At 28.5% G+C, this 57,671-nt stretch carries 50 protein-coding genes and 1 pseudogene (1 of these 51 running past the window's edge); 35 read left to right on the top strand and 16 right to left on the bottom strand.

Translation table 11 applies throughout. The annotated features are described in order from the left end of the window. The 8 genes from QM495_RS03455 to QM495_RS03420 form a co-directional block, all read right to left on the bottom strand. Positions 1 to 495: part of an aspartate aminotransferase family protein coding region (locus QM495_RS03455; RefSeq protein WP_408670715.1), annotated on the bottom strand (this coding region is incomplete at its 3' end). 162 nt of the annotated region lie to the left of the window's left edge; the window shows 495 of its 657 annotated nt. Then, positions 492 to 2,066, bottom strand: coding sequence for an OstA-like protein (locus QM495_RS03450; protein ID WP_408670714.1), 1,575 nt, complete (start codon positions 2,064 to 2,066; stop codon positions 492 to 494). The genes QM495_RS03455 and QM495_RS03450, both read right to left, overlap by 4 nt. Positions 2,067 to 2,160: 94 nt before the next feature. Then, a complete protein-coding gene (locus QM495_RS03445) occupies positions 2,161 to 3,432 on the bottom strand; it encodes an adenylosuccinate synthase (RefSeq protein ID WP_408670713.1) in 1,272 nt (423 codons plus the stop codon). Positions 3,433 to 3,448: 16 nt separating this feature from the next. Beyond that, positions 3,449 to 3,892: a Fur family transcriptional regulator gene (locus QM495_RS03440; protein ID WP_408670712.1), complete on the bottom strand. Its 444-nt coding sequence runs from the start codon at positions 3,890 to 3,892 to the stop codon at positions 3,449 to 3,451. A 106-nt stretch (positions 3,893 to 3,998) separates the two neighbouring features. Then, positions 3,999 to 6,218, bottom strand: a complete 2,220-nt coding sequence (locus QM495_RS03435; RefSeq protein WP_408670711.1) for a RelA/SpoT family protein — start codon at positions 6,216 to 6,218, stop codon at positions 3,999 to 4,001. A gap of 44 nt (positions 6,219 to 6,262) precedes the next feature. Continuing rightward, entirely contained in the window at positions 6,263 to 7,495 is a 1,233-nt protein-coding gene (locus QM495_RS03430; protein ID WP_408670710.1) for a M48 family metallopeptidase, read from the bottom strand. A gap of 10 nt (positions 7,496 to 7,505) precedes the next feature. Further along, entirely contained in the window at positions 7,506 to 8,309 is an 804-nt protein-coding gene (locus QM495_RS03425) for a TrmH family RNA methyltransferase (protein WP_408670709.1), read from the bottom strand. Positions 8,310 to 8,333: 24 nt separating this feature from the next. Beyond that, on the bottom strand, positions 8,334 to 9,407 hold the full coding sequence (locus QM495_RS03420; protein WP_408670708.1) for a DUF3810 domain-containing protein: 1,074 nt from the start codon (positions 9,405 to 9,407) through the stop codon (positions 8,334 to 8,336). A gap of 214 nt (positions 9,408 to 9,621) precedes the next feature. Here QM495_RS03420 and dnaB point away from each other — a divergent pair, with 214 nt between their 5' ends. From dnaB to bshA, 4 genes are all read left to right on the top strand, one after another. Further along, positions 9,622 to 11,139: a replicative DNA helicase gene (gene dnaB, locus QM495_RS03415; protein ID WP_408670707.1), complete on the top strand. Its 1,518-nt coding sequence runs from the start codon at positions 9,622 to 9,624 to the stop codon at positions 11,137 to 11,139. 30 nt (positions 11,140 to 11,169) lie between these two features. Next, positions 11,170 to 12,426 (top strand): asparagine synthetase B, encoded by a 1,257-nt coding sequence (locus QM495_RS03410; RefSeq protein ID WP_408670716.1) that lies wholly within the window; start codon positions 11,170 to 11,172, stop codon positions 12,424 to 12,426. Between the two features lie 96 nt (positions 12,427 to 12,522). Next, positions 12,523 to 13,368, top strand: coding sequence for a transketolase (locus tag QM495_RS03405; protein ID WP_408670706.1), 846 nt, complete (start codon positions 12,523 to 12,525; stop codon positions 13,366 to 13,368). Between the two features lie 112 nt (positions 13,369 to 13,480). Continuing rightward, a complete protein-coding gene (gene bshA, locus QM495_RS03400) occupies positions 13,481 to 14,614 on the top strand; it encodes an N-acetyl-alpha-D-glucosaminyl L-malate synthase BshA (protein WP_408670705.1) in 1,134 nt (377 codons plus the stop codon). Here bshA and aroB read toward each other — a convergent pair. Next, positions 14,611 to 15,678 (bottom strand): 3-dehydroquinate synthase, encoded by a 1,068-nt coding sequence (aroB, locus tag QM495_RS03395; RefSeq protein WP_408670704.1) that lies wholly within the window; start codon positions 15,676 to 15,678, stop codon positions 14,611 to 14,613. The genes bshA and aroB overlap by 4 nt on opposite strands. 86 nt (positions 15,679 to 15,764) lie before the next feature. Here aroB and QM495_RS03390 point away from each other — a divergent pair, with 86 nt between their 5' ends. Further along, the gene (locus QM495_RS03390; protein ID WP_408670703.1) at positions 15,765 to 16,931 is read left to right on the top strand and encodes a proline dehydrogenase family protein; all 1,167 of its coding nucleotides are present in this window, start codon (positions 15,765 to 15,767) and stop codon (positions 16,929 to 16,931) included. 81 nt (positions 16,932 to 17,012) lie between these two features. Here the strand turns inward: QM495_RS03390 and QM495_RS03385 are convergent, their stop codons facing one another. Then, on the bottom strand, positions 17,013 to 17,147 hold the full coding sequence (locus QM495_RS03385; RefSeq protein WP_408670702.1) for a hypothetical protein: 135 nt from the start codon (positions 17,145 to 17,147) through the stop codon (positions 17,013 to 17,015). Between the two features lie 128 nt (positions 17,148 to 17,275). On the opposite strand from QM495_RS03385, the gene typA reads away from it, so the two are divergent. From typA to QM495_RS03370, 3 genes are all read left to right on the top strand, one after another. Beyond that, the gene (gene typA / locus QM495_RS03380) at positions 17,276 to 19,045 is read left to right on the top strand and encodes a translational GTPase TypA (RefSeq protein ID WP_408670701.1); all 1,770 of its coding nucleotides are present in this window, start codon (positions 17,276 to 17,278) and stop codon (positions 19,043 to 19,045) included. Positions 19,046 to 19,216: 171 nt separating this feature from the next. Continuing rightward, positions 19,217 to 19,831, top strand: a complete 615-nt coding sequence (locus tag QM495_RS03375; RefSeq protein WP_408670700.1) for a DUF2202 domain-containing protein — start codon at positions 19,217 to 19,219, stop codon at positions 19,829 to 19,831. Positions 19,832 to 19,874: 43 nt separating this feature from the next. Beyond that, positions 19,875 to 20,384 carry a c-type cytochrome gene (locus QM495_RS03370; protein WP_408670699.1) on the top strand — a complete coding sequence of 170 codons (510 nt, stop codon included), beginning with the start codon at positions 19,875 to 19,877 and terminating at the stop codon, positions 20,382 to 20,384. Between the two features lie 117 nt (positions 20,385 to 20,501). Here QM495_RS03370 and QM495_RS03365 read toward each other — a convergent pair whose 3' ends face one another. Then, complete coding sequence (locus tag QM495_RS03365) at positions 20,502 to 20,909, bottom strand: NifB/NifX family molybdenum-iron cluster-binding protein (protein ID WP_408670698.1); 408 nt, start codon at positions 20,907 to 20,909, stop codon at positions 20,502 to 20,504. 452 nt (positions 20,910 to 21,361) lie between these two features. Here QM495_RS03365 and QM495_RS03360 point away from each other — a divergent pair, with 452 nt between their 5' ends. From QM495_RS03360 to QM495_RS03345, 4 genes are all read left to right on the top strand, one after another. Then, positions 21,362 to 21,808, top strand: coding sequence for a MarR family winged helix-turn-helix transcriptional regulator (locus tag QM495_RS03360; protein ID WP_408670697.1), 447 nt, complete (start codon positions 21,362 to 21,364; stop codon positions 21,806 to 21,808). Positions 21,809 to 22,192: 384 nt separating this feature from the next. Further along, the gene (locus tag QM495_RS03355; protein ID WP_408670696.1) at positions 22,193 to 22,450 is read left to right on the top strand and encodes a hypothetical protein; all 258 of its coding nucleotides are present in this window, start codon (positions 22,193 to 22,195) and stop codon (positions 22,448 to 22,450) included. A gap of 33 nt (positions 22,451 to 22,483) precedes the next feature. Then, a complete protein-coding gene (locus QM495_RS03350) occupies positions 22,484 to 22,981 on the top strand; it encodes a CAP domain-containing protein (RefSeq protein WP_408670695.1) in 498 nt (165 codons plus the stop codon). A 542-nt stretch (positions 22,982 to 23,523) separates the two neighbouring features. Further along, positions 23,524 to 23,928 carry an acyl-CoA thioesterase gene (locus QM495_RS03345; RefSeq protein ID WP_408670694.1) on the top strand — a complete coding sequence of 135 codons (405 nt, stop codon included), beginning with the start codon at positions 23,524 to 23,526 and terminating at the stop codon, positions 23,926 to 23,928. On the opposite strand, the gene QM495_RS03340 is transcribed toward QM495_RS03345, so the two are convergent. Together QM495_RS03340 and QM495_RS03335 are read right to left on the bottom strand one after the other, a co-directional pair. Beyond that, entirely contained in the window at positions 23,929 to 25,161 is a 1,233-nt protein-coding gene (locus QM495_RS03340) for a glycosyltransferase (protein ID WP_408670693.1), read from the bottom strand. Between the two features lie 82 nt (positions 25,162 to 25,243). Beyond that, on the bottom strand, positions 25,244 to 25,675 hold the full coding sequence (locus QM495_RS03335; protein WP_408670692.1) for a hypothetical protein: 432 nt from the start codon (positions 25,673 to 25,675) through the stop codon (positions 25,244 to 25,246). Between the two features lie 404 nt (positions 25,676 to 26,079). On the opposite strand from QM495_RS03335, the gene QM495_RS03330 reads away from it, so the two are divergent. From QM495_RS03330 to QM495_RS03320, 3 genes are all read left to right on the top strand, one after another. Then, positions 26,080 to 26,520, top strand: a complete 441-nt coding sequence (locus QM495_RS03330) for a cold-shock protein (RefSeq protein WP_408670691.1) — start codon at positions 26,080 to 26,082, stop codon at positions 26,518 to 26,520. Between the two features lie 137 nt (positions 26,521 to 26,657). Next, a complete protein-coding gene (locus QM495_RS03325; protein WP_408670690.1) occupies positions 26,658 to 27,776 on the top strand; it encodes a DEAD/DEAH box helicase in 1,119 nt (372 codons plus the stop codon). Between the two features lie 345 nt (positions 27,777 to 28,121). Continuing rightward, entirely contained in the window at positions 28,122 to 30,917 is a 2,796-nt protein-coding gene (locus QM495_RS03320) for an alpha/beta hydrolase family protein (protein ID WP_408670689.1), read from the top strand. Between the two features lie 27 nt (positions 30,918 to 30,944). On the opposite strand, the gene QM495_RS03315 is transcribed toward QM495_RS03320, so the two are convergent. After that, entirely contained in the window at positions 30,945 to 31,421 is a 477-nt protein-coding gene (locus QM495_RS03315; RefSeq protein WP_408670688.1) for a hypothetical protein, read from the bottom strand. Positions 31,422 to 31,499: 78 nt separating this feature from the next. Between QM495_RS03315 and QM495_RS03310 the strand changes: the two genes are divergently transcribed. Further along, complete coding sequence (locus QM495_RS03310) at positions 31,500 to 32,696, top strand: 6-phosphofructokinase (RefSeq protein ID WP_408670687.1); 1,197 nt, start codon at positions 31,500 to 31,502, stop codon at positions 32,694 to 32,696. Positions 32,697 to 32,761: 65 nt separating this feature from the next. Here the strand turns inward: QM495_RS03310 and QM495_RS03305 are convergent, their stop codons facing one another. Beyond that, positions 32,762 to 35,461: a prolyl oligopeptidase family serine peptidase gene (locus QM495_RS03305; RefSeq protein WP_408670686.1), complete on the bottom strand. Its 2,700-nt coding sequence runs from the start codon at positions 35,459 to 35,461 to the stop codon at positions 32,762 to 32,764. A 209-nt stretch (positions 35,462 to 35,670) separates the two neighbouring features. Here QM495_RS03305 and QM495_RS03300 point away from each other — a divergent pair, with 209 nt between their 5' ends. After that, a complete protein-coding gene (locus QM495_RS03300; protein ID WP_408670685.1) occupies positions 35,671 to 36,915 on the top strand; it encodes a hypothetical protein in 1,245 nt (414 codons plus the stop codon). 9 nt (positions 36,916 to 36,924) lie between these two features. Next, entirely contained in the window at positions 36,925 to 38,055 is a 1,131-nt protein-coding gene (locus QM495_RS03295) for a BPL-N domain-containing protein (RefSeq protein WP_408670684.1), read from the top strand. Between the two features lie 135 nt (positions 38,056 to 38,190). On the opposite strand, the gene ftcD is transcribed toward QM495_RS03295, so the two are convergent. Further along, positions 38,191 to 39,882 carry a glutamate formimidoyltransferase gene (gene ftcD / locus QM495_RS03290; protein ID WP_408670683.1) on the bottom strand — a complete coding sequence of 564 codons (1,692 nt, stop codon included), beginning with the start codon at positions 39,880 to 39,882 and terminating at the stop codon, positions 38,191 to 38,193. 402 nt (positions 39,883 to 40,284) lie between these two features. Between ftcD and QM495_RS03285 the strand changes: the two genes are divergently transcribed. The 17 genes and pseudogenes from QM495_RS03285 to QM495_RS03205 all read left to right on the top strand — a co-directional run. Then, a complete protein-coding gene (locus QM495_RS03285; protein ID WP_408670682.1) occupies positions 40,285 to 40,578 on the top strand; it encodes a GIY-YIG nuclease family protein in 294 nt (97 codons plus the stop codon). 170 nt (positions 40,579 to 40,748) lie between these two features. Beyond that, the gene (locus QM495_RS03280) at positions 40,749 to 41,819 is read left to right on the top strand and encodes an NAD-dependent epimerase/dehydratase family protein (protein WP_408670681.1); all 1,071 of its coding nucleotides are present in this window, start codon (positions 40,749 to 40,751) and stop codon (positions 41,817 to 41,819) included. Positions 41,820 to 42,245: 426 nt separating this feature from the next. Beyond that, positions 42,246 to 43,115, top strand: a complete 870-nt coding sequence (locus QM495_RS03275; RefSeq protein WP_408670680.1) for an ABC transporter permease — start codon at positions 42,246 to 42,248, stop codon at positions 43,113 to 43,115. A 360-nt stretch (positions 43,116 to 43,475) separates the two neighbouring features. Then, positions 43,476 to 44,750 (top strand): ABC transporter ATP-binding protein, encoded by a 1,275-nt coding sequence (locus QM495_RS03270; RefSeq protein ID WP_408670679.1) that lies wholly within the window; start codon positions 43,476 to 43,478, stop codon positions 44,748 to 44,750. A 15-nt stretch (positions 44,751 to 44,765) separates the two neighbouring features. Beyond that, positions 44,766 to 45,842 (top strand): glycosyltransferase, encoded by a 1,077-nt coding sequence (locus QM495_RS03265; RefSeq protein WP_408670678.1) that lies wholly within the window; start codon positions 44,766 to 44,768, stop codon positions 45,840 to 45,842. A 4-nt stretch (positions 45,843 to 45,846) separates the two neighbouring features. Beyond that, complete coding sequence (locus tag QM495_RS03260) at positions 45,847 to 46,788, top strand: glycosyltransferase family 2 protein (protein WP_408670677.1); 942 nt, start codon at positions 45,847 to 45,849, stop codon at positions 46,786 to 46,788. Next, positions 46,767 to 47,636, top strand: coding sequence for a glycosyltransferase family 2 protein (locus QM495_RS03255; protein WP_408670676.1), 870 nt, complete (start codon positions 46,767 to 46,769; stop codon positions 47,634 to 47,636). The genes QM495_RS03260 and QM495_RS03255 overlap by 22 nt, the downstream gene beginning before the upstream one ends. 339 nt (positions 47,637 to 47,975) lie before the next feature. Further along, entirely contained in the window at positions 47,976 to 48,899 is a 924-nt protein-coding gene (locus tag QM495_RS03250) for an NAD-dependent epimerase/dehydratase family protein (RefSeq protein ID WP_408670675.1), read from the top strand. Beyond that, complete coding sequence (locus tag QM495_RS03245; RefSeq protein ID WP_408670674.1) at positions 48,899 to 49,621, top strand: class I SAM-dependent methyltransferase; 723 nt, start codon at positions 48,899 to 48,901, stop codon at positions 49,619 to 49,621. The genes QM495_RS03250 and QM495_RS03245 overlap by 1 nt, the downstream gene beginning before the upstream one ends. Positions 49,622 to 49,636: 15 nt before the next feature. Continuing rightward, a complete protein-coding gene (locus QM495_RS03240) occupies positions 49,637 to 50,668 on the top strand; it encodes a glycosyltransferase family A protein (protein ID WP_408670673.1) in 1,032 nt (343 codons plus the stop codon). Then, a complete protein-coding gene (locus tag QM495_RS03235; protein ID WP_408670672.1) occupies positions 50,669 to 51,790 on the top strand; it encodes a glycosyltransferase family 4 protein in 1,122 nt (373 codons plus the stop codon). Beyond that, positions 51,777 to 52,445 (top strand): cytidylyltransferase domain-containing protein, encoded by a 669-nt coding sequence (locus tag QM495_RS03230; protein WP_408670671.1) that lies wholly within the window; start codon positions 51,777 to 51,779, stop codon positions 52,443 to 52,445. Before QM495_RS03235 ends, QM495_RS03230 begins: the two co-directional genes overlap by 14 nt. A 189-nt stretch (positions 52,446 to 52,634) precedes the next feature. Further along, positions 52,635 to 53,675, top strand: coding sequence for an N-acetylneuraminate synthase family protein (locus tag QM495_RS03225; protein ID WP_408670670.1), 1,041 nt, complete (start codon positions 52,635 to 52,637; stop codon positions 53,673 to 53,675). 182 nt (positions 53,676 to 53,857) lie between these two features. After that, on the top strand, positions 53,858 to 54,985 hold the full coding sequence (gene neuC, locus QM495_RS03220; protein WP_408670669.1) for a UDP-N-acetylglucosamine 2-epimerase: 1,128 nt from the start codon (positions 53,858 to 53,860) through the stop codon (positions 54,983 to 54,985). Further along, positions 54,986 to 56,368: a hypothetical protein gene (locus QM495_RS03215; protein ID WP_408670668.1), complete on the top strand. Its 1,383-nt coding sequence runs from the start codon at positions 54,986 to 54,988 to the stop codon at positions 56,366 to 56,368. Further along, the gene (locus tag QM495_RS03210) at positions 56,359 to 57,495 is read left to right on the top strand and encodes a glycosyltransferase family 4 protein (RefSeq protein WP_408670667.1); all 1,137 of its coding nucleotides are present in this window, start codon (positions 56,359 to 56,361) and stop codon (positions 57,493 to 57,495) included. The genes QM495_RS03215 and QM495_RS03210 overlap by 10 nt, the downstream gene beginning before the upstream one ends. Continuing rightward, positions 57,492 to 57,671: pseudogene (locus QM495_RS03205) on the top strand (glycosyltransferase family 1 protein); the annotation flags it as partial. The gene QM495_RS03210 and the pseudogene QM495_RS03205, both read left to right, overlap by 4 nt.

The following is a 57,671-nucleotide window of genomic DNA, read 5'->3' as shown; positions in this document are numbered from 1 at the left end:
ATTAAATGAAATAAACTTAATCCCAGGAATTAATGGTCTAAATGCACTATTTTGTTGTTCTTCACCACAAACACTCATGGCGCCTTGAGTATTTCCGTGATAACTATTTTTTGCAGCTATAATTTCACTTCGTCCTGTGTAACGTTTAGCTAATTTTAGGGCTCCTTCTGTTGCTTCTGTACCAGAATTTGTTAGGTAAACTGTTTCTAAAGGCTTAGGTAAATTATTGGCTAATAACCTTGAGAGGCTTACTTGTGGTTGCTGAATAAATTCCCCGTAAACCATTACATGTGTATATTTATCAACCTGATTTTTGATCGCTTTAGAAATTTTTGGATGATTATGTCCTAAAGTATTTGCTGAAACTCCGGCTATAAAATCTAAATATTTTTTACCATTGTTATCATACACAAAACTTCCTTTGGCATGAGAAATTTCTATGGCAAGTGGGTGAGGAGATGTTTGTGCTTGATATTTAAAAAAATCTTCTTTCAATTTTCAATAATTTCTTCCTTAAATTCTTTTTTTATTGATGGTTTTACTTCTTTTTCTTCTTTTGGTTTAATTTCTCTCTTAAAAATATCTTCCATTGTTAGTGGTTGCTCATCTTCTCGCCAATCAAAACCTTTAAAAAGCTTCTCTTTTGGGTTGAGTTTTTCAAATTCTGAAGGTGGATATGTTTTACCATCAACCATATCGTTATAATCAATAAAGCTAAACTCATTATTTTCTAAGCCAACAAAAATATTTTTACTACACCTTTTTTTATCGATACCCATTAGTAGTTGAACTTCATTTCTTAAAAAGATAATAGACTCACTATTTCCAATGGTATTTAACGATTTAAGTTTGTTGTTTTCAAACTTACCGTACATATATTTACCTTTTAATTGTGTAAAGCCTGCTGAATCTTTTTTAATTATAAAACCATTGTTTAAAACTTTTAAAGAATCTAATTGTTCAGTTTTTTTGTTAGATATTAAGTAGATAGTATCACCGGTAATTTGATTTCCTTCTGCCCACAAAATTGGTTTAATAAATAGTTTTGTTACACCAGTTTTTTCATTACTAACTAAAGAATCACATTTTCCTTGTAAATCTGACTTAAAAATTTTAACATTATTAAATGCTTTAACCAAGCGTTCTTCAACTTTTCCGGTAATCATTAAAGTATCACCATGTATGTAAATAGAATCTTGTTCCATTTTAGAAATGGCTACAGCTTTATCAACAATAAACATAGAGTCTTTTAATTTAAAAAACTCTGCATAACCACCTTTTATAACTGAATTATTAACCGTATCAATTACTTTAATATTACCTGTTGCTGAAGCAAATTCAATATTTTTATTATAATACAAACTATCACCTTCAATAGTTCTATCACTATAAAATATTTTAGAGTTTTTTATGAAGTATGAAATATTTGTTTTAGAGTTATGCCGCCCTTTTTCTGTATAAATTTTATTGCTTTCGCTTGTTATTGTAGAGGGTCCAAATAAGTCTGCAATTCCTGTACTTGTGTAATAATCGAGGTGATTTGAAACTAACTTACTATCTTTATTTACAACATCTACATTTGTATACGCTTGAAATTTATTAGTTTCTAAGTAGTAATTACCAATTTTGCTTGTTAAAACATTTGTAGTATCTTTAATAGTACCACCACTTTTATAATATAAATGTTGATGTACTCTATCAAATTGAAGTGTATCAGTGCGTAATTCCATGAATTCATCTTTCAAAAGTACTTTTCCCCAAGAAGTTGCAATTTTTTTATTACCATCATAATCAGTGTATTTACTGTATTGAAAAATGGTATCTCCTTGATTTACAACTACGTTTCCCATTGCTTTCATTAGGTTTAATTCCTGATAAATATAAGCTTTGTCACAGCGTAGCGTTGCTCCTTCGTGTTCAATAAAAACATTTCCTTGTGAAATGGTTGCTCCTGGATACTCAGGTTTCACATATGTATTATCAGCATGTAAAATTTTAATTCTTTTAGTTTGAGAATTACCAACAATGCTTAATAGCAATAAAATTATAAAAAGTGTGTTTTTCAAATCTATGTTATTTTGATACAAAACTAACGAAAAAGTAGGTAGATATTAATAAAGTTATCCTAAAAAAAGCTTCAAAATTTGAAGCTTTTTTTGTTTATCTCATTATTGTTTGTTTTCTATCGGGTCCAACAGATACTATTTTTACTGGAACTTCAACAAAATCTTCAATAAATTTAATGTATTCATTCAACTCTTTTGGTAATGTGTCAGTAGAAGTCATTGCAGTTAAATCTTCTTTCCAACCTTTAAACTCAGTATAAATAGGTGTAACATTATGTTCTTCAATATTATAAGGAAAATGAGTTATTTCTTTACCTTTATAATTGTAGGAAGTACAAACCTTTAATGTTTCAAAGCCTGAAAGAACATCACCTTTCATCATCATTAATTGCGTAACTCCGTTTATTTCAACGGCATATTTTAAAGCAACTAAATCTAACCATCCGCAACGCCTAGGACGACCAGTTGTAGCACCAAATTCATGACCAACTTTAGCCATAGTTTTACCATTTTTATCAAATAATTCAGTAGGAAATGGTCCTGAACCAACACGTGTTATATAAGCTTTAAAGATTCCAAAAACATCACCAATTTTGTTTGGAGCAACGCCTAAACCTATACAGGCACCAGCTGCTGTTGTTGTAGATGATGTTACAAATGGATATGTCCCAAAATCAATATCTAATAGAGAACCTTGAGCACCTTCAGCTAAAATTGTTTTTTTATTTTTGAGTGCATTTCTTAAATATTCTTCGCTATCAATAAAAGTTAGTTGTTTTAATACCTTAACAGCTTTGAAAAATTCTGTTTCAAGTTCCTCTAAATCATATTGAATATCAACATCGAAAAAATTTAACATTTTTAAATGTTTTTTAGCTAAAGTTTGATATTTCTCTTTCCAATTATCAAGTTCTAAATCTCCAATACGTATTCCATTTCTACCGGTTTTATCCATGTATGTTGGACCAATACCTTTTAAAGTTGAACCAATTTTAGCCTTTCCTTTTGAAGTTTCACTAGCAGCATCAAGTAAACGATGCGTTGGTAAAATTAGGTGCGCTTTTCTTGAAATTAATAGTTTTGTTTTAAAATCTAAATTAAATTGTGATAAATTATCTAATTCTTTTTTAAAAATAACGGGATCAATAACAACACCATTTCCTACAATATTTATAGCGTTTTTATGAAAAATTCCTGATGGAATTGTGTGTAAAACATGTTTATGACCGTCAAAAATTAGTGTATGTCCTGCGTTTGGACCTCCTTGAAAACGTGCAATAATATCATAATTAGATGTAAGGACATCTACAATTTTACCTTTTCCTTCATCTCCCCATTGTAGTCCTAATAATAAGTTTACAGCCATTTTGCTAAATTATAAGTTAGTTGTTTTTTTGTTTTTTTGTTCCGTAAAAGTAAAGCGAATGATTATTGATATCTATATTGAAGGTGTCTTCAATTGTTTTTTTAATAATTTGAATTCTAGGATCACAAAATTCAATAACTTCACCTGTATCAGTTAAAATGATGTGGTCATGTTGTTTGTCGAAATAGCATTTTTCGTAATGGGCTTGATTTTGTCCAAATTGGTGTTTTCTAACTAAACCTGAATCTAATAATAATTCTATCGTATTATAAAGTGTAGCTCTACTAACTCTATAATTTTTATTTTTCATTTGTATATAGAGTGATTCAATATCAAAATGATCGTTTAAATCGTAGATTTCTTGTAAAATAGCAAATCTTTCGGGTGTTTTTCTATGGCTATTTGCTTCAAGAAAGTTTACGAAAACATTTTTTACAATCTTTTGATTTTCATTACTCATACTACTATATTTTGAGTTGTATTTCTTAATACAACAAAGTTAATCTTAATTTTTATATAATATTCTTTGTTAAAATCTTACTTATTAACTTTAATTGTGAATAAAATTAATGTTTATTAATTCTTTCAATCGAATCTATACCTTCAATTTTTTTGATACTGTCACTTAATTTTTGAAGTTGAGATTTATTTTTAACACTTACGGTAATACTTCCTTCAAATATTCCATCATTACCAGAAATGTTTAATCCATGTATATTTACATTCATGTTTTTTGAAATTACTTGTGTAATTTCATTTACTAAACCTACATGGTCAACTCCATAAATTTTTAAAATAGCTTTAAATTCTTGTTTTGTAGAGTCAATCCATTTTGCACTCATGATTCTATAAGCATAATTAGATTGCAAGCTTATTGCATTCGGACAATCTTTTTTGTGTACTTTAATACCATCATTTATTGTTACAAATCCAAAAACTTTATCACCAGGGATTGGATTACAACATGGAGATATTTTAAAATCTAATCGTTCTTCTTCTTTTCCAAAAACTAATGAATCGTAATTATCAATAACTTCATCTTTTTCCTTAAAAGTTTCATTTTTTGGAGCTCTTTTAATTCTTTTTTTGAAAAAATTCACAAAAGAATTATTACGTTGCGCCATAAATTCTTTTAATTGTGGATTTTCAATGGAACCTATTCCCATTCTATAAAATAAATCTAAACTTGTTTTAAGTTTGAAAAAATTTACAAGGTCATTTACAATACTTTCTGATAAGGTAATTTTTAGATGTCTTAATTTTCTAGTTAAAATTTCTTTACCTTCTTCTGCAATTTTCTTTTGATTTTCTTTAAGTGCGTTTTTAATTCTTGTTCGAGCCCTTGCTGTTACAACAAAATCAAGCCATCCTATAGTTGGTTTTTGGTTTGTAGATGTTATAATTTCAACTTGGTCTCCACTAAATAATTCGTTACTTATTGGTTTTAATTTTCCATTAATTTTTGCTCCTCTACAATTCATACCAACTTGTGTGTGAATTGAAAAAGCAAAATCTAAAGCAGTAGCATGTTTTGGTAATGCTATTAAATCACCCCCTGGTGTGAAAACAAATATTTCCTTAGCATATAAATTTAGTTTAAAGTCTTCAACAAAATCTATGGCATTACTATCAGGGTTTTCTAGTGAATCTTTAATTTTATTGAGCCAATCATCTAAACCACTTTCACGCTCGGTGTTATTTTTATACTTATAATGTGCTGCATACCCTTTTTCTGCAATTTCATTCATTCTATCTGAACGAATTTGAACTTCAACCCATTTTCCTTGTGGTCCCATAACAGTTATATGAAGTGATTCGTATCCTGTTGATTTGGGTTGGCTTATCCAATCTCGCAACCTGCTTGGGTTTGGTATAAAATTATCTGTTACAATAGAATATATTTTCCAAGCATCAAATTTTTCATTTTTAAGTGTTGATTTGTAAATTATTCTAATTGCAAATTTGTCGTAAATTTCTTCATACGTAACACCTTGAGAAAGCATTTTTTTACGAATAGAATAAATAGATTTTCTTCTTCCTTTTATATAATACTCAAATCCTTCTACGTCTAAAGATTCTTTTATAATATTTGAAAAAGATTCAATATAAATATTTTGCTCCTCTTTACTTTGTGAAATTTTATCTAAAATATCATTATAAACCTCAGGTTCAGTGTATTTTAATCCAAGATTTTCAAGTTCAGTTTTAATATTATATAAGCCCAATCTGTGAGCAAGTGGAGCATAAATATATAATGTTTCAGAAGAAATTTTTACTTGTTTATCCTGTGGCATTGCATCCATAGTTTGCATATTGTGCAATCTATCTGCAATTTTTATTAAAATAACCCGTACATCATCGTTAAGAGTTAGTAACATTTTTCTAAAATTTTCAGCTTGAACTGAAGCGTTCTGTTCCTTTTTTAAATGAGAAATTTTTGTTAACCCGTTAACAATTCTTGCTACATTTTCACCAAATAAGCGTTCAATATCTTCTAATGTATAATCTGTATCTTCAACAACATCGTGCAATAATGCAGCTATTATTGATGTTGTGTCTAAACCAATTTCATAAGCAACAATTTTAGCAACAGCAATAGGGTGAAAAATGTAGGGCTCACCTGTTTTTCGGCGCTGGCGACTATGTGCTTCTAAAGCAATGTCAAAGGCTTTTCTAATTTCTTTCTTATCCGCAACAGTAAATGACTGATAAGCACCTTTTAAAAGATCTTTATATCGTCTAGTAATTTCTTTATTTTCTTCTTCTATGCCTAAATTATATGCCATTGCTTAAAAATACTATTTTATGGTAGACTAACAAATAGAAAAGCTTATTTTTTCAAGTTTAAAATTCGTTGTAATAAGGTTGGATGAGAATAATGAATTCTAACGTATAAAGGATGTGGTGTTAAATTGCTTAAACTATTTTTAGATAATTTTTTTAATGAAGTAATTAAGTCTTCAGAATTAAAGTTTTCTTTAGCATAATTATCGGCTTGATATTCAAATTTTCTTGAAAGAGCATTCATAAATAAACTGGTAATTTCTGAAATTGGACTATACAAAATAGCGAAAGCTATTAAGCCAATATGAAAACTTGTGGTTTCAACACCTAAAGCTTGTGATAAAGTTAAATTACCAACTAATAATGATAAAATAAAAAAAGTTAAACCTGTTAAAGTTATAGATAATAGTAAATTATAAATAATATGTTTTCTTTTATAATGCCCAATTTCGTGAGCTAAAACAGCAACAATTTCATTAATTTCTAAATCATTTATCAATGTGTCAAATAGCGTAATACGTTTTTGTGAGCCAAAACCAGAAAAATAAGCGTTCGCTTTTGTAGAGCGCTTTGAACCATCAATTACAAATATATTATCTAGTTTAAATCCAATTTTACTTGCAAAATTTTCTATTGCATTTTTTAAATCTCCATCTTTTAAAGGTACTTGCTTATTAAATAAAGGTACTATTAATTTTGAATAAAACAGATTCATAAATAGTGTAAAAAAGCTAATTAAAGCCCAAGTATATAACCAAAAATTTGTTGTAGTTTGCTGGTAAAACCAAGTTATTGAGGCTAATAAACTTCCGCCAACAATTACCATCATTAGCCAACCTTTAATTTTATCTAAAGCAAATGTTTTTCTTGAAGTTTTATTAAATCCAAATTTTTCTTCAATAGTAAAAGTTTTATAATATGAAAAAGGTAACGATAGAATATCACTTGCAAATATAATTATACCAAAGAAAATTAATGTGATGAGTAGAATGTTATTTGAAATTGTACGAGCTAAATTATCCACATAAGCAAAACCATCTAGCATAAAAAATATTACGGTTGTTATAATTGAAAATGTACTAGAAATTAGCGAAAATTTATAATTTGCCTTTTTATATGCTTGTGATTTTAAATACTCTTCTTCATTATAAACACCAGCTAATTCATTAGGAATAATATCCTTAAAATGTTTAGAATTTAAGGCGTTAATATAGGTATCAAATAAATATTTGGCAATAATTATACCTATTAATATATAAAATAAAATTTCAGAATTCATAGTTAAAATATTAGGAATTTCGCTGTCTTACAGCTTCAAAAATTAAAATGGCAGCACTTACAGATACGTTCATAGAATCAATTGCACCTCGCATAGGAATAATAATATTTTGTGTGGTATTTTGAAGCCACTCATGAGATAATCCAGTAGCTTCAGTACCCACAATAATGGCTGATGATTTTGTATAATTGATAGTTTGGTATTCAGCTGAAGCTGTTAACGCAGCTCCATACATATTTATATGATGTTCCTTTAAGTAAGTAATAATTTCTGAAGTTGTTCCCGTTGCAATTTTTGTAGTAAAAACGCAACCTACACTAGACCTAATTATATTTGGATTGTAAATATCAGTTTTAGGATTTGCAATAAAAACAGCATCTACTCCGGCAGCATCTGCTGTTCGTAAAAGAGCACCAATATTACCAGGTTTCTCTGGTGCTTCAGCAATTAAAATAAGTGGGTTTTTAGTTGAGAATTGTATTGAATTTAATGATAAATCTTTACTGTTACAAATTGCTATAACTCCTTCAGTTGAATCACGTAAAGCTAATTTTTTATACACTTCTTTAGAAATTTCAATAATTTCAACTGTAGAATTCATTTTGGTAATTAAGCGCCCTATTTCATCATTATTAACAATTGTGGTAGCAATTAATAGTGTTTTAACTTGGTAATCGCCTTTAATTGCCAATGAAATTTCACGTACACCTTCAATTAAAAATGTATTTGTTTTTTTTCGAAGCCGCGATTTTTCTTTTAACTGAACAAGCTCTTTTATATATGAATTTTGGGTACTTGTTATTTCTTTATTCATTTGGCAAAAATAGCAGATAATTTCCTATAACGTTTCTAATTTATAGTAATTTATTAAAAGTGATACCATTTTACTATATCCTTGAATTCCATCTTTTTGTTTATTTGCTTTTAGAAATGAATCATAAAAAGTTTTAAAATATTTTTCAGACCAATTTTGGTAAGATTGCCAAAAATCTTGACTTTGTTGCATATCTTTTAATATTCCTTTGTTAAGAAGAGTTAATAAATTTTCAAATTCATGAGGATCAGTCCTATAAATTTCAGACAAACAATACCTCAGTGCTAATAAATAGCCCGAATAGTTAAAATATGCATCCTTAGAATGTATTGAAGCTAAATATCCAACAAAATTAGCTTCGCTTTCTGAAGCAATACCAACCTGATGTGCAATTTCATGACAGGTAGTAGCAGGATAATTATTTTTTGGTATCAGTGAGTTTACTTGCGCTTCATTTGTAATAGGATTTAAATAACCTGCAAAGCCCATATAAGTTAAAGGGATACTAAATAACGAATGTTTTAATGAAGGATTATCTAATTTAAATTGTGGATATTTTAAAGCTAATTGATGATATGCTAAAGGAGAAAGTTTTTTAATTTGTTTTTTATTTAATTTGTTTTCTACAACCAGTGTATCATTTTTAGTAATTGAAACTTGTACTTGATTAATTTTTAAAATAAGTATTTTAGTAAAATCAACTAATTCATTTGAAGAATAGGTGTTTTTTTTCAAATTTAAACTTTCAAATAAAGGTTGTCTAAAATAATTCAAACCCCAGTTAAGATGGAAAAAGAAAAATAGAACTGAGATAATGGCTCCAGTTTTAAAAAAAGTATTTTTAAAGTGTAACTGTTTATTTTTAAGCGCTATATAAATACCTTTTATTATAATTATACCAATAATACTGTATAATATATCACCAAAAGAAAAAGGAATCCATCCAAAAAGTAATCTTAATAATTTTGAAATGTAAAAATATGCTCCGTTCGAGTAATATTTTTCAATGATACTAGGATATTGGGCAATAATTTGAATAAATGCCCATTGCATAACCAATATAATTGTTAAAATTTTATATACTTTTTTGCGTTCCATATTTCAAAAGTAGGAAATAAATATTGAGAAATTAATGTTTATAGAGTTATTAACAATATATACACTTGTCAACAAAATATGTGTAAAAATAAAATTCAAAATTCGAGTTAAATTTGTGTTTTAAAAATTACATTTGCTTTAGATAGAAAATAGTTCAAAATTAAATGTTTCTTTACCTTAAATTTTAAATTCAATAAAACAAACTAATTAAAGCGTGAAAAATTTACAACCTGTATCATCTAATAAATTTAAAAAAAGTACCGTAATTAATCTTGAAAAGGGAAAAATACCACCTCAAGCAGTTGATTTAGAGGAAGCTGTTTTAGGTGCTATGATGATTGATAAGAAAGGTGTAGATGACGTTATTGATATTTTACATGATGATGTTTTTTATAAAGAAGCACATAAATTAATTTATGCGGCAATATTTACATTATTTAAAAACTCTGAACCAACTGATTTATTAACAGTAGCAAACCAACTAAGAAAAACAGAAAACTTAGACGCTGTTGGTGGCGATTTTTATTTAGTGGGTTTAACTCAAAAAGTTGCTTCATCTGCTCATATTGAGTTCCACGCACGTATTATTCTACAAAAATATATTCAGCGTAAATTAATTTCAATTTCTGCTGAAATTATTGAAGAAGCTTATGATGAAACCGTAGATGTTTTTGATTTATTAGACGATGCTGAATCAAAATTATTTGAAGTAACACAAGGAAACCTTAAAAAAAGTTCAGAATCTGCTGAAGGTCTTGTGAATCAGGCAATTAAAAAAATACAAGAAATTTCTAATAAACAGGGTATGAGTGGTGTAGCAACGGGTTTTACTCGTTTAGATGAGTTAACATCAGGTTGGCAACCTTCCGATTTAGTTATTTTGGCTGCACGTCCTGGTATGGGTAAAACAGCTTTTGTAATGTCAATGGCAAAAAATATGGCAATTGATTTTGATACACCTGTTGCTATTTTCTCATTAGAGATGTCATCAGTTCAATTAATTACTCGTATGATTTCTAGTGAAACTGGAATTTCTTCTGGAAAATTAAGAAAAGGTAATTTAGAACCTCACGAATGGGAACAATTAAATGTAAAAGTTAAAAACTTATCGAATGCACCAATATTTATTGATGATACACCATCATTATCTATTTTCGATTTAAGAGCAAAAGCACGTCGTTTAGTATCCCAACATGGTGTAAAAGTAATTGTGATTGATTATTTACAATTAATGACTGCTGGAACTTCTAAAGGAGGAAACAGAGAACAAGAAATATCTATGATTTCTCGAAATTTAAAAGCATTGGCAAAAGAATTGGCTATACCTGTAATTGCACTTTCTCAGTTATCTCGTGCTGTTGAAACCCGTGGAGGAAATAAACGTCCGTTATTATCAGATTTACGTGAATCTGGTGCAATTGAACAAGATGCAGATATTGTTTCATTTATTTATCGCCCTGAATATTATGGACTTACAGAATGGGATGATGAAGAAAGAAGTAATTGTGAAGGGCAAGCTGAATTTATTGTTGCAAAACATAGAAACGGTGGCTTAGAAAATATAAAATTGAAGTTTACACCTCATTTAGCACAGTTTAGTAACTTAGATGATGATTTTAGTAGCGAATTTCAATCAAAAATGAATGATGCCATTTCATCGGTTAACATGCCAAGTGCTCAAGATGCTTTTGGTACACATGATAATTTAGACGAAAACGGTCTTCCTTTTTAAAAAAAATTAAAATTGATTAAAAAAGATTTCATTAAAATAGTTATCCTACTTTTTACTTTAATTTCGTACACAACTTATGCGTCATTCATATTAATTCCAATGGATGAAGTTTCACAAACCAACCATTTAAAAGCTTATGGAATAACCTATTGGTCATTACAACAAGGCAATACTGCAAAATGGCTATTAAATTATGAAGGAGGTTCATTTTTGTTAGAAGATAATGAATCTACTCGAAATGAATGTAAAATTAGAGGTGTTACATTTTACGTAATTTCTGATACGCAAGCAGTACAAATTTTAATGAAAATTAGTAGTCCATCGGTAAATATGGATGCAATACTTTTAGAAAAAGCACCTAAAATTGCAGTATATTCACCTAATGAAAAATTACCTTGGGATGATGCGGTTACTTTAGTTTTAACCTATGCTGAAATTCCTTTTGATGTAGTTTACGATGAAGAAGTATTAGAAGAAAAATTGTTATTATACGAATGGCTACATCTACATCATGAAGATTTTACGGGTCAGTTTGGAAGATTTTATGGTGCTTATAGAACAGCTCCTTGGTATATTGAACAAAAAAAAGAAGCCGAGAATTTGGCTAAGAAATTGGGATATACAAAAGTTTCTGAGGAGAAATTGGCAGTAGCACTTAAAATTAAAGATTTTGTTATTGGCGGCGGATTTATGTTTGCAATGTGCTCAGCTACAGATAGTTTTGATATTGCTTTAGCTGCTGAAGGAGTTGATATTTGTGAAACAATGTTTGATGGTGACCCTTCAGAAATTGATTATCAAGATAAATTAGATTTTAATAAAACTTTTGCGTTTAAAGATTTTACTTTAGTTAGAAATCCGGTTGAATATGAATTTTCTTCCATAGATATGACAAGAAAGCGCTCAAATATTAAACGTACTTCCGATTATTTTTCGTTAAAAGAATATTCAGCAAAATGGGATCCAATTCCAACAATGCTTTGCCAAAATCACACACAATTAGTAAAGGGTTTTATGGGGCAAACAACTTCGTTTGATAGGGTAAGTGTAAAGTCAAATATCTTAGTTTTAGGAGAAAATAATATAAACCATGAAGCACGTTATATTCATGGTGTAAAAGGAAAAGGAATGTTTACTTTTTATGGAGGTCACGATCCAGAAGATTACCAACATAGAGTTGGAGATCCTAAAACCGAACTCGATTTGCATCCCAATTCTCCAGGTTACCGTTTGATATTAAATAATGTGTTATTTCCAGCTGCTAAAAAGAAGAAACAAAAAACATAATATGTTGATAACAACAAGATAACTTTATTTAAAAAAAATGCTGTTACAAAAATCAAAAAAGCTATTTTTGTAACTTTAAAAAAATAAAATTTAAAAATGTCTACAACACAACAATTACAAGATTTTGTACAACAAGTAAGAAGAGATATTGTTCGTATGGTTCATGCCGTAAAATCAGGACATCCAGGAGGTTCATTAGGATGTGCTGAATTTTTAACAACATTGTATCAAGATGTGATGGATTATTCTACTGATTTTACAATGGATGGTAAAAATGAAGATTTATTCTTTTTATCAAATGGTCATATTTCGCCAGTTTATTATAGTGTTTTAGCACGTAGTGGGTTTTTCCCAGTAAAAGAATTAGCAACTTTCAGAAAATTAGGAACACGTTTGCAGGGACATCCTACAACTCATGAAGGTTTACCAGGGATTAGAATTGCTTCAGGTTCTTTAGGTCAAGGTATGAGTGTTTCTTTAGGAGCTGCACAGGCAAAAAAATTAAATGGAGATACCAAATTAGTATATTCTTTACATGGTGATGGAGAGTTAGAAGAAGGACAAAATTGGGAAGCTATAATGTATGCTGCAGGTAAAAAAGTTGATAATTACATTGCCACTATAGATTATAATGGGCAACAAATTGATGGATCTACAGATGATGTAATGCCTTTGGGAGATTTAAGAGCTAAATTTGAAGCATTTGGGTGGATTGTTTTAGATGTTGAAAAAGGAAATGATGTAGAAAGTATAAAAAATGGGCTGGTAGAAGCAAAATCTTTCACAGGAAAAGGCAAACCTATTTGTATATTATTACATACAGAAATGGGTAACGGTATAGATTTTATGATGCATACTCACGCTTGGCATGGTAAATCACCAAGTGATGCTCAATTAGAAGATGCTTTAAGTCAAAATCCTGAAACTTTAGGAGATTATTAAAAATACAAATCCTGCCAAGTGCAGGATTTTTTTATGATTAATTTATACTTTTCTAAAGGAGCTTATTGTAAGATTAACTTTATATTTACGTCTGCATATAAAAATTAAAAGTTTGAAAATAGGAATTGTTTGTTATCCAACATTTGGAGGAAGTGGAGTAGTAGCAACAGAATTAGGTATGGCATTGGCTCAAAGAGGTCATCATGTACATTTTATAACCTATAAACAGCCTGTTAGGCTCGATTTTATTTCAAATGATATTCATTTTCATGAGGTTTTTGTTGAAGAATACCCTTTATTTCAGTTTCAGCCATATGAATTAGCATTATCAAGTAAAATGGTTGAAGTTGTAGAACAATATGGCTTGGAAATTTTACACGTACATTATGCAATTCCACACGCGTATGCAGCATATATGGCAAAACAAATGCTAAAAGCAAAAGGAATAGATGTGAAAGTAGTTACCACATTACACGGAACAGATATTACTTTGGTTGGAAGTCATCCAAACTATAAAACAGCTGTAGAATTTAGTATCAATAATTCTGATATAGTTACTACAGTATCTGAAAGTTTAAAGAGAGATACTTTACGTTTATTTAATATTACTAAAGAAATTAAAGTAATACATAATTTCATAGATTTTGAACAATATCCAGAAATAGGTTCAGAAGAATGTTTAAGAAGTACTATTGCAAATGAAAATGAACGAATTATTGCTCACGTAAGTAATTTACGTCCTGTAAAAAGAGCTTCAGATGTTATAGCTATTTTTTATAAAATTCAAAAAGAAATTCCTTCAAAATTACTATTGGTTGGTGAAGGTCCCGATAGAGAGCAAATTGAATGTCAAGCTAAAGATTTAGGAATTTTAGATAAAGTATTATTTATGGGGAATAGTAGAGAGGTTAATAAACTATTGTGTTATTCAGATTTGTTTTTATTACCTTCAGAAACGGAGAGTTTTGGGTTGGCTGCACTTGAGGCAATGGCAGCAAGAACACCTGTAATCTCAACAAATTCTGGTGGTTTACCTGAAGTTAACATAAACGGAGTAACAGGTTATTTAAGTGATGTTGGTGATACAGATGACATGGCTAAAAACGGAATTGCAATTTTAAAAAATACAGAAACACTACAAGAATTTAAAAATAACGCATTGGCACAAGCCAAAGAGTTTAGTTTAGAGAATGTGTTACCTTATTATAAAGAGGTGTACAGAGAAGTAATTAAAGATTGTTGTTAAGAATTATAATAATTTAACGCTTCAATAATTAGGGGCGTTTCAACTTTGCAGTCTAGTTTAAATTCTTCAAAATTTGTTAAGAGTACAAAATTTACTTGTCCAGCCACATTTTTTTTATCATGTATTAAAAGCTCAATAATAGCTTGGTAATCTAAAGCTTCAATGTTAACTTTTCCAAAAATATCTAGAATAGATTTTTTAATATTTTCTACCTCCTTAGAAGGAAAACTAAAAAGTTTTTCAGAAATATAAGCTTCCGTTACCATTCCAATAGCAATAGCTTCACCATGTGTTAAGTTTTCTTTGCTTTCAGATTTTAAAAAGTACGATTCAATAGCGTGTCCTAATGTATGCCCAAAATTTAAAACTTTTCGTATTCCTACTTCTTTAGGATCTTTAGTTACAACTTCATTTTTAATCTCGATTGAACGATAAATTAAACTAATTAAACTATTAATATTGAGGTCTTTAACATCAATAGATTTATTCCATACTTCAATATCGTAAGTTATACCATATTTTATAATTTCTGCTAGTCCAGAGCGTAATTCACGTTGAGTCACAGTTTTTAAATATTGAGAATCAATTACCACCATTTCTGGATCAGAAAACAAGCCAATTTGATTTTTTAAAACACCCAAATCTATACCTGTTTTTCCACCAACGGATGCATCAACCATACTTAATAATGTTGTTGGAATATTTATAAAAGCAATTCCACGTTTAAACGTGGAAGCTACAAAACCACCCAAATCTGTAATTACACCACCGCCTAAATTTATCAATAAACTTTTTCGGTCTGCTCCTAATTCAGTTAAAGCATTCCAAACACCAGTACAAGTATCTAAATTTTTATATTTTTCGCCAGCTTCAATTTCAATTATTTCAAAAGAAATAGAAGTTTCAAGGTTTTGTAATAGTATTGGTAAACAGTTTTCATTGGTATTTTCATCTACTAAAATGAAAATTATTGAAGGTTTGAAGTCTAAAATATATTTGTTTAACTTCTTATAAGCATCTTCATTAAAATTTATGTAGTAATTATTGGATAAAATAGGTGTCATTTTGGATAATATTTAAATGCAAATTAAGGTTAAAAAAATGAAAAAATAAACTTGCAAGAAGTATCTTTGTATAAATATATTTTATAATGGAAAAATTATTTGATAATACAGAAGTAGCCTTTGCTATAAAATCTAATTCAGAGCTGGATAGAGCTTTTTATTTGTTTGAAATGATAAAACGACAACCATTGGTTAAAATTGGTACTGCAGTAACAAAATTTGCATTAAAAACACATTTACCAGTTGAAGGTATTATTAGAGCAACTGTTTTTGATCATTTTTGTGGTGGTGTAACTGAAAAAGATTGTATGCCAATAATAGATAAAATGTACACTAAAAATGTACATTCTGTATTAGATTATTCTGCAGAAGGTAAGGAAGTTGAAGAGCATTTTGATTTAGCAATGTCGAAAACATTAAACACTATTAAATTTGGTAAAGAAAAAGAAAGTTTGCCATTTGCAGTGTTTAAACCAACAGGTTTTGGAAGGTTAGAAATTTATCAAAAAATAACTGAAGGGAAAGAACTTGATGGACATGAAGAAGCTGAATGGAAGCGTATAAAAGAACGATATAATACCGTTAGTAAAGCTGCTTTTGATGCAGATATACCATTATTAATAGATGCTGAAGAAACTTGGATGCAAGATGCAGCAGATAATTTAATTGAAGAAATGATGGTAAAATATAATAAGGAGAGGGTTATTGTATTTGGCACATTACAATTATATAGATGGGATCGCTTAGACTATTTAAAGAAACTTCATAAAAGAGCTAAAGAACAAGGGTTTAATGTAGGAATGAAATTAGTACGGGGTGCTTATATGGAAAAAGAACGTGATCGTGCTGAAAAGTATGGCTATAAAGATCCAATATGTGTTGATAAAGATGCAACAGATAAAATGTACAATGATGTACAACAATATATGATTGAAAATATTGAGGATATGGCAGTTTTTTCTGGAACACATAATGAAGAAAGCTCCTATTTATTAATGAATTTAATTGAAAAACATCATTTAGATAGAAATGACAAGAGAGTTTGGTTTGGACAATTATTTGGTATGAGCGATCATATAAGCTTCAATACAGCTAAAGAAGGCTACAATGTTGCTAAATATTTACCATTTGGGCCCGTTCGTGATGTAATGCCTTATTTAATTAGAAGAGCTGAAGAAAATACATCAGTAGCTGGGCAAACAAATCGTGAATTAGAATTACTAAAACGTGAACGTGAAAGACGAAAAATTTAGTTAATTGAAGTTATATAAAGAAAAAAAGAGCTGGAAATACAGCTCTTTTTTTCTTTTATAATAGAATTATAGATAAAGGGATTATTCCTTTTTTTTACCTGTTCTCATTAATAAAAATAAAGCTACTATTAGCCCTAAAAACACTAAAAACATAAAGGCAGCACCTATTATACCCCAATTCCAGCTAAATAATGCAATACTGTTTAATAAATTCATAATTAGATAGTTTTAATACAAACATAAGAAGTAAAATTTAATTTTTTAATGACATCTATCATTATTTAACTTTTTTCACAATAAACAAAATAAAACAACTACTTTTGCAACTTCTTAAAAAACACAATATGCAATCTATTAGAAACATAGCAATTATAGCCCACGTTGATCATGGTAAAACTACGTTGGTTGATAAAATTATTGACCAAGCGCACATTCTAGATGAACGCAAAGTACGTACCGATTTATTATTAGATAATAATGATTTAGAACGAGAACGTGGAATTACCATTTTATCTAAAAATGTTTCTATCATTTATAAAGGTGTAAAAATTAATGTAATTGATACTCCTGGTCACGCGGATTTTGGTGGAGAAGTTGAACGCGTTTTAAAAATGGCAGATGGTGTTTTGTTACTTGTTGATGCATTTGAAGGACCTATGCCACAAACTCGTTTTGTACTTGGGAAAGCTTTAGAACTTGGGTTAACACCTATAGTTGTAGTAAATAAAGTAGATAAACCTAATTGCACACCTGATATTGTACACGAAAAAGTATTTGATTTAATGTTTGCTTTAGATGCTTCGGAAGAACAGTTAGAATTTGCTACTGTTTATGGTTCAGCAAAACAAGGTTGGATGAGTTATGACTGGAAAGATGAAACAGATAATATTACACCTTTATTAGATTCTATTTTAAAATATATTCCTGAAGCTCCTTACCGTAAAGGCACACCGCAAATGCAAATTACATCACTAGATTTTACATCTTTTGTTGGGCGTATTGCAATTGGACGTGTTTTTAGAGGAGATTTAGAAGAAGGGAAAGATTATATGTTGTGCAAAGCTGATGGTAGTTTTAAAAAAGTACGAATAAAAGAACTACACACATTTGAAGGTCTTGGGAAAGATAGAGTTGCAAAGGTAAGAAGTGGCGATATATGTGCTTTAACAGGGATAGATGGTTTTGAAATAGGAGATACCATTGCAGATTTAGAAGAGCCAGAAGCTTTGGCAAGGTTAAAAGTAGATGAACCAACTATGAGTATGTTGTTTACCATTAATAATTCACCTTTTTATGGTAAAGAAGGAAAATATGTAACTTCTCGTCACTTACGTGATAGATTGTACAAAGAAACTGAAAAAAATTTAGCACTTAGAGTAGAAGATACAGATTCTGAAGATAAGTTTACGGTTTTTGGTCGTGGAATTTTGCACTTATCAGTATTAATTGAAACAATGCGTAGAGAAGGCTATGAACTGCAAGTAGGCAGACCTCAAGTAATTTTTAAAAATATTGATGGTGTTAAATCGGAACCTTACGAAACCTTAGTTATTAATGTTCCTGAACAATTAGCAAGTAAAGCAATTAACTTGGTTAGTTTACGAAAAGGAGATTTGCTAGTAATGGAACCAAAAGGAGATATGCAACATTTAGAGTTTGATATTCCTTCAAGAGGATTAATTGGTTTACGTAATAAAATATTAACAGCAACACAGGGAGAAGCCATTATAAATCACCGTTTACGAGGTTTTGATGCTTTCAAAGGTGAAATTGCAACGTCTAATAATGGTGCTATAATTTCTGCAGAAACAGGAAAGGCAACACCTTATGCTATTAATAAACTACAAGATAGAGGTAAATTTTTTATTGACCCAAATCAAGATATTTACAAAGGGCAGGTTGTTGGAGAAAACAATAAGCAAGAAGATATGGGAGTTAATTTAGCTAAAGGTAAAAAATTAACAAATGTTAGAAAGTCTGGTACAGATGAAAGCGTTAAAATAGCTCCTAAAGTTGATTTTTCTTTAGAAGAATGTATGGAATATATTAAAGACGATGAGTATTTAGAAGTAACTCCTCTAAGTTTACGAATGCGTAAAATATCTTATAGATAATGAAATAGATATTAATCTATTATTTTAAGCGCTTTCATTAATTTGAAAGCGCTTTTTTTTAGCTAATAATTGATAGATGAAATTTATCCAGTAACTTTTGTTACCAATAATATTTTAAACTAATATAAAAATTCATAGTCTAAGTGTTATATAACAAACTAAAAATAAATAATGAGAAAATTAATTTTATATACCTTAAGTGGTTTTTTTGCAATTTTAAGTAGTTGTAATGATAATGATACTATTGAAAATACAATTGAGACTATAATTTCTCAAAATGAAATAGCTGATTTAAAGTTTTTAAGAGAAGAAGAAAAGTTAGCAAGAGATGTTTATTTATATTCATATGATAAATATGGAGATCTTATTTTTAATAGTATAGCTTCAAGTGAGCAACAACATATGAATAGTGTGTTAACTTTATTAAATATGTACCAAATTCCCGATCCAGCTTTAGTAGAAAGAGGTGTTTTTACAGATCAATTCTTACAAAACTTATACAATGATTTAATAGAATTATCTGATGTTTCCAATGAAGAAGCATTAAAAGTGGGCGCTTTAATTGAAGATTTAGATATTAATGATTTAGATGAACTTCAAAATTCAACATCAAAGGAAGAAATTATTTCAGTATGTGAATTGTTAGAATGTGGCTCAAGAAATCATTTAAGGAGCTTTACGGATAAATTAGAATTGGTTGATTTTCAGTACTCTCCAGTATATATTTCAATAGAAGATTATAACGAAATAATAACAACTTCAATAGAGTTTTGTGGAACTTATTAAAATTAAATTTATAGTATATTAGCACCTTAACTAAGCATTATATATGAAATCAAAAATACTAGTTATAGTAATTATCTTTTTTACACTATTAAGTTGTAAACCTAAAAAAGATGCGCCTAAAATAGAAGAGATACAAGTTGTTGAAGCAACAAATGAACAAATTAAACCAGAAGGTTATAACTTGTTAAGAAACAATTGTTATGCTTGTCATTCTGTAACAACAAAATCTCATGACGAAATTATTGCTCCACCAATGGTAGCAATTAAAAAAAGATATAAAGTTTCATTTAAAACTAAAACTGAATTTACGGAAGCTGTGGTAAATTGGGTATTAGACCCTAAAAAAGAACATGCTTTAATGTATGGTGCTGTGCATAAATTTAAAGTAATGCCTAAACAACCATTCGATAAAATTGCTGTAATTAAAATTGCAGAATATATATTTAATAATAAGTTAGAAAAACCAGATTGGTTTGATAGTAATTTTAAAGAGGAACATCTTGGAGGATTGGGAAATGGAAAGGGTAGAGGAAAAAGAATGGGAAAAAATTAATAAAAGACACTATCCTAAAAACTTACATAGTTTATGAAATACTGCCAAATAAATTATTGTATTCTATAAAAAGAGCTTTAATAATTAAGTTAAAGCTCTTTTTAAATTTATGTACTACTAATGATGATGTCCATGACTCTCACCACAACTACAATTACAACCAGATTTTTCTTGTGATACTGGGGCAACAGCTTCTAATGTTCCATTAATTAATTTATCAATTGCAGTATCAGGATCTGTTTCTTCAATTTTATAACAAGCAACATTTTGTCTTGCTAATTTTTGAATTAAACCATTCCCAATTCCTCTAGTCAATAATATATCTACATCTAACAAACTACTTTTAAATGTATTGTCTTCATTATGAGAGGCGCTATGTAAAGTTTCTTCTTTTGTAAGTTTAAGTATATTTTTACTTTCAATGATACCTTCATTAATTGCATAAATTAAAAAATTTCTGCATTTACCTGCATGTTCAAATATTACTTTCTTATTTTGAGAAGCAACAGCAACTATTGTTTTCATATTTATTTAATTTTCAACAAAATTAAACTTAAAAGCAAGATTAATAAGCAACTTAAGTTACTACTTAAAGTTAGTATATTTAAAAAAGTATAGTATCAAATTAGATAATTTAATTAACAATATTTATACTTATTAACAATTTAAAAAAAATAAAATAAAATAATTAAAAAAATAAAATACTACAGTTTCCTATCATAATTTTACATGCTATTTACATTTTATTATTTAAATATTATTTATATAAGCACTATAAACACAGGCTTTTATATTTTTTTTGGATTTTATGTCTTTAAGGTTTTATCCTATATTTAGTTGATTGATTTAAATGATTTTATTTATATAATTTATATAAATATAAAAGTTTTTAACAAATTTATTTGGATGTTTTAATAATAGTACCTACATTTGATGTATATACAATAGTAGTATAGATAATTGTTGTCCCCCCGAAGTTGAATAAAAATGATAAAAATGATGAGTTAAATTTACCTGACTTAACAATTGCAAATATTTTGCAAACAGGTAACTGGATGAATGAGAAATTTTCTGATCATCTAAAACAATATGCATTATCTATTCAACAATTTCAAGTGTTACGTTCTTTAAGAGTATTGAAAAGTGAACCAGTAGATCTTTTAACTTTGCAAGCCAAAATGGTGAGTAAAAATAGTAATACAACTCGTTTAGTTGAGAAATTACGTTTAAAAGGACTAATTACAAGAATTCAAAGTGAAGAAAATAGGAGGAAAGTAGAGATAAGAATTACTGAAGCTGGTATAGATTTGTTAACAGAAATTGAAACAATACATTCTGAATTTGAGAATGATATTGTGAGTAATCTAACAAATAAAGAACTATTAACTCTTAACAAATTATTGGAAAAAATTAGGTTAAATTAAATCAACCCCAAGTTCAAATGACGTTTTAACAATTAAAACTATTTGATACCCCTAAATAGTATTAATTGTTAAAAGGTTGAAATTAAATTAGTAAGTTAAAATAAAACAAGTAAAAATTATGAATGAATAAATAAATCAACCCCAATTAAATTACTTAACAAAGTACTTATTACCCATAAGTATTAGTAAAGTGAAAGTAAGATTAGATTAATTAGTAAGAATTTATAAAATAAATCAATCTATAGAGGTAGACTCACTGTAGTCACATACTTAAAAAGCAGTCCGAAAAGTGCTTTTACATAGTTAGATGGTTAGTAAGAACTTTGTTTCTACCTCTTATTTTAAAAATTATAATAAATAAATTAACCCCGAAACCCCAAGATTATGAGTGCAAAATTATTAAGGCAATTAATAATTCTTCCTTTTTATGCTATTTATAATAGCATTGAGTTTCAATGTAACATTCAAAAAACTACAATTTTGAAACGCTTATATACTTTAGTTTTAGTAGGTTATAAATATTTATGTATTAAACACCATAAAATTAATAGTATAATTAAAATCAGCCGCAAAAAAATTATCATTAAAGCTACCCTTCCCACAACGGTAAATAAAAAGATAATACTTGCGGCTGTATTTTAATATAAAAATCCCAAATATTAAACCCCAACTAGCATGAAAATTTCAAATATTAAATTAGTAGTAATATTAGCTTTATCGTTTTCAGTTTTAACTTCTTGTTCTAAAGAAGATGATGGAATCTATTTTAGTGAAATAAAGGACGTTAAAGTAGAATACTCTGTAATGGAATTAGAGATTCTAGATTTAGTTAACAACCATAGACTTAGTTTAGGATTACAATCTTTAGAAAGTTTAAGCTATATCTCATCTGTGGCATATTCTCATACAGAATATATGGTAGAAACCGATCAAGTAAATCACGACGGATTTCCTCAAAGACAAGAGAATTTAGTATTAAAAGCTAACGCAAAATCAGTAGGCGAAAATGTAGCTTATGGATTTAATAGTGCTAAAGGTGTAGTAAATGCCTGGTTAAATAGTAGTGAACATAGAGCAATTATAGAAAATGAAAGCTACACTCATTTTGGAATTTCTATTGAAAAAAATAGCGAAGGTAGATTTTACTTTACTCAAATGTTTATTAAGAAATAATTAAAAATATATAGTGATGATTTTAGTTGAAAAAATGCCAGTAAAAAAAATAAAAATAGTATCGAGTAAGATTTATATTAATACATTAATTCCTAAATTTCAATTTAAAAATAAATTTGGGAAATTAATTATACCAACAAATTGTTGCATTAACTTATAGCTGTTAGAAAAACTGTCGTTCCCTTTATTGTGAAAAAAAACAGTTGCAAAAAACCTTATAATTGTCGTCCCCACAACGGTAGTATAATAAGTATTATGTTTTACAACTGTATAAATTTTTTCTCATAAAACAGCCGTAATATACTTGAAAAAAACTGTCGTCCCCACGATAATTTCTTGTAACTCAATTTATCACGACTGTAAATCTTTTATCCATATTTAAAAAATAAAGTTAAAAGATTAAATATTCTTGAACTTTTTTAGGTTTTGTAAATTTAATTTATAACATTTATAATTCCAACTATTTATCAAATAAATTTAACTTTTTAGCATTTAAAAAAATATTTCTTTTAACTAGCTGATATATATTAGTTTATAATTTAATGAAAAAAACAAATAAATTTTCTTTTGTTTTAAAAGTACGAAAAGAGGATATTGATAACTTAAACCATGTTAATAATATTCGCTATATCGAATGGGTTCAAATGGCAGCTGAAAAGCATTGGGAATTTATAACTAATTCTAACTTAGAAGCACAAATTGTTTGGGTAGTTTTAAGACATGAAATAGATTATTTTATATCCGCAAAACTAAATGATACTATTACGGTAAATACTTGGATTGGAGATTCTTATGGTGTAAAGTCTGAGCGTTTTGTTGATATATTTAAAGAAGATAAATTACTAGCTAAAGCTAAAACTATTTGGTGTTTGTTAGATAAAAAAACAATGAAACCAATAAGAATTCCATTAAATATTCTAGAAATTCTTGAGGCAAAAAACAATTGATTATTTCTTATTTTTTTCTTCGATCCACTTAGACATATATTTTGTGCTTTTTAACGTGTGATGCATTAGTAAAGCTCCAGTGATGTTATTTAATTTGTGTTTTGTATAATTTTTTTTAATTAACTCAACTTTTTTAATTAGTTTTTTTCCATACTTTTCTTTAGAATAACATTTATTAATAATTTCTGTACCATTTTGCTGAGCAGTTTCCCATAGTTTCTGATTTGAATATAATTCAATTGCTCTTGCAGCAAATTTTAAAGGGTTATTTTCAATAAATCCATTCCAAGGTAAATTCTTGTGCATTGCTTCTGCGCCAATACTTGTTGTGACACTTGGAGTTCCAAATTTCATAGCATCAATTAGTTTACCTTTTATTCCTGCTCCAAATTGAAGAGGAGCTAAGCAAATTCTAGATTTTGTATAAACTTTATGAGTACTTTCAGCCCATCCTTTAATAAGAAAACCTTCCTTTTTATTATGTAATTGTTGGACTTTTTCAGTTGCATAAGCACCATAAATTAACATTTTGGCATTTGGAAGTTGTTGTTGGATTAATGGCCATATTTTGGTTTTTAAATATTGAACTGAATTCCAATTGGGTTCGTGTTTAAAATTCCCAATAGTCATAAAATGTTTTCGTTCTTGAAATGTTGGTAGTGAATTAAATACTTCTTTGTTAATGGTTTCAAGCAAAAAAGGAACATATTGTAAAAGAGATGAATCAATTTTAAAAGTATTTTTTAATAATTTAAGTTCATACTTTGAAATAATAAGCGTTAAATCGCTACGATAAATACTAGCCAATTCTCTTTTTGTTATATCATTGATTAATAATTTTTGTGAAAGTTCTTCGTTATTTTTAAATGCATTTTGCCTTGCATTACGTAAAAAATGTAAATCTTCAGAATCTAGAATTCTAATTGCTTCAGGACAAGTTTCAGCAACTCTCCAACCAAATTGTTCTTCAGTTAAAAAGCGATCAAATAATACTAGATCTGGATTTAAATTTCTAATAAAATTATCAAAATTTGAATTGTTTAATTGAATTTCAAATGTGCTAATATTTAATGTTTCAAGATGAAATGAGTTTAATGTTTTTGACGCAGTACAAACAAAAGTAATGTTATAATTATTTTTTTGAAATAATTCGATTAGTTGAATTATTCTGCTACCAGCTGCTGTTGTTGTTGGTTCTGGCCAAACAAATCCAATAATTAAAAGGTTTTTCATCGTATTTCAAAAGTACTAAAGTTAATTGCATAAAAAAACCTGAATTCAAAACTCAGGTTTATAATATCAGATAAGTATAGAATTAAGAAATCCAACCATTTTCCTTAGATTTTTTTGAATACCAAATTAAAAATACAGCTATTCCTATCACCATAATTAACATAATTAAATTTATCAGTGAAATTTCCATATAATCTTGTATGAAAAAGTTGTAAACAAATTGTACAAGAACTGCTATTAATGATAAAATAAATAAAAACAGCGCCCATTTTTTTCTAAATAATAGAATAATACAACCTAAAGTTCCAGCAAAAACAGCAATAGCAAATGCAGCTGTTACCCATGCTGGAACATTACTATAATACATTTGATCTGCTTTTGGCAATGCTTTTAAAATTGCATCAGTCATATAAGCTTGACTTAAATATGCGGATACCCCCATAATATTCCAAATTAATGTTGTAATCCCTATAATCCAAAAAGTAGGTGTTGGTTTGTTGGTTGAATTTGTCATAGTTTAAGGTTTTAGTTAGTAAATTGTAAGTATTAAATTTATTATCACAAATTAGTTAAATATTTATATGTATGCAAATACAGTAATTTTTAGAGTTACAAATTTGTTTGTAAATAAGTTATGTTATAATGAATATTGTATGAATAGAAATCCGATTTTAATCGGCTTTGATGAATCTTAAATAGTTTAAAATAACGATTTTAATAGAATAGTTTCAGAAAATTAAATTTGAAATGTTATATTTGCAAAAAAGTTTTAGAGAATTTATATTACTATCATAAATTCATACAAAAACTTGTTGTTTTTTTGATTTGAATAATAGTCTCTCATTTCGCATAAATTAACAACCTTTACTATATAGAAAATAATAGTTTAAATTAAAAATAATTAATATTTAATATTTAATGGCAGGATCACAAGAAACCTTTGGTAAAAAAGAAAGAGAAAAGAAGCGTTTAAAGAAAAAAAAAGATAAATTACTCAAAAAAGAGGAGCGTAAAGCTGCAAGTGGACAAGTTAACGAGTTTATTTATGTTGATGAATTTGGACAACTTACTGACACTCCGCCAGACCCTACTAAGAAAATAAAGGTTGATGCTTCTACAATAGAAATTGGTGTTCCTAAAAAAGAGGATAGAGAAGAAGAAATTAAAGAAAAAACTGGTAAAGTTTCTTTCTTTGATACTTCAAAAGGCTTTGGTTTTATTATAGATAGTATTTCTCAAGAAAAACACTTTGTTCACGTTAGTGGATTAATTGACGAAATTAAAGAGAATGATAAAGTTACTTTTGAATTAGAACGCGGTTTAAAAGGTATGAATGCTGTTAAAGTAAAAAAGAAATAATATATAAATTTATCATATTAGAATAAAAAGCTACTTAAATAAAGTAGCTTTTTTATGTTATTAGAAGCTAACAATTTTACTAATAGATAGTAAACCCTTGCAAATACAAGTACATTTGCATTTTATAAATATAAAGTATGGCTACATTTTTAGATTTAGGAATTCATAAAGAATATGTACAAGCATTAAAAGAGCTTGGCATAAAGTCTCCTACAGAAATTCAAGTAAAAATAATTTCTAAACTCTTAAAATCAAAAACAGATATTATCGGTTTAGCACAAACTGGAACAGGAAAAACGGCGGCCTTTGGTCTTCCAATTTTACATTATATTGATATTAATAAGCCTCAAATTCAAGCTTTAATTTTAGCTCCAACAAGAGAGTTAGTGCAACAAATAAAAAAACAATTATTTAAATTCACTAAATATAGTAGTGAAAAAATATTTGTAGAAGGTGTGTATGGTGGAGAGAAAATAGATAAACAAATTAAATCGTTAAAAAGAACTACGCATATAGTAGTTGCAACTCCTGGAAGACTTATAGATTTAATTGAAAGAGGTGAAATAAATTTAAAAAACATTGAAACTTTGGTGCTAGATGAAGCTGATGAAATGTTAAATATGGGTTTTAAACAAGATTTAAACCGGATATTAAAATATACTAGTGGGAAAAGGCATACTTGGTTATTCTCAGCAACAATGTCTGATGAAATTAAGCGTATTGTTAAAACATATATTCAAACCAATGCACCAGTTATTCAAGTTGATAAAAAAAATATTGTAAATGCTAATATTACACATCAATATATTAAAACTACCATAAAAGAAAAACCAGAACTGATAATTAAAATATTAGAAAAAAGAAGAAATGAAAGAGGTATTATTTTTTGTAGAACAAAATTAGGTGCACAAAGCTTATCTAACTTCTTAAAAGAGGAAGGATTTTCTGTTGCAGCTTTAGAAGGTGATATGCAACAACGAGACCGTGATAAGGTAATGCGTGCTTTTAAAAATGAAAGTTTACAAGTGTTAATTTCTACTGATGTTGCTGCTCGTGGTATAGACGTTAATAATTTAGCATTTATTATACATCATCAATTACCAGAACAATTAGAATATTATACACATAGAAGTGGAAGAACAGCAAGAGCAGGTAAAAGAGGTTTTTCGTTGGCGCTTGTTATTCCTGGTGAACAACAAAAAATTTATGAAATTCAGAAAGAGCTACATATTAAATTTATAGAAGTAACTATTTAATTAAGATAATAACACCATTTAATTTTAACTGATAATTCATTTTAAATAATGAATTATCAGTTTTTTTTGTTTCATATTTAAATTTAGAATTACTCTAAACTAAGAGGTTCTAATAATTTTATCAAATTATTAACACATTTAGGTTAAACGATAGCTTACTTTTAAATTAGTATATTTATTTAACAAAAAGGAAGAGTTTAACTTAATAAGTTGGTAATATATAATTAAAACACACACAATCTTTTTATTAAGTTTTTTAATTATAACTACCTATAAAACAGAAGATAAAAAAGAAATTTCTTCAAAAAAATAAAAAGATTAAAATCAATCAAATAACCAATAATTATGAGAATAATTTTTACCTCAATTTTAATTTTAATTTCTTTAACGGTTTTTTCTCAAAAAAAAGTATTAGACCACAAAGATTTTGAACTATGGAATTCAATAAAAAATCAAACAATCACAAATGATGGTAATTTTGTAATGTATTCACTTGTAAAAGGTGAAAAAGACAGTCATCTTAAAATAAAAGATGCAAAAACCAATTTAATTTTCGAACATGAAAGAAGTGAGAAAGGGCAATTTACATTTAATTCTAAGTATGCATTATTTACAATTAAACCTTGGAAAGATAGTATAAAGGAGCTAAAACGTAAAAAAGTTAAAAAAAATAAATTACCAAAAGATACCTTAGCAATTTTTAATATTGAGGACAAATATTTGGTTAAAATTGGGAATGTAAAATCATACAAAAATCCTAAAAAATGGTCGGGATATATTGCATATCTTTTGGACGATGTGTCAGCTGTTAAAAAGGAAAAAGACACATCAATTACAGTGCCTAAGAAAAAAACAAAGAAGAATAAAACGAAGAAAGTAGGAAAAGATAATGGCTATCATTTGGTAGTGAAAGATTTGAATAGTGTAAAGCAAGATACTTTTAAGTTTGTTTTAGATTACACTTTTGCAAAAGAAGCTAAACAACTTGCTTTCACAACAACTGGAAAGGATTCTACATTTAAAGCAGGAGTTTATGTATTAGATATTGAAAGTAATCTACTTACTCAAGTTTACACTTCAAAAAAAGCAAAATATTATCAATTAAATTTTAGTGATTCTGGTAAAAACTTAGGTTTTATAGTCGATGCAGACACAACCAAAGTACAAGTTAGACCAAATGAGTTGTACGTATGGAACAAAGGAAAAGAAAAAGCTACGATGTTAGTAAATGCAGTTTCTGCGCCTAAAACCTATCGAGTTTCATCAGATGGGAAAATTAGTTTTTCTAAGGATGAAACTAAATTATTTTTTGGATTGGCCAAACCTCCAATAGTAAAAGATACAACTTTATTGGATGAAGAAATTGTAAATGTTGAAGTGTGGACATATAATGAACCTAGATTATACACAGTTCAAGAATTACAAGTTAAAAATGATAGAAAAAAATCTTATTTAACTGATATTCAAATAAATAACGATAATAAATTAGTTCAATTGGCTACAACTCAGTATCCAAATGGAATATTAGGTAATGAAGGAAATAGCACCTATGCGTTAGTAAATACAAATTTACCATATCAATTAGCAAGTCAGTGGAAAGGGAGTTCAGCGCGTGATTATGCACTTATAAATACAAATACTGGTGAAACAATTGAAGCTTTAAAAAATATAACAGGTCGTGTACAATTCAGTCCTAAGGGAAATTATGCTTATGGATATAATTCAGTTGATAGTACTTGGTTTGCGTATTCAGTGACAACTAAAAAATACACTGAACTTACCAAAGGTAAGGTTTTTTATGATGAAACAAATGATTCTCCTAGACATCCAAGTTCTTATGGAACAGCTGGTTGGACAGAAAATGATGCAGCTATAATTTTGTATGATAGATATGATATCTGGAGTTTTAATCCTGATAATGGTTCAAGTAAACGACTTACAAAAGGAAGAGAAAATAAAACGAGATACCGTTATTTAAAATTAGATGATGAAGAACTATTTTTACCATCAAATAAAAAGTGGTTATTTTCTACGTTTATTAATTCAAATAAAAATGCAGGTTATTATGAGTTCAATCCTAAAAATAATAGAGGAAAACAATTAGTAACAGGTCCTTTTAGATATTCAAATCCAAAAAAGGCAACAAAAAATAATCGTGTAATTTTTACAAAGCAATCTTTTGAAGAGTTCCCAAATATTATTATTTCTGACTTAAATTTTAAAAAGAAGTCTCAGTTAAGTGATGCAAATCCACAACAAAGTGAGTATAATTGGGGAACTGTAGAATTGGTAAATTGGACTTCTTTAGATGGAATTGAATTAACGGGAATGCTTGTAAAACCTGAAAATTTTGATCCAACAAAAAAATATCCAATGATTGTTAATTTCTATGAAAAGAGTTCAGATAGATTATTTAGTCATAAAGCACCTTCACCAGGGCGTTCAACAATTAATTATAGTTTTTATGCAAGTAGGGGGTATTTAATTTTTAATCCTGATGTTGTTTACAGAAATGGCTATCCTGGAGAAAGTGCATATAATAGTGTAATTCCAGGAATTACAGCACTTATTGATAAAGGTTTTGTAGATAAAAATAATATTGGAGTTCAAGGTCATAGTTGGGGTGCTTATCAAATTGCTTATTTGGTTACAAGAACTAATATTTTTAAAGCAGCAGAAACGGGTGCGCCAGTGGTAAATATGATTAGTGCGTATGGAGGAATTCGATGGTGGACAGGATTGAGTAGACAATTTCAATACGAACATACACAAAGTAGGATAGGTGGTACTCCTTGGGAATACCCTGCACGATATATTGAAAATTCTCCAATTTTTAGTATTGATAAAATAAACACACCTTTATTAATTATGCACAATGATGCCGATGGTCACGTGCCTTGGTATCAGGGAATTGAGTTTTTTACAGCTTTAAGAAGACTGCAAAAACCATCTTGGCTGTTAAATTATAATGGTGAACCACATTGGCCATTAAAAATGCAAAATAGAAAAGATTTCAACATAAGAATGGCTCAATTTTTCGATTATTACTTAAAAGGTGCTCAGAAACCTGTTTGGATGGAAAGTGGAGTTCCTGCTATTGAAAAAGGAATCAATCAACATTACGAGTTAATTCAAGATTAATCATGAAATTTTTTGACAAATAAGAATTTAATAATTTAATTTTTCCAACGCTGAATTATAATCGTACTGCAAATCTTCATGAAGCGTTAAAAGCTTTTTTTGAATACTTATTTTTTCACGAATATAAATATTTTTGAGCACGGTATTATTTTGAATTGAAGGTTTAAAATGAACTAATTTCTGACAAAAATAGAGGAGGAGTTCAACCTCAGTCTCTTTATTTTTAGAATATCGAATGTATTTTTTGATAGTTCTTAAAATTTTGCGAACACTTTTTTTAATAAAATAGTAGGTTTTGGTATTTACTAATTCAAATTGTTCATCAATTTCTTGTTTAACACTAACAATAAAACCTTCTTCGTATGATGATTCAAATAAAAGATATGTTAAAAGTTCCTTATTTTCTTTTTTAAATTTTGATAGTCGAAGACAAAGTTCAATCAATTCACTTTGCGAAGAATTTATAAGTTCAGTTTTTAGTTCTTTTACGGTTACAGCTTTCATAAGTACAATTTAGAAAAAAAGTTGGATCTAAATGATGATTTTTTTGTAATTTAATGGATTCAAATTTATATATAAACTATGGCAAAAAAAGTGAAAGGAACCATCGCAATATTAACAGGTGGAGGAGATGTTCCAGGATTAAATCCTGCAATTAGAGCAATTACAATTAGAGCAATTCGTGAAGGGTATAGAGTTATAGGTTTAAGGCGTGGATGGGCTGGTATTGTTGAACTGATTCAAGATCCAAAAGCTGATAACGATAATAATTTTGTTGAATTAACTCAAATCATTGTAAATAAAACAGGTAGAACAGGAGGAACATTTTTGCATAGCTCAAGAACACGTCCAAGTCATTTACCAAAAGAGAGTGTTCCAGAACATCTAAAAGATGAATATCAAGATGAATTTAATGACATGACAAAAGTGGTGTTGAGCAATTTAAATTATTTAGGTATTGATTATTTAATTCCTATTGGTGGAGACGATACATTAAGTTATGGTGTTCGTTTATATCAAGAAGGCGTTAAGGTAGTTGCAATACCAAAAACTATGGATAATGATGTGCCAGGAACTGATTATTGTATTGGGTTTAGTACTTGTATTACTAGAACTATTAATATGACCAACACATTGAGAACTTCAGCAGGTTCACACGAACGTTTTTTGGTATTAGAAGTGTTTGGAAGATATGCAGGTTTTACAGCAATGTTACCAACAATGGCTGGTGCCGCAAATAGATGTGTAATTCCTGAATATAAATTTAATATTGATATTTTAGCCGAAAGATTAAATGAAGATAGATATGATAATCCAAGTAAATATTCTGTTGTATTAGTTTCTGAAGGAGCCATGTTTGAAGGAGGAGAGATGGTTTTTAAGGATAGTGAAAAAGATCAATTTGGACATGCAAAATTAGGTGGTATTGGTGAATTAGTTTCACAGCGCTTGAAAGAATTATCACCAACATACAATAATGGTAAAAGAGTGAATGTAATTAATCAAAAATTGGGATATCTAGTACGAGGCGGAGATCCTGATGCAATTGATTCTATTGTACCAATGGCGTATGGAAATCTTGCATTGGATTTAATTTTAAAAGGAATTCACGGAAGATTAGTGGTGCTTAAAAATGGTAGATATGATAATGTTCCTATTGATGTTGTTATAGGAGAGTCTAAAGTTGTAAATATTGAAAAATTCTATAATATAGATAGATTATGCCCTAATTATAACAGTTTTGAAATGAATCCATTGTTTATAATGACCAGCGAGTAATCTAAAAAAAACAGGATAAATTTTTAAAAGTTTATCCTGTTTTTAAAATTATAAAAAGCTAATTTTTATTCTTTAATTACACGAATTCCAACGTGGTTACTTTGAATCATTTCAGCATTAGATTCATCAAAATAATCATAAGCACTATAGCCATAAATTCCTTTGGAATAATATTCAGCAACATTTCCCCCTAAGTCATAAATCTCAGCGTTTCCTACTTTGGTGCTTTTAAATTTTCCTACTCTTTTAAATAAATGAGTTTTTACTTCGTTTAATTTACGTTTAAACTGTTCAATTTCATCAATTGTAATTTTATATCCTGCCCAATAATTTAAGGTATTTTCTTTTGAAGCGACTTTAAATGCTTGTTTTTGTAAGGCTTTTGCTTCTTTAATGTTTGGCAATCTATACGATGCTTCAGTAAGTTCACTGAGCCATTTTACATAATTTTTAGCTTCAATTTCTGTAGTGATTATCGGATAATTTTCTAAACCGGTAGTATAATTAAATTCAGGTTTATAAGCTTTAAATTGTGCATTGGTAATTTCAAAACGACCAATTTCGATAGAATCTTTTTTTACTAAAACAGTTTCAGGAATTAATTTTTCATTTGAAAGTACACCAAACAAGCCATTTGTGGTAATTGCAGTTTTTTCAAGAGCTAGCAATTTTGATATTGGACTCTCTTTTTTGAAAGCTTCATTTTTAGTTGAAGGTTTGTTAAAAAGATACGTGTCAATCCACGCTAATTCTTCCTTCATTTTACGTAATTGATGTGTAATTTTACCTAAACCGTGTGGCTGTCCTGGAAACCATAAAAAACGTACAGGAGCTTTTCCAACTTGCTGTAAACCACGATAATATTCCCAACCTTGGTCACGAGGTACAGATCTATCTTCACTTCCGTGGAAAATAATGGTAGGTGTTTTTATTTTCTCAATTTCGAATAATGGTGATTTCAAGATATAATTTTCATTATAAAATTTTCCATTCATATCATCCCAAGGTGCACCACCAAAATAAGATTGATCAAAACTAACTCCAAATCTACATGTTCCATAATCAGATGTCCAGTTCACATCACCTGCACCCGGAGCTGCAAATTTGAACATATCTGGATAACGTACCGTTAGCATAGTTGTAATAATTGCACCGTTAGACCAGCCCATAGTGCCTAGCATATTTCTATCAATCATTCCTTTTTCATCTAAAAGATTAATTGCTTTGGTAATATCCTCCAATTCAGGTTCATAATAATTACCTTTTATACTTTCTACAAACGATAAACCGTGATTTGAAGAACCATGGTAGTTAGGCTTTAATACAAAAGCTCCACGCTGTGCTAAAATATTAGGATAAGTGCTCCAGCGTTCACTCCAAGTATCTGTGTCTGTTCCGGAAGGACCTCCGTGAATTGATAAAATTAAAGGATAACGTTTTCCACTTTTGTAGTTCTCAGGATAATATAATATTCCTGTAACTTCTTCATTTTTATAACCTTTCCATACTAAAACTTCACTTTTTGTAATTGTTTTTTTAGAGAGTTTATTATTTAATTTAACAACTTCTTTTTCGTTTATAAATTTCTTTTTTGAAATATCTGCAATATAAAATGTTGGTAATTTTGATGCAGTTGAGTATTGATAAATTACTTTTGAACCATTATCAGATACACTTAATAAAGTAGTATGATTGTCCTTCTCACCTAAAGAAATGTTAGTTTTAGACCAAGAACCTCCATTTTTTTTATAATAAGCTAATTTGTAATATACTTTATTTGCTAAGGTTACAACTACATCATTTCCAATAACATGGTATCCACGACCAATACCTAAATTCCATTTTAAATTTACTTTTTTATATGAATTTGTAGCTAAAGTATAATAATAGAGTTCAGTAATACCAGCACCATTCCATTTAGGGTCTGAGGAATATCCTGAAGTAAAATAAAAGCCGTTATTATCTGCGCTAAATTTAAATGAACCCGATGGGAAATCTCTATCAGTAATAATTTGTTTTACTTCTCCAGATGTCATATTTAAAAGATAATTAAAGGGGTCTTTAAGCGCATCAGACGCATAGCTACGGCTTCTATTCATTCTATAAACCATCCATTTTCCATCATTAGAAATAGTGTATCCGCTTAATGGTTTTTTATTATTAGTAATACGTTTAATTACTTTTGTTTTAATGTTATAAGCATAAACTCGGCTTGGTTTCCAATGAAGGGAATCTTCTACTACTATAACATTATCTTTTGCATCTTTTAATTCCTTTTCATGTAATGTTTGTCCTTCATTAGATTGAAATAGTAAGTTGTTTTTATTTTGCCAACTTAGGTTTGAAATTCCGTTTTTAAATTCATTTACTTTTTTAGCTTCTCCACCATAAATACTCAATTTCCATAATTTTTTACCTTTTTCTCTCGAAGATAAAAAATAGATATCTTCTCCATTTTTTGAAAAAAGAGGACTATAGTCTCTCTCATCTGAATACGTTAATTGTATGGTTTTAAATACGCCATTTTCAAATACATCTAATCGTGTTAAAAAAATATTAGAAACAAACTTATCTTTTTCTTTTGAAGCTTTATTTTTAGTCCAAACTATCATGTTTCCGTTAGGGGAAATTGAGACAGAACGCATAGATTCAGTATTTATAATATCTTCTGGAGTCCAACGTGTTTTATCTTTTTCTTGTGACTGTATTGAGAAATTAAGAAATAATGCTAAAATAATGGTAAAAATGTATGGGTTGGTTTTCATATGAAGTATTGTTTTTTATAAATAATATCTTTTGTAAAGATAAATTTATTTAGTGAATTTTCTAGACTGTTTTTTCTAGATACATATTACTATTAAATTTTAAATAAGTACTTTATTTTTTTTGTTTTCTGGGTTTATTAAAATACTTTTAGTCTCTCTAATTTTTTGACTAGAAGTTCTGTTTTTAGTTAATTTTTTAATAATTTAATATGAAACATTTAAAAACAATTTTATTTGCACTAATTATTTTTTTACTCAACTATCAAACAAATGCTTGCACAATTGCTGTAATTTCTGGAAAATACACTAGAGATGGTCGACCATTACTATGGAAAAACCGTGATACACCGGCTATTAATAATCAAATTGTATTTTTTGATGATGGAAAATATAACTATATGGGATTAGTGAATTCTCATGATATTCATGGAAAAAGCGTTTGGATTGGTCAAAATAGTATGGGTTTTGCTATTATGAATTCAGCTTCTTATAATTTAAATATAGGAGATGATACAAAACTTAGTGGTTTGGAAGGTAGAATTATTAAGGAAGCATTAGCTACTTGTTCAACTATTCAAGATTTTGAAAATTATTTAGATAGTTTACCAATTCCAACACGGTTAGAAGGAAATTTTGGTGTTATTGATGCGCAAGGTGGAGCGGCAATGTACGAGGTAAATAACAAGGGATATGTGAAATTTGATGCAAATGATGCTAAAGTAGCTCCATTTGGCTACATTATTAGAGCTAATTATTCTTTTATGGGAAGTTTTGGTGAAGAAAGCAGCGGCTATCTTCGTTATAATACAACAAACGAACTTTTTTATAATGCAATGTCAACTAATACTTTTGATGCACAATTTATAATTCAAGATGTAACACGTAGTTTAAAACACTCGTTAACTAAAGAAGATTTGTATAGAGATTACATTGAAATACCTAAAAATACACCTACCTATTCATTTTTCCAAGATTTTATTCCTCGTAAAAGTACAGCTTCAGCTTGTGTTGTTCAAGGCGTAAAAAAAGGTGAAAACCCAGAATTTACAACCTTATGGTCTGTTGTAGGGTTTCCACTAACATCAGTAGTTATACCTACTTGGGTTAAAGGGGGAAATGATTTTCCAAGCGTATTAAAAAGAAATGATAAATTTAATGATTCTCCAATTTGTTTTGCGGCATTAGAACTGAAAAAAGAATTTTTTCCAATTAGATGGGGAAAATGGGCCGCTAAATATTATGTGAATATGAATGCTTTTATAAACAAAGATAATACAGGTATTTACCAAAAAATTCAACCTTATGAAAATAAAATTTTTAAAATGACTAATGATAAATTAGACTTATGGAGATTTAATGGAATGAAAAGGTCAGCACTAAAAGAATATTATGATGAGCTTAATATATTAGTATTAAAAATGTTCAACAAAGAATTTGAAATTGATTTAAATTAAAATAGTATTATGAGAATTTCTGTTATGATAGTTATCATGCTTTCTCTTTTTGCATGTCAAAATGAAAAAAAGAGCAATAATAAATCGTATGAAAATCTAGAAAAATTAAAAATTGCTGTTTTTAGTGGAGATGGAGCAGGTGCAGTTTCGGTAATTGAAACCATTGAAGCTTTAAAAATAGATAAAGGTATTGAAGCTATGGCATTAAGTGCCTCTGAAATTCAAGAAGGTACATTAAGTAAATTTGATGCCCTAATTTTTCCTGGAGGAAGTGGAAGTAAGCAATTATTAAGCCTTGGAGAAAAAGGGCAAGAAATAGTAACAGCTTTTGTTGAAAAAGAAGGGAAAGGAGTGATTGGTATTTGTGCAGGAGCTTATTTGTTATCGTCAACAGTAGGGTATCCGAACTTAAAATTAGCAAGTTCAATTCATATTGATAGAGCACATTATAATAGAGGTCGTGGTTTGGTTGAATTTGAATTAACAGCAGCAGGATTCAAAGTTTTTCCAGAATTAGAAAATAAGCGTCTTTTTGCTCAATATTATGACGGGCCAGTTTTAGTAAAAAATGACTCCGCTGAATTTCAGTTTGAAGAATTAGGGAAATATGTAACAGACATTCATCCTGATGATTTTGCTCCTGAAGGAATAACCCCTGGAAAAACATTTATACTTCAACAAAAGAAAGGGAAAGGAAAAGTATTTTTAATTGCGGGGCATACAGAATCGACACCAGGAATGCGTTGGATGGTACCACGAATGGCACGTTGGGTATGTGGAAGTGAGTTGGTGAGTTATAATCAAAAATGGATTAGACCTCAAATTAATAACAAAGCAATAATTTTTGATAAAGCTCTTAAAAAAGAAGAGAAAAAACAGTTTTGGCTTTTATTTAGTGAAAACCCTCAAGAACAAGTACAAGCAATAAAAACACTATATTCATACCGGTCAAGACCAGCAGTACGATGGAATATTGGACTGTTACGTAGTGTAAACCCAGAAACTAGACAGTTTGCAGCAAAAATGTTGAAGCAAACAGAATATTCGTATGCAATACAAGATTTAGAAATTGCATTAAAAATAGAAAAGGATTCACTTACAAAAACAATTTTGAAAGAAACCATAGCATTTCTGAAATAGAAATAAGTATAGTTTTTAATAGAAATTATAAAGGAACTTGTTAAATTAATTATTGAAGGTAATAAGCTAATTTTTTAAGTTCCTTTATGTTTTTGATGTGATTATAATAAGTGATTTCTTTCTTTTTCAGAAATATTACATTTTCCCATCAATATAATCCATAACCTCCTTTTCAACAATCATAGTTTTATCAAAAATATCTTTTGATTTGGCTAAAATTGTGTCAGCAAAAACGCGGTCTTTAATGTCTTTTGCATTGATACGTACATTAAAATAGGCACCTACAACAGCAGTTTTAGCACATAAAATTCCAACTCCAGCATCGGACAATGAGCTTTGTAGCCCATCTTTTATCATAGCATACATTACTTCCATAGAGTTATAAGCAGTTTCCATCACTTGGTACGGAATTTCAGTTGCATATTTTGTAGCGTTTTCAACCGCTTCTTTGCGTGTAGTTATTTCTTCAGGAGTAGATTTAGGCATTCTAAACCCTTCAATAATTTTATTAAAAGCATTGGTATCTTCATCAACTAAAAACAATAATTTATTTTTGTAAACCTGTCCTTTTTCAGCCCAATCAGAATAAAATTCCCATTTAGCATCCCAACCAGCTTTATGTGCCGATAAATTAGCAACCATAGTACCTAATGATACTCCTAAAGCACCAACATAAGCAGCAATTGAGCCACCACCTGGAGCCATAGTTTCACTAGCAGTTTCTTCTGCAAAACCACTTATAGTTAAATCTACTAGTTTTTTTGTAGAATCTTCCAATAAGTATTCTATAATTTTTTCTTTTGGATTGAAAGGTTTTAAATCATCTAATCCAAGTGATTTTACGGCAATTTTTATTTTTTCTTCCTCTGAAATTCCTAAAGATCGTTCTTGTTTACGTAAAAAATAATCACCTGCATCTAACATCGCCTTCAAAGGAATTAATCCTATTAATTCTGAGCCGGTAACTCTTAAACCTCTTTCTGTGGCGCATTTAACAGTTTCGTTAAAAGCAATATGCATTGATGTAATTGTTATGTTGGTTAAATTATATGAAATTTGTGCAATACCATATTCTTCAATAAACCAACCGATTCCTTTAACCGCTTTTAATTTTCCAGGGATACGAACAGGTATACCTTTTGAATCTAATATTTTTTTCCCTGTTGAAGGATTTCCTTCACGTTTTACTCTTCCAGCTTCACGAATATCAAAAGCAATAGCATTTGCTCTTCTTGTGGAAGTAGTATTTAGATTTACATTATACGCAATTAAAAAATCACGTGCTGAAATTGCAGTACAACCTGTTTTAGCAATAGTTGAATTATATTTAGTAGGACCAAAATCTGGTTTCCATGCTGGATTTGCTAATTTTTCTTTTAAACCTTCATATTCACCTGAACGACAACTAGCTAAGTTTTTTCGTTTTTCTTCTTTAGCAGCATTTTCATAAAAATATCCAGGAATTCCTAATTCCTTTCCTACACGTTCACCCAATTGATGCGCAAAAACAGCAGTTTCTTCTAAAGTAATTCCAGAGATTGGTACTAACGGACAAACATCAGTAGCTCCAAAGCGAGGATGTTCACCAGTATGTTTACTCATATCAATCAGTTCTGAAGCTTTTTTAATTAATTGAAAAGCAGCTTCAATTACACTTTTAGGCTCGCCAACAAAAGTAATTACCGTTCTATTAGTAGCATTTCCGGGATCAATATCTAGTAATTTAACTCCTTCAATAGTTTCTACAACTTTGGCAATTGTATTTATTTTTACAATATCCCGTCCTTCACTTATGTTAGGAACACATTCTATTAATTGTTTCTTCATGAGTTTCAAAATTTTATGCATCAAATTTAAGGCGATATTTTGATATTTGTAGGTGCTATTTCAAAATAAATAAAAGATATGTTAACACATTTTATAATTTAATTCTATTTTTGTTGAAGTGTGGATGAGTTCTCAATACGCTTTGCTACTCGAACTGACGAAACTGGTATGAATGCGTCACTTCGAGTAATTTTTTGAAAAAAAATTGTATCGAGAAGGGTTTTGAAAGGTGAAAGTTCTCAATACGCTGCGTACTCGAACTGACGAAACAGGCATGAACGCGTCACTTCGAGTAATTTTTTGAAAAAAAATTGTATCGAGAAGTAATTGAAAGTAAAAGGTTCTCGAGATACGTTTGCTACTCGAACTGACGAGTTAAATATAGGTACTAAGTAAAATATAATGAATAAGAGCTATGTATATATTCTAAAATGTTCAGATAATACGTATTACACTGGAGTTACTAGCAATTTGGGAAATAGAGTAAACCAACATCAATCAGGTATTTATAAAAACAGTTACACACATCAAAGAAGACCAGTGGAATTAGTTTTTTATGCTGAATTTACAGATGTAACTATTGCAATTGAAAAAGAAAAACAACTAAAAAAGTGGTCTAAAGCAAAAAAAGAAGCTTTAATTAATAATGAATATGATAGTTTAATTAATTTAGCAAAAAAGAAGTTTAAAAAGTAAAAGGTTCTCGTTCTCGATACAATTTTAAAACAAATGCTATTTGTTTTAAAATCACTCGAACTGACGAGTAAGAGTTAATATTTAGCCTGTCCTGAGCGTAGTCGAAGGATCACTTTGAGTGATTTTTGAAAAAATTGTATCGAGAAGTGTTTGAAAACAAAATTTAAAAAATGAATAAAATAACTATAAAAAAAGTGTTAATTACCGGAATGGCAGGTTTCATTGGCCATCATTTAGCAAAATTATTAATTAATTCTAATTTTGAAGTTGTTGGTCTTGATAATATCAATGATTATTACGATCCAAATTTAAAGCTGGCACGGTTACAAGATTTAGGGTTTAATACGGATGAAATTGAATACAATAAATTATTACAACAAGATAATATTACTTTTATAAAATTAGATTTAACCGATTTAGAGAATATTAAAGCCTTGTTTAAAGAGCAACAATTTAATTATGTGGTTAATTTAGCTGCACAAGCAGGTGTTCGATATTCTTTAGAAAATCCACACTCGTATGTAGATAGTAATATCACGGGATTTTTAAATATTTTAGAAAGTTGTAGAGCATTTCCTGTAGAACATCTAGTTTTTGCATCTTCAAGTTCGGTATATGGTTTAAGTGAAGATATTCCGTTTCGAGAAGATAATTGTACCGATCACCCATTGGCAATGTATGCAGCGAGCAAAAAAGCAAATGAAATGATGGCTCATTCGTATGCTAATTTATACGATATCCCGTGTACAGGATTACGTTTTTTTACGGTGTACGGACCTTGGGGAAGACCAGATATGGCATTGCATATTTTTACTAAAGCAATGGTTGAAGATAAAGAGTTTGAAGTTTTTAATAATGGAAATATGAGTCGTGATTTTACCTATGTAGGTGATATTGTTGAAAGTGTAAAAAGATTACTTTCACTTCCTCCAAAAGAAAATAATCCAGCATTTAATGCTAAAAAACCAGTTCCTTCTAAAAGTTCCAAAGCATACCAAATTTTTAATATTGGGAATAATAGTCCGGTTGCTTTAATGGATTATGTACACGCGGTAGAAAACGCATTGAATAAGAAAGGTAAAATGGTGTTTAAGCCTATGCAACCTGGTGATGTGCAATCTACCTATGCAAATGTTGAAAGCTTGTTTAATTATATAAATTTTAAACCACAAACTACCATTAAAGAAGGAATAAAAGCTTTTGTAGATAAGTATTTGGAATTGGAAAGAGAGAAGAAGTGAAAATGTGAAAAAGTAGAGAGTTCTGTCTAACCGTCATTGCGAAAGAGGTACGATTGAAGCAATCTCATGAACGGTAACAGATTACTTCATTTCACTGTGTTTCATTCGCAATGACGAAACGAGAGTCATTTCGCAACTTGACTGGGGATCTCATGATTTGGAGTTCTTAATAAATAGATTCCGATTCAGCTGGAGATGAAGTAGTGTTTCGTCATTACGAAAGAGGTACGATTGAAGCAATCTCATACTAAGAAATAGATTGCTTCGTCGCAAACTTCTCGCAATGACGTAACAAAACAAACTCTTAAAATTAATTTTCAAATTCTATGGCAATACCCTATATTTACAACCGTTAAAATTTAATAATAAAACTATAGCTGTCACATTGAGCTTGTCGAAGTGTTTTAAGAAGTTGTAAATTAAAATATGAATAAAAAAACACCAAATAACGAAGATTGGTTGTTTGAAATAACCCCAAAAAACAAACTTTTCTCTTTAAATTTAAAGGAAGTATGGCACTATAGAGATTTGCTTATGTTGTTTGTAAAACGAGATGTTGTAACACTATACAAACAAACAATTTTGGGACCATTATGGTATTTGATTCAGCCACTGTTTACTTCGGTGATATTTACTATAATTTTTAATAAAATTGCAGGTATTGATACAGGAAATATTCCCCCTTTTTTATTCAATTTAGCTGGCGTTACTTCTTGGAACTATTTTAAAGAGTGTTTAACAGCAACTTCAGATACATTTAAAAAGAATGCCAGTTTATTTGGAAAGGTTTATTTTCCTCGAATTATAATGCCAATATCTATTGTAATTTCAAATTTATTAAAGTTTGGTATTCAATTAGGCGTATTTATTGGTTTTTATGTGTATTACGTTTTTAAAGGATTTGAAATTGTGCCGAATTCATTCGTTTTATTATATCCGTTGTTAATAGTTATAATGGGGATGCTTGGTTTGGGATTGGGTATGATAATTTCATCAATGGTAACAAAATATAGAGATTTAACTTTTTTGGTTGGTTTTGGAGTACAATTATTGATGTACGTATCAGCTGTTATGTACCCAATTTCATTAGTGAAAGAAAAATTAGCAGATTATTCTTGGATTGTAGAGTATAATCCGATGGCGCATATTATAGAAACCTCTAGAAATTTACTTTTAAATGATGGTAAATTTGATTTACATGGAATTATATATTCTGTAATAATAACCATTATCATATTTTTTGTAGGTTTATTAATATTTAATAGAACCGAGAAAAGTTTTATTGATACGGTTTAAGCCTCCTAACCCCCAAAGGGGGAATGGGAAAGAATAAAGATTATAATTGTCACACTGAGCTTGTTGAAGTGTTTTGAGAATAAAAAATAAAAAGTCTTCGACAAGCTCAGACTGACAATACAGACGTCATTACGAGGAGAGTAACGACGAAATAATCTTTTAAATAAGAAACGGATTGCTTCATTAACATTCGCAATGACGAAATAAACGTCATTACGAGGAGAGTAACGACGAAGTAATCTGTTTTTAAGAATCAGATTGCCACAGTTTTAATTAAAACTTCGCAATGACGAGTTAAGAAATGCTTTTATAAAGCTGTCACACTGAGCTTGTTGAAGTGTTTTATAATGAAAAGAAACAATGAGTAACACCATTTTAAAAATAGAAAACCTTTCAAAACAATACCGCCTTGGTACTGTAGGTACTGGCACTATAAGTCACGATTTAAATAGGTGGTGGCATAGGGTTCGTGGCAAGGAAGATCCTTTTCTAAAAGTAGGAGAAGTAAATGACCGCGCTACCAAAGGAACTTCAGATTATGTTTGGGCATTAAAAGACATTAATTTTGAAGTGCAAAAAGGAGAAGTACTAGGCATTATTGGTAAAAATGGAGCAGGAAAATCTACCTTATTAAAAATACTCTCAAAAGTAACTGGGCCAACCACAGGAAGTATAAAATCTAAAGGAAGAATAGCTTCCTTATTAGAGGTTGGTACTGGTTTTCATCCTGAAATGACAGGTAGAGAGAATATTTTTTTAAATGGTGCTATTTTAGGAATGACCAAAAAAGAAATTTCTGAAAAACTAGAAGAGATTATTGAATTTTCTGGTTGTGAACGGTATATTGATACACCTGTAAAACGTTATAGTAGTGGTATGACAGTTCGTTTGGCATTTTCAGTGGCAGCACACCTAGAACCTGATATTTTGGTTATTGATGAAGTGTTGGCAGTTGGTGATGCAGAATTTCAAAAAAAAGCCATTGGTAAAATGCAAGATATCTCTAAAGGCGAAGGGAGAACGGTGTTGTTTGTAAGCCATAATATGGCAGCGGTTCAAAATTTATGTACCAGAGGAATTGTGTTGGAGCAAGGATTAATTGTGTTTACTGGAGGAATTGAACAGGCAATACAAGAATATTTAATAAATAGTTCAAATATTTTATCTCTTTCAAATTCTAAAAACAGGATTGGATCAGGAATTTTTAAAGTTGATAATGTTTTAATTTATGGTGAAACTAAATTTTTAAAACCGCAAGTAGGAAAACCTTTTCATATAGAATTTGATATGTATAACCCTACTAAATTATGTTCTTCGGATATTCGATTTGATTTAAAAATTGATGATTATTTAGGACAGAGAATAGCTTGGATGAGTAATTACTTATTTGATAAAGAAGTAATATTAGATATATATAAGATAATTTTTAAAATACCAAAACTTAACCTTAATAAAGGTGAATATTATATTAGTACAGATATTTATGTTGATAAAAAAAGATCAGATTGGTTACAAAATGCAATTTATTTTGAAGTTGTTGAGGGAGATTACTATAATATTGGAAGACAAGTCCCAGTTTTAGAAAGTAGAATTAATTTAGACTTTGATATGGAATTTATAGGAACAAGCATTTAAGTGTATGATGAATTTATGAATAAAACTAATTTATATTTTATTTGTCCAGATATTAATAAGCCTTCAGGTGGTATAAAACAAATTTATCGGCAAGTTGATGTATTAAATAACAATGGGTTTAATGCTTATATTTTACATGAAAAATCTAATTTTAGATGTACATGGTTTGCCAATAGCACAAAAGTTGTGTACAATCAAAAGGTGTTTTATTATTTAAATCGTAATACAAAATCTAATTTAACATTAAAAAAAATATTAAAAAGCTATATAAAAAAAACAATTTTAATAATTAAACTATTTACTAATAAAAACAATAGTACAATTATAACAGCAAATGATATTCTAGTTATTCCAGAAGTTTATGGGCCTTATATTGGTGACGTTTTTAAAGGCGTTAAAAAGGTAATTTACAATCAAGGAGCTTATCAAACGTTTTTTAAGTATAATTTGAATTTAAATAATTTAAGGTCTCCTTATATAGAAGAAGATTTAGTAGCAGTAATTGTTAATTCAGAAGATGCAAAAAATTATATAGAACTTGCTTTTCCACATATTAACGTATATAGAATTCATTATGGAATTGATAAAAAGGTGTTTTATTATAAAGCAACTAAAAAGAAGCAAATAGCATTTATGCCTAGACGTTTAAAAAATGATTTACTACAAGTAATTAATATTTTAAAGTTTAGAGGAGCTCTAAAAAATTGGTCACTTATAGAAATTGATAATCTGCCTGAAGTAGAAGTCGCAAAAGTATTTAGAGAGAGTACCTTCTTTTTAAGTTTTAGTATAAATGAAGGTTTTGGTATGCCACCAGCAGAGGCTATGGCAACCGGTTGTGTGGTTATTGGTTATCCTGGTAATGGAGGAATAGAATATTTTAGAGATGAATTTTCTTACCCAATAGCAGATAGAAATGTACAACAATATGTCAAAAAACTTGAATATTTATTATTAAATTATGACAAAATTAAATGTGAATTACAAGAAAAAGGTATTAAAGCTTCTAAGTTTATTTTGGAAGAATATGCACTAGAAGTTGAAGAACAGGATATTGTAACTGTTTGGACTAAAATCTTAAAAAATAGATAATTGTATGAGCACAGTTTCTATTATTTTACCGAGTTATAATCATGCTAAATTTTTAAAAAAACGTTTAGTAACTATAGTTAATCAAACCTATAATGATTGGGAGTTAATTATTATAGATGATTGTTCCACGGATGATAGTTTGAAAATTTTAAAAGATTTTATAGCTTTAAATAAAAGTAAAGTTTCTTATTTTATTGTTAATAAAATAAATACAGGCAGTGGATATACATCTTGGCAAAAAGGGATTGAATTAGCAACCTCAAAATATATATGGATTGCAGAAACTGATGATTACTCAAATTTATACTTTTTAGAAGAACAAATTAATATATTAGAAAAAACAGATGCAGTGATTTCATTTTGTACTAGTAACTATGTAGATATAAATGAAAATTATTTATATAATTCGGATAAAAGAACAAGTGATTTAGGTGTTAAAAAAGGAGATTATAAAGTTTTTGACTCTAAAGTGTTTAATGATAGAACGCTTTTTAATACCTACATAACAAACGGTAGCAGTGTAGTTTTTAGAAAACCAATAATAAAAGTACCCGATGAAATATTTAGTTATAAACAGTCATCCGATCAATTTTTATGGACATTTTTGTTACAACATAATACATTTGTTTTCTTAAATAAAAATTTAAATTATTTTAGAAGACATGAGAATTCAACAACGGAAAAGCTAGGAAATACACAATTGAAGCAGTTATATATAGAAAAAATAGCATATTTGATTTTTTTTAATTTAAAAATTAAGACTAATACATTTTTAAGGCATTACATTAGATTTTATGTTTGGAAAAATAAAAGAGATATTTTTGATGTTTCGGTGGTAATTAATTTGAGAGGAGCAAGATTAATAAAAATCAAATATTTTTTGATTTTAGTAAAGTTTATTTTAGTCCAATTTTATAAAAAGCTATGGAAGTGTACAAACCTTTAGTCAGTGTAATTATCCCTACTTACAATAGACCAAATTATTTAAAACAAACGTTGAAAAGCGTAGTAAATCAGACCTATACTAATATTGAAATTTTGGTTATAGATGATGGTTCTAAAATGAATTATGCAGAGTCAATTTGCAATAAGCACCCAAATTGTAAATATTTTTATAAAACGAATGGAGGGTTATCATCAGCTCGTAATTTTGGTATAAAAAAAGCAAAAGGAGAATATATTGCTTTTTTAGACGATGATGATTTTTGGAGAGAAGATAAGTTGCAAAAGCAGGTTGAATTTTTAAACAGCAATCTAGATATAGATTTAGTACATTCTTCGGCTATGATTGTTGATGAAAATGGTACTTCAACAGGAATAATTATAGGTGCTTCACCTAATAAAATTCATAAGCGATCAGGATATGTTTTTTGGAATGCTTTGGGAGTTTGGGTGGTAAAATCGCCAACTCCATTAATTAGAAAAGAAGCTTTTAAATCAGGCTTAATGTTTGATGAATCAATTAAGGTTGGTGAAGATTTAGATTTTTATCAACGATTATTTTATAGACACAAAGTGTATTATATAAACGAGCCTTTAGCATTTTACAGGGAATATAAAAATGAAGAGAGACTTTCATTGCAAAAGATAAAATATATTGGAATTGAATACAAGATGCTAAAAAACTTCAAAAAAATGGGTATAAAAAATTTAATAATAAATTATAGGATAGCTTATTTATTATTAAAATCTGCATTAAGAAGATGGAATTTGGTGCATCCTGAAAATAAAATTCAATTCAATTTATTTGATAAGTATTTAACACCTACTAAAACCTTAAGTAAATTAGTTTAAAAATATAGACGTAAATTTGAAAATATAAAGAAATAAGATGATAAATATATATGAGTATTGTTAATAAAATAATACAAGTTTAGAAATGTAAAGATTAAAAAAAATGTAAATGCACTGTTGTGCATTAGGATAAAATTACGTCAATTCGAGTGAATTTTAACCTTTTTAGGTTTAAAATTAGTATCGAGAGTAGTTTTTTCAGTCAAAAGCAGTTGTTCTTGATATCATTTTTATCAAAAAATACTAAACTGGTGTAATGCTAAGTTCAAAGAGACAAAACGTACAATAAGTATGTAAATATATATTAAATAATGATTTATAAAATATTAAAAAAGTAGCATGACAAATATATTAGTAACAGGAGGAGCTGGAAATATAGGAAGTTCTTTGGTAAAAAGACTTTCAGAAAATAGAGAAAATACAATTATTGTAGTCGATAATTTATTAACAGGAAGTACAGCTAAATTACCAACAAAAGAAAATATAATCTTCATTAAAGGGAATGTAAATAATTATAATGATATTTCAGCTATATTTCATACTTTTCATTTTGAATATGTATTTCATTTTGCAGCGGTAGTAGGCGTTCAAAGAACATTAAACAATCCTTTATGGGTTTTGGAAGATATTAAAGGATTTGAAAATATTTTAAATCTTTCAAAAAATACCAATGTAAAAAAAGTTTATTATTCATCCTCCTCAGAAGTATATGGAGAGCCTTTTGAAATCCCCCAAAATGAGCACACAACTCCTTTAAATTCAAAACTACCTTATGCTATTGTAAAAAATGTTGGGGAAGCCTATTTAAAATCATATCAACAAGAGTTTGGATTGGATTATACTATATTCCGTTTTTTTAATACCTATGGGCCAAATCAGAGTGAAGATTTTGTAATTCCGAAGTTTATTAATTTAGCCTTAAAAAATAAAAATATTGCTATTTATGGAGATGGACTTCAAACAAGAACCTTTTGTTATATTGATGATAATATTGATACTATTTTAAAAATTTATAAGAATAACTTGGTTAGTAATGATGTAATAAATATTGGTAATGATGTTGAATATAATATTGTTGAGTTAGCAAAGTTAATTATTAAACTAACAAATAGTTCTTCAAAAATAATTCATTTGCCTGCACTGAAAGAAGGAGATATGAATAGAAGATGTCCCGATATTACTAAAATGAAATTAATTTTAGGTAAAACATTAATTAAACCAGAAGATGGAATTGAAAGACTAATTGAACTAAAAAATAAATAATGGTTTTAAAAATTAAAAATTTTTTACAATTACCAATGCGTATAGATAAGCTTCATAGAAGCAATGATGATGCTTATGCAATGCAAATTATTTTAAAATTATTTCCTGAGTTTGCATACTTACCCTTTACGCCATTTTCATTAAATCCCTATACTATTGTACATATTTTAAATGATATATTATTAAATAATCGAAAGCAAATTGTAGAATTTGGTTCTGGTATTTCTACCATTATTATAGCACGTTTTGTACAAGTTAACAACTTAGAAACTAAAATTTTAAGCATTGATAATAATATGGAGTGGAAAAAAATAATTTCAAAAGAATTAGAGAAATATAATTGCAAGGATAAAATTAAGCTTGTGGTAGGAGAATTAAAAGAACACCACCAAACCAAATTAGCAAAGTATGATAATAAATATTGGTATGATTTTAAAATAGTAAAGGAAGCAATAGATAGTTTAGATGTTGCCATAGATTTGGTGGTAGTTGATGGTCCTAGCACAGGATATTCTATATATTCAAGATATCCAGCCATACCTTTAATTAAAAATAAGTTAGCTGAAAATGTGTCTATTTTTTTAGATGATACAAGAAGAAAAGGAGAAAAAGAAATATTAGTTAACTGGAATAAAGAGATAGCAGGAGAACTTCAATTTGAAAAAATGTATGGAGTAATTAAAAAAGGAAATAATTTTTCAAGCAAACCTTTAAGTCATTAATATATTATAAATTTTATGCGAGTAGGTGTAAACCCTGAAAAGAAAAATAAAAAAATATCCATTAACTCATATCACCGAGTTATAATACCAGTTTATATTCCAAATTTAGAAGAAGACTATTTTAAAGATGGGCTACAAATTTTAAAATATAATATAGAAAGTTTATTAGCAACCATACATGTTAAAACTCGTGTAAGTATTGTTAATAATAACTGTTGTAGCGAAGTAACAACGTATTTAGAAAAAAAATATGCTGAAAATACTTGTATTGATCAATTACTAAATTCTAAAATAAACTTAGGGAAAGTAAATGCAATTAATGCTGTAGTTAAAGGTAATTTAGAACCGCTAATTACAATTACAGACGCTGATGTTCTGTTTGCACAAGGTTGGCAACATGAAGTGGAAAAAGTGTTTTTAGAATTTCCAAATGCAGGTATGGTTTCTCCAGTGCCTAGTAGTATTGGTTATAGGGGAGCATTTTTAAATTCCACCTACTTTTATGGATTTTTTAAAGGTCTTTTTAAATTTAGCAATGTTGAGAATCCTGAAGGAATGCTTAAATTTGAACAAAGCATTGGCAGAAAAATGTACAATACAGCACATTTACAAAAGTATTTAACTATTGAAAATAAAAATAAATTTAATGCCGTTGTAGGCTGTGGTCATTTTGTAGCTACAGTGAAATCTGATATTTTTAGAAAAGCACCTAATTGCCCTTCTAAGTTTAAAATTGTTGGAGGTAGTGAAAGCGACTATATAGATTCTCCTAACGATAACTCAGGTTATTTAAGATTAGCAACCACAAATAACTTAGCATATCATTTAGGAAATAAAGTAGAAAAATGGATGACTGTATTGTTTAATGAAATAATTTCAAATAAAAATGAAAACCAATTTAATGAGAAGGTTATAAAAATAAAATCTAAAAAAATTTCAAAATATGGACAAATAATTGGAAAAATGCTATATGTTGTATTTATTAAAATAAAAAAAGTTAGAAAAATATATTTTCAATTATTAGGTTTAAAAGTAAACAATTATTAAATGGCTTCAAAAACGGTTTTTATTTCTCATGTACCTATTCCTAATCCGGAAATTGCAAGTTGGACAAATAGATATACTAAATTAATACGTAAAAACATAACTGTTTTTGATTATATAATAGCACCAGAAGGCATTAAGAAAATTAGTGATATTAAATATTCTTTTATTAAAGAGCCTACATTATTAACTTACAAAATCGGAAAACTTATACCATACTATAAACACAAAGTATATTGGACTGCTCTTAAAAAAATAATAAATTCTACAACAAATGTTACAATTCATATAATAGACAACCCTAATATTTTATTTGCAATTAATTATTATGTAACTAAAAATAAGTTAAAAAACAAAATAAAGATAGTTTTTCATATGTGTGGGTATAATTATAACTTTACGGAAACTCAAAAGAATACTTTTTATAAAGCAATTGATACGCTTATAATTCAAACAAACTCTTCTATAAATTATCAAAAAAAAGAAATTGAAAAAGGTACTTGCAATATTTTTCAAATATATAACGGCATAGATGGTAAAAAGTTTTTTAGAATTAACCAAAATAAAAAAGCAATACTTAAAAATAAAAAAAATATTACCACTGAAAAATTTATTTTTTTATGGGTATCGCAAGATAGACCAAAAAAAGGCTTAACAATAATTTTAAAAGCTTGGGAAAAACTAATAAAAAAATTCAATAACATTGAGTTATTGGTTATAGGAGCTGCTAAAACTAATGAAATTAAAAATGTTACTTGGTTGGGCAAAATACCTAACTTTGAATTGCCAGAATATTATCAGCTTGCTGATTTTTATTTGTTTTCAACGCAATGTAATGAAGGATTTGGTTTAACACTTGGAGAAGCTTTAAAATGTGGAACAACTTGTTTAGCTTCAGATATTGATCCGATGAAAGAAATATTAAATAATGAATTATATGGTCGGCTTGTTAAGAACCCTAGTCAACCTAAAAGTTGGAGCATAGCCATTCAAGAGGAAATTGAAAAGTATTCCAATAATAATTTTGAAAATATTTATTTAAAGAATATTCCAAACAAAATTTATGACTATAAAAATTGGAGCACTAGCATTTTAAAATTAATCTTAAAAGATGAGATACATTAAAACTATTGCAATCATCCCAGCCCGTGGAGGCTCAAAACGTTTCCCTAATAAAAATGTGACCTTGTTAGGAAGTATTCCCTTATTAGTGCATAGTATAAATTACGCTAAAGCAAATAAAATAAATAGAATTATTGTTACTACAGATGATGCAGCTATAAAAAAAATAGCCTTAAAAAATGGGGCAGTAGTAGTAGATAGACCCAAAGAAATATCTGGAGATAATGCAACTACGGTTTCTGCATTAAAACATGTATTGGAAAACGTAAAAGAAGTGTTTGAAAATATAATTTTATTACAACCAACAAATCCATTAAGACCAAGAAACCTTTTAAAAGATGCGTTAAAAAAATACGAAGATAGAAAATATGATAGCTTAATGACCGTAAGTAGAAACCATCAGAAATTTGGAAAAATCATCAATAATAAATTTGAACCTTTTAATTATAAAATTGGACAACGAAGTCAGAATTTAGAGCCATTATATTATGAAAATGGGCTATTGTATATTACAAAAGCGTCCTTAATTTTAGAAGATAAAATTTTAGGAGAAAATAATTACCCTTTTATAGTCAATCATCCGTTTGCTAAAGTAGATATTGATACAAAAGAAGATTTTGAATATGCAGAATATTTGTTAAGTCGTCATTTCGAGTAAAGTATTATTTTGAGGATGAGCATAATAAACACGTCACTTCGAGTGATTTAACGAAATGAAATGGAGTTAAATAGTATCGAGAAGTAATTTACACGAGTTCTCGATACGGTTTTACTAAGAATTCCATTCTTATTAAACCACTCAAACAGACGAAAAGAGTGAAATATTAAAGAAATAAAATATAGAAGCATGAACCCAACCATAGAAATAGCAGGAAGAAAAATAGGAATTGATTATCCACCGTTAATTATTGCTGAAATAGGGATTAATCATGAAGGTTCTTTACAAACCGCATTTGAAATGGTGGACGCAGCAAAAAGAGCAGGAGTTGAAGTGGTAAAACATCAAACACATATTGTAGAAGATGAAATGAGTGGAGCTGCAAAAAAAGTAATTCCAGGGAATGCGGATATTTCTATCTATGAAATAATGAAGCGTTGTTCTTTAAATGAAGAAGAGGAGTATAAATTAAAAGAATATGTAGAAAGTAAAGGAATGTTATTTATATCTACTCCATTTTCAAGAGCTGCCGCAGATAGGTTAGAACGAATGCAGGTTAAAGCTTATAAAATAGGTTCAGGAGAATGTAATAATTATCCGTTATTAGAACATATTGCAACATTTGGAAAACCTATAATTTTAAGTACAGGAATGAATACCATAGAAAGTATTAAAAAAGCAGTTGAAATTTTTGATGAGCATAAAGTTCCTATTGCATTGTTGCATACTACTAATTTATATCCAACACCACCAGAGTTAGTACGTTATGGAGCACTATTAGAAATGCATAAAGCATTTCCAGATAAGGTATTTGGTTTATCAGATCACACTCTTAATAACAACGCATGTTTAGGAGCTGTAGCTTTAGGAGTAAGTATTTTAGAACGTCATTTTACAGATACTATGAAACGCACAGGACCAGATATTGTATGTAGCATGGATGAGCAGGCTTGTTTAGGTCTAATAAAAGGAACTGAGGAAATATGGCAGATGAGAGGCGGCACTAAAAAACCAGCAAAAGAAGAACAAGTAACTATTGATTTTGCATTTGCAACCGTTTGTAGTATTTCAAACATTAAAAAAGGAGCGTTATTTTCTAAGAAAAATATTTGGGTTAAACGCCCTGGAACAGGAGAGATTTTAGCAGAAAAATTTAATTCAATTATAGGGAAAGTAGCAAAACGAGATATCTTAAATGATGAACAATTGAATTGGGAGGATATTGAATAAATGAGTTCTTAATACAGTTTTATAAGAATTCTATTCTTACTAAACCACTCAACAGACGGAAAGAGTGAAGTATTATTTTAAATAGTACTTAAAAAATTATATTAAAAATGTCACTTCGAGTGATTTTCGGAAGAAAATTGTATCGAGAAGAAATTTAAACTTATAAAATGAAGTTGTAATTAATGAAAAAAATAGTATTCTTATCAGGCACACGTGCAGATTTTGGTAAAATAAAATCCCTACTACAAATTCTTCAAAATAATGAAGCATTTGAATCCCATATTTTTGTAACAGGAATGCATTTACAAAGGCAATATGGCTATACGCTAATAGAAGTAGAAAAGGCAGGATTTAAAAATATTTCAACTTTTGAAAATTTTACTCATGAAACTACTATGGATTTAACTTTAGCTAAAACTATTGAAGGCTTTTCTGCATATATTAAAAAATTAAAATCAGATTTAATTGTAGTGCATGGTGATAGAGTTGAAGCTTTAGCAGGTGCTATTGTAGGAAGTTTAAATAACGTGCTAGTAGCACACATAGAAGGAGGTGAAATTTCAGGAACAATTGATGAATTAATTAGGCATTCTGTTAGTAAATTAAGTCATATCCATTTTGTTTCAAATAGTGAAGCAGAGAAAAGATTGATACAGATGGGGGAACTTTCTAACTCTATTTTTGAGATAGGGTCACCTGACGTAGATATTATGTTTTCTAGGGATTTACCTACCATTGATAAAGTGAAAGAATATTATGATATTACTTTTAACCATTATGCAATAGCCATGTTTCATCCTGTAACTACTGAATTTGGACATATCAAAAAATATGCTAAAAATTTTGTTTCAGCTCTTATAGAAAGTAATAAAAATTATGTGGTTATTTATCCCAATAATGATTTAGGATCTTCAATAATACTAGATGCTTATCAAAAATTAAAGAAATACAAAAACTTTAGAATTTTACCATCATTACGATTTGAATATTTTTTAACTTTACTAAAAAATACAGATTTTATCATTGGGAATTCAAGTGCAGGAGTTAGAGAGTCACCATATTATGGAATTTCAACTATTAATGTGGGTACTAGACAGCAAAACAGAGTTTTAAACAAAACTATTTTGAATTGTAACTATTCAAAAATGGATATACTTGAACAAATTAAATTGGCAGAATTAGTTCCGGATAGAGTACTTAAAAATAATTTTGGGGGAGGGAATTCTGCTCAAAAATTTATAAAAATTTTGAGTAAGAGAACATTTTGGGAAATAAGTCAACAAAAACAATTTAAGGATCTAAATAGCTAAATGAAAAAAATTTGCTTTGTTATTCCTGATGGGACAGGTATTAGAAACTACTTATATTCTGAATTGGTAGAGTATTTACAGCATAAAAATTGTGAAATAATTTTATTGCATTTAGTTTCTACTGAAGCTATTGAAGAAATTTATAGCGTTCATAAAACTAAGTTCAAATCATATAGAATACCATATTATAGAGAAAGCTATTTTCAAAAGTTTTTAAGAGAAGCCATTTGTTATGCAAGATTGCTTAATAATACTAAAATAACTGGTAATGTTACAATTTTGACAAATTGGAGACCAAATAAGTCAAGTTTAATAAAAAAAATATTTTACAGAATTGTTGAAATAGTTGGGAAATATGTTTCGGAAAAATATAAAAGGATTTTAAAGTTCGAAGATCTGTACGATAATTCTCTTTCAAAAAAATGTGGATCTCAGAAATCGTTATTAAAATCTATAAACCCAGATGTTATTTTCTCTACACATCAACGAGCCATAAATGCTGTTCCTTTAATTAGTGCAGCACGACAAATGGGTATTGTTACTGTTGGAGCTATTTTTTCTTGGGATAATTTACCAAAAGCCAGATTAACGATTAGAACGAATAAATATGTAGTTTGGTCAAAGTATATGAAAGAGGAGTTAAATTTGTACTATCCAGAAATTAAAAATAATAGTATAATTATAACTGGAACACCGCAATTTGAATTTTATTATAACAACAAATTCATTTTAGATAAAAAAGTTTTTTACAATAAATATAAGCTAGATCTATCAAAAAAAATAATTTGTTTTTCAGGAGATGATGAACTGACTTCGCCTTTTGATTCTAATTATCTTGGTGATTTAGCCTCTGAAATTCAAAAAGAAAAATTAAATATTCAAATTTTGTTAAGACGAGCACCAGTAGATGTTTCGGGTAGATTTCAAAGTATTATTTCAAAGTATCCTGATATAATAAAAGAAGCACCACCTTTATGGAATTTTGATAAAGGCAATACATCTAATTGGGAAATAATTTATCCAACTTATGATGATATTGAGCTTTTAGTAAGTACAGTATCTTATTGTGATGCAGTTATAAATGTAGGTTCAACAATGGCACATGATTTTGCTATGTTCAACAAACCAGCAATCTATTTAAATTACAATACTATTAATTCAAAAAAGTGGAATATAGAAACCATATATCAGTTTCAACATTTTAAAAGTATGGAAGGTTTAAATCCAGTTTTATGGGTAAATTCAAATAAAGAAATTATTTTAGTATTAAATAGTCTTTATGAAAACTTAAATTTAGATAATAATGATTGGATAAACAGCATTGCTGAGCACAGAAAATCAGCCTCTTTAAATATAGCAAATACATTAATCTCATGCACATAGTTTATTTAACCAATGAATATCCTTATAAAGATTTACCACATGGTGGCATAGGTACATTTGTACAAAATTTAGCAAGAAATTTAATAAAAAAAGGGATTGAAGTTTCTGTTATTGGAATAACGAATAGCAATAAAAATGTAGGTAAAGAATCAGATGAAGGTGTTAAAATATACAGAATAAAAAAATCTTCTGCTAAATTTGGCAAGTTTATTTTCAATTCTTATCGTATTCGAAAAAAAATTAAAGAAATTCATCAAAAAAATACTATTGATATTGTTGAAGGTTCTGAACTTTCTTTTACTTTTTTACCTAAAAAAACTTCATATAAAAAAGTGATACGTATGCATGGAGGTCATCATTTTTTTGCGATAACTTTAAATAAACAACCTGCTTTTTGGCGTTCTTTTCAGGAAAAGAAATCATTTAAAAAAGTAGATGCATTAATTGCAGTTAGTAATTATGTGGGTGAAACTACACAAGAGTTACTTCAATTTAAACTTCCCTATAAAACCATATATAATTTTATTGATTTTAGTAGGTTTCAAATTTATGATGACGTAAAAATAGATAAAAATTCAATAATTTTTATAGGTACTATTTGTGAAAAAAAAGGAGTAAAACAATTAGTGGAGGCATTTTTAATAGTTAAAAATAAAATTCCAAACACAACATTACACTTGGTTGGTAGAGATTGGACTAGCAAAACGGTAAAGTCCTATATTACATACTTAAAAACATTTATTTCTAAAGCGGATTTAAAAGCGGTTAAATTTTATGGAGCTGTACCTTATAATAAAATACCTATAATTTTAAAAAAAGCTCATGTATGTGTATATCCATCGCATATGGAATCTTTTGGACTAACGGTTATAGAAGCTATGGCGATACGTAAACCCATAGTTTTTAGCAATATAATTCCTTTTAAAGAAATTATTTCTGATAAAATATCTGGTTTGGAATGTAATCCATATGAACCAGCAGATATTGCTAAAAAAATTATAAAAATTTTAATAGATAAAGAATTAGCAATTAAATTAAGTGAAAATGCTAAAAATGAAGTTATTAATAAGTTTAATTCTACTAAGTTAGTAAAAGAAAATATTAATTTTTATAACTCAATAGTTTGAAGTTTGCCATTATTACACACGCCGTTCATAAAATTAAAGGGAATAAGATTTATGCTTATGAACCTTATGTGCGTGAAATGAATTTATGGATAAAATATGTGGATGAAGTACAAATTGTTGCACCAGTTTCTAGGGAAAAGGTTTCTAGGATAGAGAGTAAGTATGATTTTATAAAT

Origin of the sequence: Lutibacter sp. (assembly GCF_046055765.1) — a bacterium.
Lineage (GTDB): Bacteria > Bacteroidota > Bacteroidia > Flavobacteriales > Flavobacteriaceae > Lutibacter.
Note: the sequence above shows the minus strand (reverse complement) of the source record. Positions and strands in the feature narration are given on the sequence as shown.

What these genes read in the sequence shown, in the direction of transcription:
- QM495_RS03405 (WP_408670706.1), top strand. Translation starts at nt 12,523, where the DNA reads ATGTCTACAACACAACAATTACAAGATTTTGTACAACAAGTAAGAAGA.
- QM495_RS03325 (WP_408670690.1), top strand. Translation starts at nt 26,658, where the DNA reads ATGGCTACATTTTTAGATTTAGGAATTCATAAAGAATATGTACAAGCA.
- QM495_RS03320 (WP_408670689.1), top strand. Translation starts at nt 28,122, where the DNA reads ATGAGAATAATTTTTACCTCAATTTTAATTTTAATTTCTTTAACGGTT.
- QM495_RS03350 (WP_408670695.1), top strand. Translation starts at nt 22,484, where the DNA reads ATGAAAATTTCAAATATTAAATTAGTAGTAATATTAGCTTTATCGTTT.
- QM495_RS03315 (WP_408670688.1), bottom strand. Translation starts at nt 31,421, where the DNA reads ATGAAAGCTGTAACCGTAAAAGAACTAAAAACTGAACTTATAAATTCT.
- QM495_RS03255 (WP_408670676.1), top strand. Translation starts at nt 46,767, where the DNA reads ATGGAAGTGTACAAACCTTTAGTCAGTGTAATTATCCCTACTTACAAT.
- QM495_RS03365 (WP_408670698.1), bottom strand. Translation starts at nt 20,909, where the DNA reads ATGAAAACAATAGTTGCTGTTGCTTCTCAAAATAAGAAAGTAATATTT.
- QM495_RS03260 (WP_408670677.1), top strand. Translation starts at nt 45,847, where the DNA reads ATGAGCACAGTTTCTATTATTTTACCGAGTTATAATCATGCTAAATTT.
- QM495_RS03340 (WP_408670693.1), bottom strand. Translation starts at nt 25,161, where the DNA reads ATGAAAAACCTTTTAATTATTGGATTTGTTTGGCCAGAACCAACAACA.
- QM495_RS03270 (WP_408670679.1), top strand. Translation starts at nt 43,476, where the DNA reads ATGAGTAACACCATTTTAAAAATAGAAAACCTTTCAAAACAATACCGC.
- QM495_RS03355 (WP_408670696.1), top strand. Translation starts at nt 22,193, where the DNA reads ATGAGTGCAAAATTATTAAGGCAATTAATAATTCTTCCTTTTTATGCT.
- QM495_RS03285 (WP_408670682.1), top strand. Translation starts at nt 40,285, where the DNA reads ATGAATAAGAGCTATGTATATATTCTAAAATGTTCAGATAATACGTAT.
- typA (WP_408670701.1), top strand. Translation starts at nt 17,276, where the DNA reads ATGCAATCTATTAGAAACATAGCAATTATAGCCCACGTTGATCATGGT.
- QM495_RS03430 (WP_408670710.1), bottom strand. Translation starts at nt 7,495, where the DNA reads ATGAATTCTGAAATTTTATTTTATATATTAATAGGTATAATTATTGCC.
- QM495_RS03310 (WP_408670687.1), top strand. Translation starts at nt 31,500, where the DNA reads ATGGCAAAAAAAGTGAAAGGAACCATCGCAATATTAACAGGTGGAGGA.
- QM495_RS03345 (WP_408670694.1), top strand. Translation starts at nt 23,524, where the DNA reads ATGAAAAAAACAAATAAATTTTCTTTTGTTTTAAAAGTACGAAAAGAG.
- QM495_RS03435 (WP_408670711.1), bottom strand. Translation starts at nt 6,218, where the DNA reads ATGGCATATAATTTAGGCATAGAAGAAGAAAATAAAGAAATTACTAGA.
- neuC (WP_408670669.1), top strand. Translation starts at nt 53,858, where the DNA reads ATGAAAAAAATAGTATTCTTATCAGGCACACGTGCAGATTTTGGTAAA.
- QM495_RS03225 (WP_408670670.1), top strand. Translation starts at nt 52,635, where the DNA reads ATGAACCCAACCATAGAAATAGCAGGAAGAAAAATAGGAATTGATTAT.
- QM495_RS03215 (WP_408670668.1), top strand. Translation starts at nt 54,986, where the DNA reads ATGAAAAAAATTTGCTTTGTTATTCCTGATGGGACAGGTATTAGAAAC.
- QM495_RS03375 (WP_408670700.1), top strand. Translation starts at nt 19,217, where the DNA reads ATGAGAAAATTAATTTTATATACCTTAAGTGGTTTTTTTGCAATTTTA.
- QM495_RS03235 (WP_408670672.1), top strand. Translation starts at nt 50,669, where the DNA reads ATGGCTTCAAAAACGGTTTTTATTTCTCATGTACCTATTCCTAATCCG.
- QM495_RS03305 (WP_408670686.1), bottom strand. Translation starts at nt 35,461, where the DNA reads ATGAAAACCAACCCATACATTTTTACCATTATTTTAGCATTATTTCTT.
- QM495_RS03335 (WP_408670692.1), bottom strand. Translation starts at nt 25,675, where the DNA reads ATGACAAATTCAACCAACAAACCAACACCTACTTTTTGGATTATAGGG.
- ftcD (WP_408670683.1), bottom strand. Translation starts at nt 39,882, where the DNA reads ATGAAGAAACAATTAATAGAATGTGTTCCTAACATAAGTGAAGGACGG.
- QM495_RS03230 (WP_408670671.1), top strand. Translation starts at nt 51,777, where the DNA reads ATGAGATACATTAAAACTATTGCAATCATCCCAGCCCGTGGAGGCTCA.
- QM495_RS03265 (WP_408670678.1), top strand. Translation starts at nt 44,766, where the DNA reads ATGAATAAAACTAATTTATATTTTATTTGTCCAGATATTAATAAGCCT.
- QM495_RS03390 (WP_408670703.1), top strand. Translation starts at nt 15,765, where the DNA reads ATGGAAAAATTATTTGATAATACAGAAGTAGCCTTTGCTATAAAATCT.
- QM495_RS03240 (WP_408670673.1), top strand. Translation starts at nt 49,637, where the DNA reads ATGCGAGTAGGTGTAAACCCTGAAAAGAAAAATAAAAAAATATCCATT.
- QM495_RS03210 (WP_408670667.1), top strand. Translation starts at nt 56,359, where the DNA reads ATGCACATAGTTTATTTAACCAATGAATATCCTTATAAAGATTTACCA.
- QM495_RS03245 (WP_408670674.1), top strand. Translation starts at nt 48,899, where the DNA reads ATGGTTTTAAAAATTAAAAATTTTTTACAATTACCAATGCGTATAGAT.
- QM495_RS03280 (WP_408670681.1), top strand. Translation starts at nt 40,749, where the DNA reads ATGAATAAAATAACTATAAAAAAAGTGTTAATTACCGGAATGGCAGGT.
- QM495_RS03385 (WP_408670702.1), bottom strand. Translation starts at nt 17,147, where the DNA reads ATGAATTTATTAAACAGTATTGCATTATTTAGCTGGAATTGGGGTATA.
- QM495_RS03300 (WP_408670685.1), top strand. Translation starts at nt 35,671, where the DNA reads ATGAAACATTTAAAAACAATTTTATTTGCACTAATTATTTTTTTACTC.
- QM495_RS03445 (WP_408670713.1), bottom strand. Translation starts at nt 3,432, where the DNA reads ATGGCTGTAAACTTATTATTAGGACTACAATGGGGAGATGAAGGAAAA.
- QM495_RS03295 (WP_408670684.1), top strand. Translation starts at nt 36,925, where the DNA reads ATGAGAATTTCTGTTATGATAGTTATCATGCTTTCTCTTTTTGCATGT.
- QM495_RS03370 (WP_408670699.1), top strand. Translation starts at nt 19,875, where the DNA reads ATGAAATCAAAAATACTAGTTATAGTAATTATCTTTTTTACACTATTA.
- QM495_RS03330 (WP_408670691.1), top strand. Translation starts at nt 26,080, where the DNA reads ATGGCAGGATCACAAGAAACCTTTGGTAAAAAAGAAAGAGAAAAGAAG.
- QM495_RS03275 (WP_408670680.1), top strand. Translation starts at nt 42,246, where the DNA reads ATGAATAAAAAAACACCAAATAACGAAGATTGGTTGTTTGAAATAACC.
- QM495_RS03425 (WP_408670709.1), bottom strand. Translation starts at nt 8,309, where the DNA reads ATGAATAAAGAAATAACAAGTACCCAAAATTCATATATAAAAGAGCTT.
- aroB (WP_408670704.1), bottom strand. Translation starts at nt 15,678, where the DNA reads ATGACACCTATTTTATCCAATAATTACTACATAAATTTTAATGAAGAT.
- QM495_RS03440 (WP_408670712.1), bottom strand. Translation starts at nt 3,892, where the DNA reads ATGAGTAATGAAAATCAAAAGATTGTAAAAAATGTTTTCGTAAACTTT.
- QM495_RS03420 (WP_408670708.1), bottom strand. Translation starts at nt 9,407, where the DNA reads ATGGAACGCAAAAAAGTATATAAAATTTTAACAATTATATTGGTTATG.
- QM495_RS03250 (WP_408670675.1), top strand. Translation starts at nt 47,976, where the DNA reads ATGACAAATATATTAGTAACAGGAGGAGCTGGAAATATAGGAAGTTCT.